Below are 54,350 nucleotides of genomic sequence, written 5' to 3' on the forward strand. Positions count from 1 at the left end.
ATAGACAGGTCGAAGTGCCGCAGTGTCTCCATGGATGCTGCGGCCATCGCCTCGATAAACGCGTCGAACGGGTTCATAGCCACAGACCCTAAACACCACGCAACCCCACACAACCCCCGAACCGAAATCTGTGGATAACCCGCCACAGAAGCCCCAAAGTTATCCACAGTGGCACCCTTTAGGGAACCTGGTACGCCACATCCCGCACGTCGGTGATGAGCATCTTGCCTGGCGAATGGCAGATCGCCAGCTCGGGTTTCGAATGCATCACGATCGACTGTGGCGTCACCCCGCACGCCCAGAACACCGGCACCCAGCCCGCGGGAATGTCCACCGCGTCGCCGAAATCGGGCGCGCCCAGATCGTCGATGCCGATCAAGCCCGGCTCCCCCACATGCACCGGGGCACCATGCACTGCCGGGTAACGCGAGGTGATCCTCACTGCGTCCGCCACCAGCCCCGCTGGGATGGGCCGCATGGAGACAACCATCTTCCCGCTGAACACCCCGGCCGGTTCGCAGTCGATGTTGGTCAGGTACATCGGCACGTTCACGCCCTGCTCGATGTGGGCCACCGGCACGCCGTTGTCCACCAAAGCCTGCTCGAACGTAAACGAGCAGCCGATGACAAACGCGACAGTGTCCTCGGTCCAGTAGGCGGTGGCATCCGTTGGTTCGTCGATAAGCGAGCCGTGCGAAAACACCCGGTAGGACGGAATGTCGGTGCGGATGTCGCCGCCCGCGAGCAACGGCGACGACACCTCGCCCGGCTCCAGCACCCCGAGCAGCGGGCACGGCTTCGGGTTGCGCTGCGCGAACAACAAGAAATCAAACGCGTACTTTTTATCCAGCGCGATCAGATTGGCCTGGGCGTAACCAGCGGAAAAGCCCGCCGTTGTCGCCACATCAGTAGTGCGAAACAACGCGCGGGCTTGCGCTGGGGTGTAGGAGGCGTACATGCCCCAAGACTACGCCCACAGCTTCGGCAGCGTGCTGATGGAGCTCCACCCCATCCACGCACACCCGATAAGCGTGATGGCGCCGAGCACGAGCATCCACATCGGCGGCTTGTACCCGCGAAGCAGATCGCGGCGGAAGAAGCCAGCATAGAGCACGACCGCGAAACCAACCGGCAGGATCAGGCCGTTGAACGCACCCGCGAAGATGAGCAGCTTCTGCGGGGCAGAACCGACGAAGAGGAAGATCACCGTCGAGATCACGATGAAGCCGACGGTGAGCCAGCCGCGCTTCTTCGGGTCGAACCCCTGCTTGGTCAAAAACGAGATGGAAGTGAACGACGCGCCGATCACCGACGATAGGCCCGCCGCCCACAGCACCAGCCCGAACATGCGCCGGCCAGTTTCACCTGCGGCCTGGTAGAACACGTCGGCCGCGGTGTTGTCCTTGGACAGTGCCACACCGGTGGCCACGACACCGAGCACCGCGAGGAACAGCAGCACGCGCATGATGCCGGTGACGATAATGCCGGTCACGGCGGAGCGGGAGATGTAGTCCATGTTGTCGGGGCCGGTGTGGCCGGCGTCGATGAGCCTGTGCACGCCGGCGAAGACGATGTAGCCGCCGATGGAGCCGCCGATGAGGGTGGTGATGACCTTGAAGTCGACCTCGTCCGGCGCAACCGACTGTTTCACGGCCTCAGCCACCGGCGGGTTGGACGAGATGGCGACGTAGAGCATGAGCAGGATCATCAGCGCGCCAAGGATGCCGACGATGACGTCAAGGGCTGCTCCCGCACGCTTCCACAGGAACACGACAATCGCGATCACAGCGGAAATCGCGCCGCCGATCTTCGGGTCAATCGCCCCGCCGCTGAGCGCCTGCACGCCGAGCCCGGTGCCGGCGATGTTGCCGATGTTGAACACGAGGCCGCCGATGCCCACGAGGATGGCCAAGAACCAGCCGAGGCCGGGCAACACAGAGTTGGCCAGTTCGCTGGCGCGCAGCCCGGACACGCCGAGGATGCGCCAGACGTTGAGCTGGATCACGATGTCTACCAGGATGGACAGCAAGATCGCGAACGCGAACGCCGCGCCCATCTGCACGGTGAAGACGGAGGTTTGGGTGAGGAAGCCGGGGCCAATGGCGGAGGTCGCCATGAGGAAGATTGCGCCGACCATGGGGCCGATGCCACGTGCCGCGGCGGGAGCCTTTTCGGGCACGTCGGCCGCGGTGGATCCGCCGTTGGCGGGTTGAGGTGCGGTCACGGGGACACCCCTTTCGATTGCGGGAAACTTATGTGACGCGCAACATCGTAAGCTATGGGTGCCCCGCGGGTCACACCTCGGGGGTAGCTTGCGCTACGTGCGCACTACCCCTTAGGAGACCTTGAACTCCGCCATTTCGTCCCACTCGGTCTTGCCCTCGATGAGGGTGTTGATGATGGTGGGGGTTTCCTTCAGGATGGTGGGGAAGAATTCCTGCGCGGCCTTGAAGTGGTCGGAGTTGACGTGGGCTTCGGCGGCGTCGTCCTGGAATGCCTCGATGAGCAGGTATTCGTCGGGGTTGTCTTCGTTGCGGTACCAGTCGAAGAAGATGTTGCCTTCTTCGGCGCGGGAGGCGTCGGTGAAGTCCTTGACCAGCTCGCGGAAGTTCTCGACGTTCTCGGGCAGGGGCTTGAATCGTACGTTGATCAAAATCATGCGCCCCACCCTAGCCTTCAAGCGTTTCACCCAACTCGAGCCATTCCATCTCGAGCTCCTCGCAGGCGTCTTTCACTGCGGTGAGTTCTTTGGTTTTGGCGCCGATGGCGTCGAAGTCGCCGGCCTCGGAAAGCGTGGCGATCTCCGCCTCGAGGGCTTCGGCCCGCTCGTTTTCCTTGGCGATCTTGCGCTCGAGCGCCTTCATCTTCTTCTGCAGCTCGCGCTCTTCCTGGGAGCTCATCTGCTTCTCGACGGCCTCCGGTTGCCCCTCCCCCAGATCCAGCACGCCAGCAGTACGGGCCTGATCGGCGCGCTGGTCCAGGTACTGTTGGATGCCGCCGGGCAGGTTGGTGAGATTCCCGTCGCCGAACAGCGCGTAGGTGGAATCGGCGATGCGCTCGATGAGGTAGCGGTCGTGGGAGATGACCACCAGGGTGCCGGGCCAGGAGTCGAGGAGGTTTTCCAGCTCTTGCAGGGTGTCGATGTCGAGGTCGTTGGTGGGCTCGTCGAGAAGCAAGACGTTCGGCTCAGCCATGAGCACGCGGGTGAGTTGGAGGCGACGGCGCTCGCCGCCGGAGAGGTCGCGCACGGGGGTGCGCTGGCGCTTCGGGGAAAAGCCGAGGCGCTCGGCGAGCTGGGAGGCGGACAGCTCCTTTTTGCCAAGCGAGATGTAGGTGGCGACGTCTTCGACGGCGTCGATGACGCGGCGCTCCGGGTCGAGGTCGTCGAGTTCTTGGCGCAGCCAGCCGATGCGGGTGGTCTGCCCCTCGATGCGTTTGCCGGCGGCCAGCGGGTACTCCCCGGCCAGGGTGCGCAGCAAGGTGGTTTTGCCCGAGCCGTTCACGCCGACTAAGCCGATGCGCTCGCCGGGTGCGAGGCGCCAGGTGAGGTGGTCGACCAGGGTGCGGCCGTCGGGGGCGTCGATACGCGCGTCCTCGAGTTCGATGACCACGCGGCCTTGGCGCTGCTTTGAAAACGCCATGAGCTCGACGGTGTCGCGCGGCGGCGGGACGTCCTTGATCAGGGCTTCGGCGGCCTCGATGCGGTAGCGCGGCTTCGAGGTGCGGGCAGGTGCTCCGCGGCGCAGCCACGCCAGCTCCTTGCGGGCGAGGTTCTGACGGCGCTGCTCGATGGCGTCGGCCTGGCGGGCGCGCTCGGCGCGCGCGAAGGTCCAGTCGTTGTAGCCGCCCTCGTAGACGTCCACGGTGCCGTCGTGGACTTCCCAGGTCAGGGTGGCAACTGTGTCGAGGAACCAGCGGTCGTGGGTGACCACCACGACGGCGACCTTGCGCGAAAGGAGGTGGTCGGCGAGCCACTGCACGCCTTCGACGTCGAGGTGGTTGGTCGGCTCGTCCAGCACCACCAGGTCCAAATCCTGCACGAGCGCGGCGGCGAGGTTCACTCGCCTGCGTTCGCCGCCGGAGAGCTGCCCCACCGGGGTGTCCAGGCCGAGCTCCGCCACGCCGGTGCCCTGCAGCACTTCGCGCACGCGCGCGTTGGAGGCCCACTCGAAGGTCTGCAGGCCCAGCGGCTCGACGACGGCCTGGCCGACCGTGAGCGCGCTATCCAGCGTAAAGCGCTGCGTGACCACCGCCATGCGCAGGTCGGAGGTGTGCGAGACGCGCCCCGCGTCCGGCGGCTCGATGCCGGTGAGCACCTCCAGCAGGGTGGTTTTGCCGCCGCCGTTGACGCCGACGATGCCGATGCGCTCGCCGGTCTGCACGCCGAGCGAGACGCCGTCGAGAAGCGTTTTCAGCCCCCACGTTTTGGAGACGTTTTCCAGGTTGATCAGGTTAGCCATATCGGCTAGCCATCTTACGCAGGCGCAAGCGTAACGACGCCTCCGGTTAACCCACCTTCTCCACCACCGCACCGTGGTCGGGGCCTTCGGCGACGAAGACCTCGTAGCCGTCGAAGCGCTCCGCGAGGTGCTCGGCTGCAAACCGCGCGGCGTCGGCGTCGTCGCAGAGCACGGCCACGGTGGGGCCCGAGCCGGACACGACTGCGCGGCGGCCCGCCTCGCCGGCGGCGGCGAGCACGCGTTTGAGCACCGGGCGCATCGACAGCGCGGGCGCTTCCAAGTCGTTGTGCAGCGCCGCCGCCACGCGCGCCACGTCGCCGGAGGTCAGCGCCTGGGACAGCTCGGTGGCGTCCAGGTGCGGCAGAAGGGCGGGGTTGCCGTGGCGCAGGTCGTCGAGAAGCGCAAACGCTCCCCCGGTGTTGATGCCGATCTTGGGGTTGATGAACACCCAGTGCAGCCGGCCGCGCGAGAGCATCTCGACCAGCTTGTCGCCGCGGCCGGTGCCGAGCGCGGTGCCGCCCATCAGAGAAAAGGGCACGTCCGCGCCAAGCGACGCCGCGATCTCCAGCAGTTCCTCCTCCGGCAATGCCTCGCCGAACTCGGCCACTAGCGCGTTGGCCGCCACCAGCGCGGCGGCCGCGTCGGCGGAGCCGCCCGCCATGCCGCCTGCGACAAAGACGTGCTTGTCCACCTCGATGCGCACGCGCGGCACCGCCACGCCCGCGCGCGACACCACGGCCTCGACGGCGCGCCACGCCAGGTTTTCCGGCCCGTCGATGTCCTCGTCCGGCTCATCCACGAAGAACGTGGTGTGCATGGACTCGACTGCGGGGCCGGCCACGGGGGTGCCGTCGTAAAGCAATCGCACCACCTCGCGCCGGTCCACTGCATGGAAGACGCTGACCAGGTCGTGGTAGCCGTCCGTGCGCGCCTCGCCGACACCGAGGTGGAGGTTCACCTTGCCCGGCGCGGAGGCGACGATCTCACGCGTCATGGCGGGCCTCCCCCAGCCGGATGAAGTCTGCGACGGTGAGCTTCTCGCCGCGCAGGCCCGGGTCGATGCCGGCGGCGCGCAGCGCGTCCTCGGCGGCCGCGGCCGAGCCGTAGATGCCGGACAGCGTGGAGCGCAGCGTCTTGCGGCGCTGGGCGAAAGCGGCGTCCACTAGCGGGAAGATGGTGTCGCGAAGCTCGCGCGGGGCGTCGGCCGCGACGTCGATGCGCACCAGCCCCGACTCGATGTTCGGCGCAGGCCAGAACACGTGCTTGCCGATCGTGCCGGCGCGCGAGACGTCACCGTAAAACGCGGCCTTGACGCTGGGCACGCCGTAGATCTTCGAGCCCGGCTGGGCGGCAAGGCGGTCCGCGACTTCCTTCTGCACCATCACGAGCACCCTGCTAATCGACGGCAACTCCGCCAACAAATGCAGCAGCACCGGCACCGAGACGTTGTAGGGCAAATTCGCCACCAGCGCGGTCGGCGCGGCGTCGAAGTCGGCGCGGGCGGCCTGCAGCGCGTCCGTGTTGATCACTGTGAGGCGCTCGGCGTAATCCGGGGCGAACGCCTCCACGGTGGTGGGCAGGCGGCCGGCCAGGCGCGGGTCGATCTCGAGCGCGGTGACGCTTGCGGCAGTGTCAATGAGCCCTAAGGTGAGCGAGCCGAGGCCCGGTCCGACTTCGACCACGTGGTCGTCGGGCGAAAGCTCCGCGGCCGCGACGATGCGGCGCACGGTGTTGGGGTCGTGCAGGAAGTTCTGCCCCAGCTTCTTCGTCGGGGTGACGTCCAGCTCGGCAGCGAGGTCGCGGATCTCGGCTGGCCCGAGGAGTTGCGCCCCCGCCATCTAGCGGATACCCAGGCGGGCGGTGCAGGCCGGCCAGGCGCCCCAGCCTTGGGAGGCCTGGACGCGCTCGGCGATGGCGATCTGCTGCTCGCGGGTGGCCAGGTTCGCGCTCGGCGCGTATGCGGTGCCGCCGTGGCCCGCCCAGGTGGACGGAGTGAACTGCAGGCCGCCGTAGAAACCGTTGCCGGTGTTGATGGACCAGTCGCCGCCGGATTCGCACTGTGCCAGCGAATCCCAGACGCTGCCGGAGGCCACCGCGGGCGCGGCGGCGCCCGTGTTGCCGGCCTGCTTCGTGCCGCGGGCGATCAGGGCCGGCTTAGCCTTCTTCACTTCCTTTTCCTCGGCCACGCCCACAGACTCGACTTGGCCGTTGACGGTGACGGTGCGGTGGATGACCTTGGTCTCTCCCTGCTCGCCCTTCTCGCGGACTTCCTCGGTGCCTTCATCGAGCGAGTCGTCGTCGACGTACTCCGCCGGGGCCTCCACGACGACGGTCTCCGGGCGGTCCACGGTACTGACGCGGTCGAGCACGATCTCCATGCCGGGCTCGATGGCGTCGGTGAGCGCGACGTTGAGGCGGTCGTCGGTGTCAAAGGTGACGCCGCGCGCGGCGAACAAGTCGCCGACGGTCTTCGCGGCGGCCGAGACGTAGGTCAGATCCCCGCCGTCGCGCAGCGCGACGATCTTCGGGGTGGTCACGTCCAGGTTCATGCCGTGGGTGACCGGCTGGTCGCGGTCCACGTCCACGGCGGAGTGACCGGCAACGCCGGCCTGTTCGATCAGCTCGCCGACGGTGCCGGCGGTGGACGTGATCTCCTGCGCAACGCCGTCAATGACCACGGCGACCGGCTTCGCGGTGCGCACGGTGACGGTGTCGCCGCTGGAGAGCTTCTCCCCCGGCGCCGGGTAGACCAGGTCCTCCGGCGCGACCTCGACGCCGGCGGAGTTTAGCGCGCCCGCCACATCGGAGGCGTAGGTGCGCACGTTGGTTTCCTCGCCGTTGACGTCGACGGTGACTTGCTTCTGGGTGGCAAGTGCCGTGCCCGCGCCGCCAACCAGGACTGCGCCGGCGACGGTGCCGGCGACGGCGCGCTTGGTGGCGGTGCTCTTCGGGTTGATCCGCTTGATCTGACGGGACATGTGTTTCCTCACGGGTCGGCTCGGCTGAAGGTGTTCAGCCAATAACCCGGGTAACGATACGGTAACGTCCGCGGGGTTTCAAGGCCCGACGTGCCAGCTCACACCCCGTAGACCCGCGAGAATGTCTCTGCAATCTCACGCGCCACATCGGCCACTTCCATGCCGCGCGCTTCGGCCACAACCTTCGCCGTGTGCCCGATCAACGACGGCTCGTTTTTCGCCCCACGGAACGGCTCCGGCGTCATGTACGGCGCGTCCGTTTCCACCAGCAGCTGCCCCGCCGGGGCCAACGCCGCCGCCTCGCGCAGCTGATCGTTGCGCTTGAACGTCACGTTGCCGGCGAAGCTGAGCACGTAGCCGCGCTCGATCGCCTCGCGCGCCACGTCCAGCGGCGAGGAGAAGCAGTGCAGGATCACGTGCTCGGGCCGCGGCGCGCTATCAAGAATGCGCATCATCTCCGCGTCGCCTTCGCGGTTGTGGATCATCAACGCCTTGCCCGACTCGCACGCTAAGTCGATGTGCCAGCGAAACGCCTCCTCCTGCACTTCGAGCGGCGCGGTGCCCTCCGCGTCGTGCTTGAGCCAGTAGGTGTCGATGCCGGTCTCGCCCACCGCCACGCAACGCTCGTCTGCGGCCATGTCCGTCAGGCGGGCGCGGGCAGCGTCGTCAAGCTCGTGCGCCCTTGTCGGGTGGATGGCGCACGCCGCGAACACGCGCTCGTTGAAGTGCGCGGCCTGAAGCGCGAGCTCGGCCTCCTCAAGCCCGTCGCCGACGGTGCAGATGCGCTCCACCCCGGCGGCCACGGCACGCTGGACAAACGCGTCGATCTCTTCGGCGCTGCGCGCGCCGCAGGACGCGAGGTGCGTGTGGGCGTCGATCAGGCCGGGAATCGGCTCGGTGGGCACGGGTGTGGGACGCGGTTTCTTTTTGCTCATACGATGCACCCTATGGCATTTGAAGACATCGACTCAGCCACCCAAACCCAAATCGAGGCCGACCTGGCCGAAGCCGCCGGCCGCGGCATCAACGGCTCGCCTGCCGACATCGTGGAGTCCTTCGAGGCCGAACTCGCCGACTACCTCGCGCTGCCGCCGGACGTACGCCGCAGCTTCCCCCGCGGCGACACAGCGCGCCTCTACGGCACCGCGCTCGGCCAGGCGCTCGTGCGGGAGGGGTTTTCGTGGCAACTGCTTATCGACGACTACGGCACCGACCTCGTCGTCGCCAAAGACGTCGGCAGCGCGGGCGAAAAATACACCGCCCCGCTCGTAGTGGTGGACCAGCGCTTCGAGGACGAGGAACCCGGCACCCTGACCAAATTCCTGGGGCAGTTCCTGTGAGGGAATCAATCATGCCGCTCGTGCGCCCGGAGCTTCGCCGGCGCGCACGGCTGATCCCGCACCCGCCGGTGGAGCTCCGCATGACGCGTTGGCTTGCCACGCACGGGCAAACACTCTTCCCCATCCCCCGGCGCGAGGGCGTGGAACTCATCCGGCGCGGGCGCACCCTCATCTTCAAGCCGCGAAAACCGAAAGGCGCGCTGCTGTGGCTGCACGGCGGCGGCCACATCATCGGCCACCCGAGCCAGGACGGGCCGTTGTGCGTCAACACCGCCGCCGAGGTGGGGGTGACCGTGGTGGCCCCGCGCTATCCGCTCTCGCCCGCCCACCCGTTTCCCGCGGGCTTGAACGCGGCGATTGACACGTGGGCGTGGATGCACACCCACGCGCACGATTTTGGGGAGCCGTTCGCCATCGGCGGCGAAAGCGCAGGCGGCGGGCTCGCAGCCGCAGTGTGCCAGCGGCTATACGACGAACGCGGCCCGCTTCCTCGCGCCCAGTGGCTTTTCTGCCCCATGTTGGATGACCGCCCCACCGCCGATCGAAGGCGCGATATCCCACGCGACCGGCCCGTGGCCAACAACGCGCAGACCCGCTTCGCCTGGAGGGCGTACCTTGGCCAAGAGCCCGGGCTGGAAGCGGTGCCGGATTACGCGGTGCCCGCCCGGCGCCACAACCTCACCGGTCTTCCCCCTGCGTGGCTGTCCACCGGGGACATCGAGCTGTTTTACGAGGAGATCTGCGACTACACCCGGCGTCTGCGCGACGCCGGAGTCCCCGCCCAACTGGAAATCGTCGAAGGTGCGCCGCACGCGATCGAGCTGTGGGCCTTCGACGTCCCCGTGGTCAAGCAAATGCTCGCCTCGGCGCGATCGTGGCTCGGCGAGCAGCTCTAACGAGTGATGTGTCCTACTGCACCGGCGCCCACTCCGGGCCGGTCTCGCCGAGCTCCGGGTCTAGCTTGGCAATCAGCGGCTGCGGCTTGGACAGCTCCGTGCCCGGGGTGACGTCCACGCGCTGCCACACGGCCTGCTGCTGCGAGTAGTCGCCGGTGATGGTCAGGTAGGTCTGCCCCTTCTCCGGCAGGCCTGCGCCGACGAGGTTGAACTCCTCGTCGTCCACGACCTCCTCGACGCGCGGCTCGGCGGCCCAGATGCCGGTGCGGCCCAGCGTCTCGTGGACCTTCTGCGCGGTGTGCGGGAGGAACGGGGTGAGCATGGCGTTGCAGTCGGAGACGACCTGCAGCGCAGTCCACAGTACGGTGGCCAGGCGCTCGCGCTGGGTGTCGTCCTTGGCCAGCTTCCACGGCTCCTGCTCCGCGATGTAGGCGTTGGCCTCGCCGACGACGTGCATGATCTTGGTGATTGCGGACTTGAAGTGGGCCTTGCCCAGGGCCTCGCCGGCGGTGGTGAATGTCTCGGCAGCGAGGTCAAGGATGCGCTCGTCGGAGGCCTCGAGCGGGCCGGGTGCCGGAACCTGGCCGAAGTTCTTGTGCGCCATGGACACGGTGCGGTTGACCAGGTTGCCCCAGCCGTTGGCCAGCTCGTTGTTCACGCGGCGGACAAACTCGTCCCAGGTGAAGTCCGTGTCGTTGTTCTCAGGACCTGCGACGGCGATGAAGTAGCGCAGCGGGTCCGGGCCGAACTCGGCGAGGAAGTCCTTGACGTAGATGACCACTCCCTTGGACGAAGAGAATTTGGAGCCGGACATGGTGAGGAACTCGGATGAGACGACCTCGGTGGGCAGGTTCAGCTCGCCGAGTTCGCCCACGGTGCCGCCCTTGGCACCCTTGCCTGCGTAGCCGAGGAGCTCCGCCGGCCAGATCTGGGAGTGGAAGGTGATGTTGTCCTTGCCCATGAAGTAGTAGCCCTCGGTGGCCGGGTCCTGCCAGAAGTCCTTCCAGGCCTCCGGGTTGCCGGAGCGGTGCGCCCACTCAATCGACGCAGACAGGTAGCCCACCACGGCGTCGAACCAGACGTAGAGCTTCTTCGACGGGTTGTCCTGCCAGTCCTCCACCGGGATCGGAATACCCCAGTCGATGTCTCGGGTCATGGCGCGCGGACGCATGTCCTCCAGCAGGTTCAGGGAGAACTTCAAAACGTTCGGGCGCCAGTCCTCGCGGGTGGCCAGCCACTGCTCCAGTGCGTCGTGCAGCGCGGGCAGGTCGAGCATGAAGTGCTCGGTCTCGATGAACTCCGGGGTCTCGCCGTTGATCTTGGACACCGGGTTAACCAGGTCCGCCGGGTCGAGCTGGTTGCCGCAGGTGTCGCACTGGTCGCCGCGCGCGTCGGTGGCGCCGCAGATCGGGCAGGTGCCCTCGATGTAGCGGTCCGGCAGCGTGCGGCCTGTCGACGGGGAAATCGCGCCCTGGGTGGTCTCCCGGATCATGTAGCCGTTCTCGTTCAGCCCGTGGAACAGCTCCTGCACCACCGCGTAGTGGTTGCGGGTGGTGGTGCGGGTGAACAAGTCGTAGGACAGGCCAAGACCGGCCAGGTCCTCCACGATCTGCTTGTTGTAGCGGTCCGCCAGCTCCTTGACGGTCACGCCTTCCTTATCGGCCTGCACCAAAAGCGGGGTGCCGTGCTCGTCGGTGCCGGAGACCATGAGCACGTTCTTGCCGGACATTCGCTGGTAGCGGGCGAATACATCGGAGGGCACGCCGAAGCCTGCGACGTGGCCGATATGGCGCGGGCCGTTGGCGTACGGCCACGCAACGCACACAAGAACGTTCTGGTTGGTCTCGGAAGAAGTCATGGCTCTCAGCATAAGTTATGGCCCCGCCAAGCACTGCACTGCTTGGCGGGGCCGCGACTTTAGTTCGTCGTAAAGCTCACGCTCCTAGCGGGAACGCGGTTTGAGCATCTCCTTGACCTGCGCCTTGCGAGCTTCCAGCTCCTGCTGGTCGCGGTGCATGCGGCGCTCGATGGCCAGCTGGCGGGCGAAGCGCTCCTGTTCCTTCTTGTCCAGGTAGATCGTGTCGTTGGACATGTCCTTGACAATCGCGAACATCAGCGCGATCAGAATGATCAGGAACGGCGTTGCGGCCACGATGGTGACGGACTGCAGCGAGTTCAGCGCGTCCGAGCCACCGGAGATCAGAAGCGTCAAGCCGACCAACGCGGTGGCCAGACCCCACATTGCGGCAAGCCACGGCTTCGGCTCGGTCTTGCCGGACTGGGTCATCGACGCCATCACGGTAGACGCGGAGTCCGCGGAGGTGATGAAGAAGGTGCCCAACAGCACCAGCGCAAACACGCCGACGACGTAGCCGCCCGGCAGCGCGTGCAGCAGGTTGAACAGCTGCTCCTCGTTGGAGCCGCCGCCGACGATGGATTCGCCATTTTGCTCCATCTTGATAGCGGTGCCGCCGAAGATGGCGAACCACACGGTGGACAGGCCGGCCGGAACCAGCATCACGCCGAGGCAGAACTCGCGGACGGTACGGCCGCGGGAAATGCGGGCCAGGAAGGTGCCCACGAACGGCGACCAGGAAATCCACCAAGCCCAGTAGAAGATGGTCCAGCCGGACAGGAACTCGCCGGCCTCGCCGTCCTGGCTCTCAGCGGTGCGCGCAGCCATTTCGAAGAAGTTCTGCAGGTAGTTACCAACAGCGGTCGGCAGCATGTTCAGCTGCGCCACGGTCGGACCGAACACGAACACGAAAACCGCCAGCACAGCAGCGATGACCATGTTGGTGTTGGAGAGCCACTGAATGCCCTTGGACACACCCGACATTGCCGATAGCAGGAATGCGAGGGTGAGCACGGAAACGATGCCGATGGTCAGCTTGGTGGACGGGTTGTCCACGAAACCGGACGCCTCCAGGCCGGAGCTGATCTGCAGCGCGCCAAGGCCCAGGGAGCACGCGGTGCCGAAGATGGTGGCGAACACGGCGAACGCGTCGATGAGCTTGCCCAGCCAGCCATTGGCGGCCTTCTCGCCAATGAGCGGAATGAAGGCGCTGGACAACAGCTGCTTACGACCCAGGCGGAACGTCGAGTATGCAATAGCCAAGCCGAGGATGGCGTAGACAGCCCATGGGTGCAGCGTCCAGTGGAACATAGTCTGCGCCATGGAAGCGCCCACCTGGTGCTCACCGTGGCCCGGCACGCCGTCGCGGTACATCGCCAGCGGCTCCGCCGCGCCGTAGAACATCAGGCCGATGCCCATGCCGGCGGCGAACATCATGGCAATCCAGGAAACAGTCCGGAACTCCGGCCGCTCGTCGGCGTTGCCCAGTCGGATCGTGCCAAAGTTCGACGCGGCGATCACGATCACGAAGGCGACGAAGACGGTGCCGCCGAGGACGAAGGCCCAGCCCAGGTTGTCAATAACCCAGCCGAACGCCGTGTCCGCAAAGTTGGAGAAGTTGTCGGGCGCGGCAAGGCCCCAGCCCACAACGGCAGCGACTACGACCGCGAGAGGAATAACGATGCCCCAGTTCACGGGGGCGTCTTCCGCGTCCGCCTCGCTTGTGACGGACTCCTCCGGGTCGGTGTAGTTCGGTTGCTCGCCGTCGCTGTCGGCGCGCAGCAACGCAGCTAGCTGGCTGGTTGCAGATGCTTCTTCAGTCTGAACTGGATCCTTACTCCGCGGCTCCACGTCGGGATCGTGCGGATCCCTTTGGAGTTCACGCTGAGACATATAAATCTCCTCGCAAATTTTCAGGGTTTTTCTAGAACCCCAGCAGGCTAGCGCAGATCACATCAATGCGCTAACCCGTTCGCGAAGAGAATAAGGTGCGGGCAGTTTTGCCTATCGACGTCAGCTCCGCGCATCCAACGCGGCATCGTAGAGGTCTCCGACCTTCACGCCGTGCTGTTTGGCCACCTGTTTTGCGGCGTCTTTCATGCGCTGGCCGCCGTCGACCAATTCCAGAACAAGGCCGACAAGGTCCTCCGGCTCGGCCTGCTGCCCGGTGCCGCCTTCAATCACCAGCGTGATCTCTCCGCGCACCCCGTCGGCCGCCCACTCGGCCAACTCCCCCAGCGTGCCGCGCTTGACCTCCTCATAGGTTTTAGTCAGTTCGCGGCACACCGCTGCGCGGCGTTCGGGGCCGAGGACGTCCGCGGCGTCTATAAGCAACTGCTCGATGCGGTGCGGCGACTCGAAGCAGCACACCGCGCGGCGCTCGGTAACCAGCGTTTCCAGCCACGCCCGTCGCGCCCCGGCCTTGCGGGGGGCGAAGCCGTCGAAGATGAAATGGCCCACGTTGAGCCCTGACAGCGCGAGCGCCGTAGTCACTGCAGATGGGCCGGGGATGCAGGTCACCGGGATACCGGCGTCGTGGGCGGCGGCGACGATGGAGTGGCCGGGGTCCGACACCAGCGGCATGCCGGCGTCGGTGACCACGAGGACGGTGCCGGTGCGCGCTGCCTGCAGCAGTTCTTGCGCCCGCGCATCCTCGTTGTGGTCGAAATTGGAGAGCACACGTCCAGTGATTTCCGCGCCGAGTGCCGCGGCGAGCGCGCGCGTGCGACGCGTGTCTTCCGCGGCGATCACATCCGCGGTGGCGAGCGCCTGCACAAGCCGCGGCGACGCATCCGCCGCGTTGCCCAACGGGGTGGCCGCGAGCACCACTCCGGCCGGGAGGTTCTGCGTCAGGTTGTCTTGGTGGGCGGACATACCACGGGAGCATACGCCTAAGGCGCTAATATCTTCCGTCGTGACCACTATCGCGAGCACCCCGAACCCCGCCGGGCCGCCGTCTGGCGCCGACGCGGCGGCGCCAGAGACCACGCGTTCCGTGCGGCCGAGCCAGCCGGCGCCAGAGGCCCCCACAACGGTGCCGTGGACGCGCCGCGACACCATCGCCGCCTCCGTCATCGGCGTGTTGGCGCTGCTGACACGCTTTATCGGGCTGGTGCAGCCGACCAGCTCCGGCACCCCCGTCTTCGACGAGAAGCACTACGTGCCGCAGGCCTGGGACATGGTGGAAAGCTGGTTCAACCCGGTCTTGGGCGGCATCGAGTCCAACCCCGGTTACGGCCTGGTCGTGCACCCGCCGCTGGGCAAGCAGCTGCTCGCGCTCGGCGAGATCCTCTTCGGCTACTCCCCGCTCGGCTGGCGTGTGATGACCGGCCTGTTCGGCACCGCCGTGGTTGTCTTCGTGTTCCTGCTCGCGCGGCGCGTCAGCCAGTCCACCAACATCGCGATCATCGCCGGCATCATCGCACTGTTTGACGGCGTCCTGCTGGTCTCCGCCAAATTCGGCATGCTTGACGTGTTCCAGGTGCTGTTCGTGGTGATGGCGGCGTGGACCCTCGCCGGCGACATGCGCGAGGTGCACCACCGTTGGCACGACGCGTGGCTGGCCGGCAAGCTCGAGGACGCGGGCCCCTTCGGCCCGCGCATGGGCTTTCGCTGGTGGCGATTCGCCACCGGCGTGCTGCTCGGTCTGACCCTGTCCGTGAAATGGTCCGGCCTGTACTACATCATGTTCTTCGGCCTGCTGTCGTCGTTCTGGGACCTGTTCCTGCGCCGCCGCTATGGCGTGGAGAAACCGGTTGCGGGCACCTTGCTTCGCGACGTCCCGTCGGCGCTCGCCTCCATCGTGCTCATCCCGGCCGTGCTGTATCTGTGGTCCTGGCGCGCCTGGTTCGCCTCCGAGACGTCCGTGTACCGCCACTCGCTTACCGACGGCACCATCGCCGGCTCCGACTGGCCCTGGCTGGCCAACCTGCCCGAGCCGATTGCCGGCTGGTTCTACTACCACTTCTCGGTGCTGAACTTCCACGCCTCGCTGACGTCGTCCTCCGGCCACTCCCACCCGTGGGACTCCAAGCCGTGGGCCTGGCTGGTCTCGGCGCGTCCGATTCTGTACTACTCCGCCACCGACCTGGAGTGCTCTGTTGCGCCCGGCGACGGCACATGCCGCGAGATGATCTACATGTTCGGCACCCCCGCCATCTGGTGGCTGACCGTGCCGGTGCTGTTGTGGGCGTGCTGGGTGTGGCTAACCCGCAAGGACTTCCGCGTCATCGTGCCGGTGATCGCGTTCGCCGCCGGCTTCCTGCCGTGGCTGGCCGCCTTCGACCGCCAGATGTACTTCTTCTACGCCGCCGCGCTGGTGCCGTTTACCGCGGTGCTGCTAGCCCTCGCCCTGGGCAACCTGGCCAAGAAGGGCGGGCCCGTGACGTGGTCTTGGGTAAACAAGGTCGCAGGCTTTGAGATGCGCTGGGGCCAGCTCGCCGCCGTGGTCTACATCGCGCTGGTGGTGGCCTGCTTCATTTACTGGTCGCCCATCCTTTATGGCTTCAAGATCCCGGACGCCTGGTACGAGTCCATCATGTGGCTGCCTAGCTGGAAGTAACCAGCTGGAAGTGGCTAGTACGGCCGGGCGTCGAGCAGCTGCCACGCCCGGCGCAGCGCCCCGCCCCGGTCCGCTACCCAGGTCCACACCAGGGCCACCAGGCTCAACAACGGAATGAGCACCCCTGCCAGCTCGAACGCGCCCGTGCCCAGCACGAAATCGCGCACCGCAAATCCGACGGTGAAGGTGAACATCGTGCCCACGATGAGCAGCACCCCCGGGATCTGCTGCGGCCGCCAGGCTGTAAAACCCAACGCGAGCGCCACGCCGAAACGCACAGACGCGGCAGATGCCACGACCGGCTCCTCCCCGCCGGAGAGGATCAGGCGCACAGCCCACAGCACCCACACCACGGCCATCGCGCCGAGCATCAAGCGGCCCACGGCCATGCCGAGTTCGCGGCGGCGGGCGAAGCGGCGCCACTCGTTGTCCACGCCGGCGAGAATCACCGCGGACAGGTCCTGCGGCGGGGCCATGGCGTCGTCGGTACCCCCGCCGAGCGACTGCGACAGCGCCAAGGAGCGGTCCAAAAACGCGCGGCACTCCGCGCAGCCGGACACGTGGGCGTCGACAATAGCGTCGTCGAGTTCGGCCTTCTCGCCGTCGATGCGCGCGGACAGCGCCGCCTGGACCTCCTCGTGGCTAACCACGCGTGAGCACCCCGTCCAGGCTGGCACGCCCGGTGCCGAAGACGGTGATGATAAACAGCGCGGCGGCGAGCACCAGCGTGTACTCCACTCCTCCAGCCTCGACGAAAAAGCCGTTGCCCAGGTGCACGAAGTACCCGGCGGCGAGGACCAATAGGGCGAGGAGCGACGCGGTGATCGTCGTCAAGAGCCCCACTGCCAGAAACGCGCCGCCGATGAGCTCGACGGTGCCGGTGAGGTAGGCGGACAGCTGCGGCTGCGGCACCCCGAGTTCCGCGAACTGACGGCCGGTTTCCGCCATCCCCACCTCGAACCAATGGTTGTAGCCGCGCGCCACAAACACCGCGCCCAGCACGAGCCGGAGCACAAGCAGCGCGAAGTCGCGGACGGCGGGCCTATTCATGCCGATTAGCGTACCCGTGGAACCGAACGGGGTAGAACTGAGTCCAATACGTATGACTGATTTTCACACCACACCAGAAACAAAGCCCGAATCCGGCTGGCCCGTCATCGGCGACGACGGGCTGGCGCGCCCGCCGTGGGCCGCCACCGACCCACTTTTGCGCGAGTACTACGACACTGAATGGGGCATGCCCGTCACCGACGAGCAGGGCATGTTCGAGCGCGTCTGCCTCGAGGGCTTCCAGGTGGGGCTGTCGTGGCGGCTGATCCTGCAGAAGCGCGACGCCTTGCGCGCGGCGTTCCATGGCTTCGAGCCGGATCAGGTCGCGGGGATGAGCATCGAGCATTTGCTTGAAGACGCCGCCTTGATCCGCAACCGGCGCAAACTCGAAGCTGCAGTGAAAAACGCCGAGGCGACATTGGCCCTGCGGGAGGAGGGTACGCACCTCGGCGAGTTCGTGTGGTCCTACCAGCCGGCGCACACGCCGGTACCGCGCACGATGGCGGAGGTGCCGACGCGCTCGCCAGAGTCCGAGCAGCTGGCGAAAGGCCTGAAAAAGCGCGGCTTCACGTTCGTGGGGCCGGTGACGATGTACGCGCTGATGGAATCCACAGGCATCATCGACACCAACCTGGTGGGCACGTGGCGCCGCGGGGCGTCCGGGGTGTGGGTGTAGGCGGCGTCTCGGCGGCGTTTAATCGTCGTCCATGTCCGCGAAGGCGTCCTCTACTGAGTCGTGCTCCTCGCGGGATGCCTCCCAGACTTCCTTGGCGGCGGAGAGGTTGATCGCGGCGATGATCGCACCGACGACGATGTCGAACCAGGCGGTCTCCCACACGAAGGTGAGCAGTCCGGCGGCGATGATGAGCAGGTTGGCCAGCGCGTCGTTGCGCGCGGCCAGCCAAGCGCCGGTGGCGAGCGATGAGCCTTCACCGCGCAGCTGCATCAGCAGGATCGCGCAAACCACGTTGACCACCAGGGCACCGACCGCGATGCCGGTCAGGCCCTCCGGCGACGGCGCGACCGGGTTCACGATCTTGGCGACGACGGTGACAATCGCAGCCACCGCCGGGATGAGGATCAGCGCTGCGAGCACGCTACCCGCGGTGCGACGGCGCGCGGCCGGCCACGCCACGGCGAAGAACACCAGCAGGTTGATTGCGGTGTCCTCGAGAAAGTCGGCGGAGTCCGCGAACAGGGACGCCGACCCAATGGCCACCGCACCGGCAAACTCCACGAAGAAGTATGCCAGGTTCAACAGCGCCACAATCAGCACCGCGCGACGGATCTTCTGCGCGCCCAACGAATCTTCCACTTCAGCTGCTCCTTTATGCCCGAGATTCAACGGGAGGCAGCTTAGCCGATCAGCAAAACGTAACGGGGCCCGGCCGTATTCGACCGGGCCCCGCAATCAAGCGGAGCTAAGGGAGCTCCACGACGAAATCTATTCAACCGCTGGTAGACGCGCCATTCGCAGACATTGGCCCCGCAACTGTTGCGCAACTGTTGCTTAGCGCACCGAAAACCGACCCGAGGAGCACCCGATGCTTTCCCCCAAAACCACTACCAGCCTGGCGCGGCAGGCATCCGCAGCGCGCACCCCACTGCGCCACATCATCCACCACGAGGAGGCAGACGGCACCATCCACTACCTCTGCGGCATCCGGCGCGCACCCGGCGCGGCAGTCAAGGGCACCCACGCCGATAAGGTGAACTGCCCCGCCTGCGATGCAGCCGCGCACCTGCTGGAGGTCATGCCGTGACCGAGCACCACCTACTGCCGCGTGACGATCAACCCGGCGACTACACCGGCTGCTGGAATCAGGTGCACGTGCGCACCGTCTACCCCGACACCGCAGCCGGGGTGTGGCACTTCGCCATGACCGAGGAACTACGCGGCACCTACTGCGGCAAGTTCAACCGCATGTGGGGCTGCGAACTGCCCGGCGCACGTGTTAGCACCCGGCGCGGCGGCACCGTCACCATCGCCGCCCAGGGCGCGACCATCGGGCAGATCATCACCACGCTTAACCCGTGGAAGTTCCGAGGCACCCGGCTCGGGTTCTGCCCCGACTGCCTAGACATGGCTCGAGCACAAGCCGAACTGATCAGCCAGCCTAAGTACCGGCTGCGCGGGCTGCTACGGCAGTTCGACGGTGCCGCTACCCCACCGGCGTAGCTTCAACCGCTTAGACGGCAAAATTCACCAGGCGTTTTGCGCTGGCCTATCGCGCACGCGCGTGTTGCCGGCCTTGCACGTCCATCACTCGCCGCCACCTCCACTGCTCGAAGTGGCGGCTGTTTCGTTGTTCAGAATCGCGGCATACCTCCCTAACGCGCGCCCCCCTTAACCCCGGGGAGAGAGAAAACCTGACTGCATCAGGCGGGGCGGAGTCAGGTGAGGGCACCCCTCGGATATTTTTGGCCACCCCCTCCCAGCTCGGGCAGACTTTTCAGGCCCGCGTAAAAAGCCCTGACTCGGGCAGCGGTGCGGAGTCAGGTGAGGGTACCCGGTTATGAATGTTCGGCCTGCCGCAGAATCGTGTAACCCGTACACGGCCCGAGCGCCTATGCCCTCGGGGCATCAGCGCGCCGGGTGGGAGGGGTGCTCCCCCAAGGGTGTGCCGTGTAGCGCGGGCGGCATGTCGGCGGTGCATGTAGTGTTCGCGGCGGGGGGCACCCCCACCCCTCCAGAATCAGCCCCGCTAGGAGCTCGGGAGATTGTGCTGCAATGTCTCGGGGGCGCATCCGGCGGTACCCGTGGGGACTTCTCCCCTGCCCGCTTTAAGCGGCGTTTTCCTGCCGTTGCTTCCCCCACTAGGCCATTGATAGATCTGGAAGATTGACTGATGCGAGTGGTCGGGTGAGATGTAGACTTCCTGCATGGCACCGAATAACCGGAAACCAATCCCGAAAGTCGCCTACGCGCCCATGCTCGGTATGGAGACGTACGTGCGGGCCCGTGTGGACAAGGACTACTCGCATCTCGTGCAGCTGCGGGCCTCTGCAATCAACCAGTGCACATACTGCCTTGCTATGCACCGTCGCGATGCTAGGAAAGACGGCTGGACGGAAGAGAAAATCGGCCGTGTGGAGAACTGGACGGAAACTCCCGATGTCTTCTCCGATGAAGAGCACGCGGCACTAGAGCTCACCGATGCAGTGACGAAGATCCGCGGCGAAGAATCCGTGCCAGATGAGCTCTGGAACCGCGTTGAGCGCCTTCACGGGGAAAAGGGCGCGCGTAATCTGCTGATGGCGATTGTCACGATCAACGCGTGGAACAGGATCGGCATCACCACGCGGCTCGATCCGAACAGCCTTTCCGGTGTCACGCCTTTCGATCTCGGACAGAACTAGCGTTCGCCAGTTGCCCTGTGATTTCAGTTTCTCCTGGCGACGATGTTGAAACTAGGCTGCATTGCAGGGTCCTTGTTGAGTTCGGATTGGCTTGAACACCTAAATCCTTAACCCAGCAAGGACCCCCACATCTTGTGCCACACCCAAGCACCCCGAAAACGACCTACGCACTCCCAAACGCGAAGAGCCGGTTTTGTTGTCGGCAGGTGTCCTGACCGTCCTAAGTGTCCTGTGCAGGTAGACGATGGTTTTACACTGTCCTATCCACTGTCCTAGGTGTCCTGTGCGCCTCGGGTGGGTAGGACACCCAGGACACCACCTAGGACACCCGAAAACATGCTGTGACCAGCACAGGACACGTAGGACGCCTAGGACACCTGGTATTTATCCATTGCGGCATCGAAAGCACCGCCACGAATCAGCATGGGGCGTTTCGTGCCCTCCTCCTCGACCTGGTGCACCACATCTGCGGCCATGAATTCATCCAGCACCGCATCGAAAGCACCGCGCTGGTTGCCGCGCATCCGTTGCCGCAGCGGACTAGACGGCACCGCCTGCCCATCAGCATCAGCGACTGCTTTCAAGATCAGCGGGCGGGCTTTTACCTTTGCGCGGGCCTGCACGGCCTCCTCGGCAGCATCCTTGCGCTCCAGACGCAGCGCCGCCTCCTCCACCTGTTGGCCCTCCAGGTGTGCCTCACAGCCGCGTGCAATAGCGGCAGAAAAACCCATCAGCACCTCTGCCCGCCGGTAATCTCCCTCCTCTATCCGATCACCCGAGCGCAGCAACGTAAGCCCCATTGCCAACTTGAGCGTGGTGAACATGCGGTGCCCACCACCGTCTAGCGGCGGGCCATACATCAGCGTCTCCTCATTGTTGCGCAGCACCTTTTCCCGAATAGCGGGCGCGACACCCATCGGGGTGCCGTCCAACACCGAGGAGGGCACCATTACCGGGTGCAGGTTCACCGGCGGGTACTCCTCGCCCGGCTTGCGCAGCGGGTCGAACACCTCCACGAACACAAAGCGGTGCTTAAACCCATCGTCCTGCCCGCTAATGATGAACCCCGTCTTATCCGGCTGCGCACCGAGCACCAGCCCGGCGCGATAATTGCCGCGCTCCACTCGCAGCTTGTCCTTGCGGTTGTTCAGTGTGAGCTCGCCGCCGCTGTAGATGTTCAACAGATGCGGGCGCAGCGTACTGCCCTGCCGCTCGGAGAGTGCACCCATCAGGCCCACCTCGGTGACCGTGAACAGAATCGACGGCCCGGCCTGCCCCTCACCCTCGGGCTGGAGGGAGGTTAAAAGACCCTCACCCGAGCCGATGCCATGACTCTGCGGGCGCAACTGCAAGCCCAGATCATCACCCGCCTGTAGCACCGTAACTGCATCGGATGCAGCCTCGATCAGCTTGTCCTTGCCGCCGCCGGGCCTGCCCATCAGCACCACGAAAAGGTTGGGCGCGCCGGGGCCTAGCCCCGCATCGAATCGCACCCGCCCGGGCGTGGCAGTCAGCGCGTACAGCGCGCACGCAACCAGGAAAGCAATAGGCGGGCGGTTGTTCGCCCGGGCGTAGTCACGCACCCGCTGGAGCGCATCACCGGCACCATCGAATACCTCATGCTCCAGCTGCTCCCATTGCGCCACAGTGTAGACAGAATCGAACTTACGGTTAGTCATGCTGCGGCACCTCCTCCGTTGCTGTACATGCGGGCACCGGATGCGATCGTGCGGCGCGCCTCGGCCTCGGGTAGCCCGGCGCGGGTTGCGGCTTGCACTAGCTCCTCGTCCATGCCCAGGGCCTCCTCTGCGTTGCGGCACGCGGCCCAAATCAGCGTGTTGTTGCGGTTGCCTGCTGGTGCACTCGCCACGGCCTCTATAAGGCCGCTGCCGTTGCCCCCAGCTGTGTTGTGACGTTGTGGTGCGGGCGTGACCTCCACGGGCTTGTAGGCGTGCCTGTGCAGCCACACGGGCAGTTCGGGCACCTCCTCCAGCTCCATCCAGGTGTGCAGCCGGTACATCCCACCATCGGGGTGCACCGAGGGTGCCACCACCACATAGCCACGCCGGGTTTTCAGATCAACACCCGAGGAGGTGTGCGCAAGTTGTCCACGCAGCGTGGCGTTGAACGGCAGGCGGAACCACAGGTGCCACCCGCCGGTGCCGGTGATCATGGTGAGCGTGTCAGGCACGCTGCGCCCGGCGTTGAGCTCTGCCCACGTCTGCGCGCCGGGCGCGCCGTCTTTTACGTCCACGTCCACCACTACGTAGCCCGCGGGCGGGCGTAGCCCAATGTTCGCGCCGGGTGTGTGTGCCCACCATTGCTGCACGGTGGGTACGTCTGCGGTGAAACTGTCCTTGCCGTGTGGCACGTAGCGCGGCATCGGCACCTTGCCGCGTAACGGGCCTACCTCCAGGCCGCGGGCGGTGTACCACTCGGCGGCTGCGGCGCGGAACTGCGCAGGATAAAGACCGTGGTATTGGGTATCGTGATCAACGTCCGACCACTTGATTACGTCCCCTGGTTGTGTGCCGAGCACCGGGGGCGTTTTCTTTGCGTTGTTCACCGAGCACCACCGGCCTGTGCCTTAATCCAGGCACCGAGCTGCCCGAGGGTGCGGGCATCCAGCATGACCTCTACCGTCTCCATCGTCTCAGCGTTGATCAGGTGGAGCGAATACAGGCCCACCGGCGCGCCGGGTTTGGTGGATAGGCAGCTAACTGCCACATCTCCGGTGATCATCTGTTCCCCACTGTGCGCAACCTTTGTGTGAAAAATTGCGCGGTCTGTGAACTGCACGCCGTTCATTTAGTTCACCTCCCCCGTGTTGTAGTAGCCGGGCGCGATTACCTCGGTGTAGGCGCGGCGGCGCAGCTCCTCGGGCCACCCCTCCAGCGCAGCGGCAAGCACCGAATATGCGAGATGGAGCAAATCAGCTCGGGAGGCCGGCACCTCTACGGTGTCCCCATCGGTGCGCTCCAGGCGCAGGCGGTAGGGCGCGGCATCCAGGTTGGTTTGCCGGTTGCGCAGGCACCAAATCGAAAGTTCGACGGCGGGCTCGGTGCTGTGTGCCTCGGTGGGATAGTTGCCAGCCCACATTGCACGGGCTGCTACCTCTGTCCATTGTGCGGGGCGCATTAGCGTTCACCCCCTGCCCATGCATCGGTGCGGGTGAACAGGTTATCCACATCTTCGGGGCGCAACCGGATAGAGCGCCCGAGACGGTAGGCAACTAGATTGCCCTCGGCAATGTAGCGGCGCAGCGTGCGCTCACCTACTTGGTAAAGTTCTGCGGCCTGCGGGATGGTGATCATGCGCGGTTTCGCGCCTTGTGCCGTCTGCGGCATTGATAAACCCTCCAGGGTGTACGTAACCCGGGCAGCTTTAACTGCCCCGGCATGACCCTGGGTTTGTTTAGGCATAACCCAGACGAGAACGCAGCCCCTCTTGAGCTGTGTTCGGTGAACGCCTGGGGCGGGGTCTAACATCCCCGCCTGGCCGACTGGAGCGGCAGCGCACAACACGCTGTAGTTTGTTGCCCCGAGGGGCCACCACTGGCATCAGGATAGCACTGTTACAAACGTGCAATCACTTGTCGCAACGTGTGCAACGAAATCTTGCGCTCCCCCGCCTGCCGCACAGCATGGAGCGCAGGGGCTAATTTCGAACCTCGCACGGTAAAACCATCGGTGCCGTCGCGAAACCTAAACCGGTGATCACAATTGTTCGCTGGAAGAAGCGTCACCCCCGTTACCGGGCGTTGCCCCTTGTTCTGCATTGCATCCCACAATCCGCTGAACACGTACTCCTCGTCTCGGGGCAAGAGTGACCAATCAACTCCCCCGAACAACTCACTGTATGGCCTCACATCATCAACGTTTTTCGGGTTCGGATTAAGGGCAGCACCAGGGTATTTAGCCGCTGCTTCAACCTCCCAAATCTTCCAGCGGACAACATTGAGCGGGGAACGAACATAGGGGTTGGGCGGCAACCCACGCTGCGGTGCTGTGATGAACAGCTCACGCACCTCCTCCTCACGAGTAAAGAGGAAAAACGTGCCCGACACTTTGCCGGCAGCATTCGTTACAGAAATCACTTTGTAGGTGCCCAATATCTCTCCCCCAGGCACCTGCGCCGGCCCCTCCCCTGCGTCTGCATAGGTCTTGTCCCAGGCCTCCCGCAATCTGTCCCATTCCCGCAAAATTTCTATTCGATTAGGGCTCAAGGCGTGCTTTTGACGTGTCAAGAATGGCTGGGCCACCCCAGCGTGCTCCAGCTCCTCGTACTTAGTCAGCCCTCGCTCACGCTTTTTGTGCATCGCGCTCCTCCTCTGTCTCCATGCCCGGCGCGGCTGCGCGGCGTATCCCCGCCAGTGCGGCGGCGGCGCGCTGCTGGTAGCCAACCTCTGCGCGCTGGTACTCCATCAACTGTTCCACTGTTTCGTGGCCCATCAGGCGGCGGGCCTCCTCCATTGAGAGCTGCCCGGCCATGACCAGGCGCACCAGTTGCGTGCCGTAGAACCGGCGGCAGCTATGCGGTGAGGTATCCACCCTGCCCGCGTGTTCTTTCGCGGCCTTAAAATACTTATCCCGGTAGCCGTGCTGGGTGAACTGCCTACCGTTCTTGCGTGACACCACCAGCGCCTCGGGGTCTGTTTTGCCCGCCTCGGTGAGGTGGTCGCGGATAGCGTCGGCAATGTCGGCGGGCACCACCACATCGCGCACCGCCGCTGCGCTTTTCGGGGTGGAGTTGATCACGGTTTGTTTGCCGCCGCCGGGCTTGTCCACGTCTTGCATGGAGCGGCGCACCCGCAGCGTCATTGTCGCGCCGGGCTCTAGCCCGGTGAGGTCTTTGCGGCGCAGCTCTAGCAGCTCCCCGAGGCGCAGCCCGCCCCACAACATGATCTGCGGCGCGTGACGCAACCACTCGGGGAACCCTTGCACCAGTGCCTCGGCCTCGGCATCGGTGTAGACGGCTTCATCCCGTTTACGGTTCTCGGGCTTGCGCATCTTCACCAGCGGCACCGGGTTGCCGTCGATTAGCTCCAGTTCATCGCGGGCCCAGTTAAACGCGGTGGTGAGCTTTTGGTGTGCGTGGTAGCTGGTGCTGTAGCCGTCTTGACCGTAGGGCCAAATAGCCTGCATCTCCTCTACCCACTGCCGCACCCGCTGCCGGTCTACGTCCACCACGCGCACGTGGCGCAGCGAGTTGAGCCCGGGCACATCGTCGGGCAGCGCGCGTAGCTCCAGGCGCTTGCGGTGGGTGGCGCGGGTGGTTGGTTTGAGGTCTGCGCGCGCCAGCCAATCATCTACCAGCTCGCCCACTGTCATGCCGCGCTCCTCCTCCAGGCGTGCGGCGGCTGCGGCCTGTTGCGCACGTTGCTTAGGCGGTGCCCACTCCTCCCGGTCGATCAGGCGGCGCTCTGCGGCCAACCAGCCCTGCGCGTCGGTGCGGGTGGCGAAACTGTAGCCCGGCGTGTGGCGGGCTCCATCGGGCCCGGTGTACTGCGCGGTGAATCTGTCGCGGGTTTTGCGCACGGTGCCCCACCCGTTGCGGCTGCGGCGCTTTGTCGCCATGTTGGGCTCCTCGGTGTTGCGGTGACGTTGCGCAACTGTGTTGCGTAACTGTTGCGTATAGGCTTCATACCACGGCAACACATGGCAACGTGCGGCAACAAAGGAATAGTGCACCTACCAGGGCAGATACAAAAACCCCTGGCCAAACATGACCAGGGGTTTTATCGAATTGTGGAGCTAAGGGGAATCGAACCCCTGACCTTCGCATTGCGAACGCGACGCTCTACCAACTGAGCTATAGCCCCTTGGGCACGCTCGTTACGTTACTCCTCCCCCACGCGCCGGCTAAATCGCCAGCGCAGTGGAGGTTTTCACGGTTTTAGGAGGCACGGGTGCCGTAGCCGCCGAGGTCTTCGTAGTCGTCGTAGCCGGGGTCGTTGTCCGGCGCGTAGCGGGCGGACGGCAGGGTGTCAAAGTCGGGGCTTTCGTCGTCCAGGTCCAGCACGACGGAGCCCGCGCGCAGGCGTGCGTCACGCGGGTGCTCGACGTGGTTGCTCATAGCCACGCCCATGCGGGCACGGCGCAGCTGACGCAGGCGGCGGGCGTGCAGGGCTCGCTCTTGCAGCACCACGCGACGCAACGCGATCATGAACCATGCGGTAAGCCCCACCGACACGGCGGGCAGCACCCAGGTCCAGCCACCCGCCACAAACGCCACGACGAAGGTGACCACGCAGGCGGCGATGAGCGCCAGCAGGGTGCGCTGGCGGCGCTGGAAGCGGGTGGCGGTGTTCTTCTTGTCGCGCTCCGGGTCGAATCCGCCGCGGCCGCGGCGCGCAGCGGCGAAGGCGAGGTCCTCGTCGCCCGCTTCGGCGACCTCTGCGGTGTCGACCTCGTCGTCAAAATCTTCCGGTGCTTCCTCAACGTCCGTTTCCGGGGCGCCCTGCTTCTCGACGCCTCCGGTCTCGTCCGCGTAGCCAAAGTCCTCGGGTGCGGTGTAGGACTCGTCCAGCTCGTAGCGGTTGGACTCTGCCTCAGCCTCGTCGGCGCCGCCGGCGTCGGTATCGGTGTCGGCGGCATCGTCCTCTGCAGCATCCTCCGCGGCGAGGACCTTCACAGAGGTGGAGCCGCCGGTCTCGTTGGCGACGACCTTGGTGGACCCGCCCTCGGCCGATTCGGCTCCGGCCGTCTCAGCATCTGCCGGTTCGGCTTCGCCTGCAGTGTCGTCTTCGGCATGCTCGATGACTTCGCCGTCGATGTGGTCGGCCTGATCTTCGGCGCCGGGGCGGCGGAAGAGGGTGCGCAGAGCGGGAGCGTCGTCGATAAGCACCTGCTCATCGGCGTCCGTCGCCTCGACGACCTCGTAGTCGGTGTCCTCGCTGTGGCGGTGAATGTCGGCGGCGGTGAGCTTCGGGCGGCGGCGCTCGGCCATCGGCGTGGTGCCGCCCTCGTGCAGCACGCGCGTTTCGTCGTAGCCGTCGCCGGAGCGGCGGATCGGCTTGTTGTTACCGATCATCAACGGCGCGAGGACGATGATCCACACGACCAGGATCAAGATGATCATTAAACTCGGGCTGCCCATGGGCGATGCCACCTTTCCGCGTCAGTTGCACCCTTAAAGTCAGGAGTCCACGGTATCGGCACTTGCGCAGGCGAACGGGTCGGCGCGCCGGTGGGCCGCAGCTGTTTTTCGCCTCTAGCGCACCCGGCCAGCCTCGCGCAGGCGCTGCACGGCCGTAGTGGGGAAATCGTCGGAGTTCAGGGCCACGAAGTGGTGGTCGCGCCACTGCCCGTCGATGTGCAGGTTGCGCCGCAAGTAGCCCTCCTCGCGGAAGCCGTTGAGCTTGAGCACCTTGCCGGAGGCGGGGTTGTGCGGCAGGTAGGTGGCGGTCACGCGGTGCAGACCGACGCGGGAAAACGCGTGGTCCACACCCAGCGCGCACGCGGCGGTGGCCACCCCGCGGCCCATAAACGGCGAGTGCACCCAGTAGCCCACCCAGCACTCGGAAACGATGCCGTGCTGGATGTTGCCCAGGGTGACCTGCCCGGCGAAGTCGCCGTCAACCTCGATGACCAGCGGCACCACGGTGCCCTGGTTGGCCAGCCGCTTCAGGTTGAGCCAGGTGTTGCGCCACGCCGCGTGAGAGTGCGCGTCCTCCCAGGTGCCCTCCACCGTGGGCTCGACGGGTTGAAGCCATTGCTTATCGACGTGTCTCGTGCCCGACCACTCCTCCCCGTCGCGGGAAGACAGGGGGCGCAGGCGGACGGATGCGCCGTCGGGAAGCGTGGCGGCCGGCGTGGATTCTGGCCACCCCGGGGTGGGCTGGCGGAACATGGCGAACATGGTCGGCGCCTAGCTGCGCTGGCGGAGGAACTCGACGTCCACGATGTCGCCGGGACGCACGTGCACAGCATCCTCCGGCAGATGGATCATCGCGTTGGCCTCCGCGAAACCGGCCAGCAGGTGGGCGGGCCCGGCTTCCAGCGCGGACAGCGGCTCGACCAGGTAGTCGCCGGTATCGGCGTCGCGCATGAGGCGGGCGCGGATGTAGCCGCGGCGGCCGGGAATTGAGCTGAGTTCGCGAAGTGAACGGGCCTTGACGGTGCGTCGCGTCACCGCAGTCTTGCCCAGGGAGCTGCGGATGGCGGGGCGGATAAATGTTTCCGCAATCACCAGCGCACTCACCGGGTTGGACGGCAAGAGGAACGCCGGGACGCGCTCTTCACCCACTAAGCCGAAGCCCTGCACGGAGCCGGGGTGCATGGCCACGCGCGTGGTGTCGATCTGCCCGAGCTCGCGCAGGATCTCCTGGATGGGAGCCGCGCCGGAGCCGCCGACGGCGCCGGTGATGATGACGAACTCGCTTTTTGCGATATGGCCGGCCACAGTCTCGCGCATGCGGCGCGGCTCGGCGTTGATAATGCCGGCGCGGTGCACGTCCGCGCCCGCTTCTTTAGCGGCCGCTGCCACGACGTAGGAGGCGATGTCGAAGACCTGCCCCAAGCCGGGGCGGCGGTCTAGGTCCACCAGTTCCAGGCCGTAACTCATCACGGTCACGCGGGGCCGCGGATACACCAGCAGCTTGTCGCGGCCAGCGGCGGCGGCAAGGCCGATCTGGGCGGGGCCGAGCACCGCCCCCTGGCGCACGGCGATGTCGCCGGGCTGGATGTCGTCGCCGGGCCGGCGCACGAAATCGCCAGTGCGTACGGGACGCTGCGGGGTGACACGCTTGCGGCCGCGGTCCGTCCACTCCAGCGGCAGCACCGCGTCGGCGAGCGTCGGCAGCGGCGCGCCGGTGGCGACACGCACCGCCTGGCGCGGCTGCAGGCGCAGTGGCTTCTGGGAGCCGGCGGGCACCTCACCCACCACGGGAAGGGCGCGCTCGCGATTCGGCTGCGGGGCGGCGGGGGCTTCCTCGCCGTCTTCGTCCTGGTCGCGGTCGCGGCGCTCGGGCCTGCGCAGCCCAGCGGTGCCGCCCACGTCTACCGCGCGCACGGCGAAACCGTCCACCGCCGCTTGGGGGAAACCGGGAACCTGCGTGGTGGAGGTGACTTCTTCGGCGCACATCAGACCGAGCGCGTCCGTCAGCGCCACCCGGATCGGTTCGGGGGCGGCCGCGGCATCCACTACGGCCGCAAGCTGGTCCTCTACGCTACGCATGGCCCGTGCCCCTTTCGTTTACGCGTTGTCCTGCGCCTTCGCTGCAACCTCGGGGTGTTCTGCCTCGAAGTCGGCGATGATCTTCTTCACCGCGGTATACAAAGCCGGGCCGTACTTCTCGTCCCGCAGACCAAAGTCCACATTCGCCGGGATGTACCCGCCCGGGTTACCAAGGTCGTGGCGACCCCCCTCATGCACCACCACATGCACCGGATGCCCCTCAGAAATCATCAACTCAATCGCATCCGTGAGCTGCAACTCACCACCCTTACCCGGCTCAATCCGGCGCAGCGCGTCAAAAATCCCGCGGTCCAACAAATACCGGCCGGTAGCCACCAGCGTCGACGGCGCATCCTCCACAGCAGGCTTTTCCACCATGCCGCGCACCTTCAGCACCTCAACACCATCAATCTCAGCCTGGGCATCCTCGACGTCGAACACGCCGTAGTTGAACACCTCTTCACGCGAGACGTTAAACGCGCACAGCACCGAACCACCAAGACGCTCACGCACAGCGACCATCTTCTCCATCACGCCCGCCGGCAACACCAGATCATCCGGCAGCATCACAGCAACCGCATCCTCGTCGTCGTCCAACGCTTCCTCAGCGCAACCGACCGCATGACCAAGCCCGAGCGGCTCATCCTGGGTGACCGCCACAGCCTCAATCAAACCGTTTGCGCGGGCCACCTTGTCTGCCTGCGTCTGCTTGCCGCGGGCGACCATCAGCTCCTGCAAGTCCGAAAACTCGCCGAAGTGGCGCATGATCTCTTCCTTATTCGGCGCGACCACCACGGCAAGACGCTGCGCCCCGCACGCAGCTGCCTCCTCAGCAATCAGCTCAATGCCCGGTGTATCCACCACCGGCAGAAGCTCCTTCGGCACCGTCTTCGTCGCCGGCAAAAAACGAGTCCCCATACCCGCCGCCGGCACCACAACAGTTTTCACCGAAGCGCGCGCAGCATCAACGGGGAGGTCAGTAGAATTCTGCATAAACGCAAAGCCTACAGCCCCCAACCCTCATAACCGGGCTGCGACCCGGAAGATGCGAGGAGTATGCACACGAACACAACCACCCCTCCCCCGAAGGCTGCGATGCGTGCCACGCACGTGGCCGCCCGGCGCGACCTGCGCGGCACCGAGCGAAAGCGCGAGCTCGACAATGCGATCGTTGCGGCGACCCTGGCGTGCATCGACGATTTCGGCGGGCGCGGCACCAACATCGCCGCCTATAACCCGCTTAGCTCCGAGCCGGGCCCGGCGGATTTCGCAGCCCAGCTCGCAACCGCGGCCCGCACGCTGTTTTTGCCGATTTCCCTGCCCGGCGGTGTGCTCGCCTGGGCGCAGCACGGGACCTCGGATGCGGCCGGCGCGCTGGGGATCACGGAGCCACACGGTCCGCGCTACAACTCGAACGTTTTGCGTTCTTGTGGGCTGGTGGTGGCGCCGGCGTTAGCCGTCGATAGGCAAGGCATGCGTTTGGGCAAGGGTGCCGGCTACTACGACCGCGCGCTTGCCGGCCTGGGAGTTCCAGTTGCGGCTGTGGTCTACGACTGGGAGGTCGTGGACGCAGTGCCGCACGACGCGCACGACCAGGCGGTGGACGCAGTGATTACGCCGGAAGGTTTCTTCCGCATTTAGGGAACCGGAGCGCGGCTTTCACCGTCCTATCCCTATGGACCTCTCCGCGCGCCTGAACACCCTTCGCTCTCCCGGCTACCGCCGCTCCGTGACCATCCGCAGGGCGATAGCCGTCTTCCTCGTCGTCGCAGCTGTCCTGCATGTGCTTATCGACGCCTCACGGTCCGACCCGCCCGCCCTCACCTTCGCCCGCGACGTCGCCCCCGGCGCCGTGCTCACCGCAGCCGATCTGGAGCTGCGCCGGCTGCCAGCGGAGTCGGTGCCCGACAACGCACTCGACGACGCGGCGCTGGCGGAGGGGCAACTGCTCGCCGCGGCCGCCTCCCGCGGCGAGGTGGTGACAGCAACGCGCCTGGTCGGCCCGGACCTGGCGCGGCTGCTTACCCAGGACAAGCCGGACGGGGAAGAATTCTCCATGGTGCCGGTGCCACTGGCCGAACCCGATATTTTGCCGATGCTGCACCACGGGACTGTTGTCGATGTTGTGGGCCAGGGACCGCGAGTCGTTGCCGAAAATGGGATTGTCGTCACATCTGGGGAAGGCGATGCGGTGTTGGTGCTGCTCAGGCGAGGTGAGGCTGCAGCCGTGGCAGCGGCATCGCTCTCGGAACCGCTCACCCTTGTGTTGAGCAACCGTCCACGCACGTTTAATATCCCGAAGCATGCTTCAAGGATTTAAAGACTTCATCATGCGCGGCAACGTCATCGAGCTTGCCGTCGGCGTTGTCATCGGTGCCGCATTCACCGCAGTTGTCACCGCGTTCTCCGACTCGATCATCAACCCGCTCCTCGCAGCCCTGGGCGGCGTGGACTACTCCGGCCTGGGCTTCTTCGTCCGCGAGGGCAACGAGGCGACCTTCGTCGACTTCGGCGCCGTCCTCACCGCCATCATCAACTTCCTGCTCATCGCTGCAGTGATCTACTTCCTGCTCGTTGCCCCGATGAACAAGCTGGACGAGGCGCAGAAGCGCCGCAAGGGCATCGACCCGGAGGAGCCGGAGCCGACCGACACCGAGCTGCTCGCGGAAATCCGCGACCTGCTCGCAGGCCAGAACCCGAACAACGTGCACAAGCCGCTGAACTAGTTTGTCCTTGAACGGGGCCGGCTGAAAGCTAGTCCCCGTAGTGCGGCGGCCGCTCCGCCTCATAAAAATCGCGGCCGGTCAAACCCGGCTCTTCGTCGCCGAGCAGCACCTCGCGCTCAGCGTCCAGGGCCGGGTTTTCATTTGCCCGCGTATTCGGCGCGGCATCCGCGGAGCGGTCGTAGTCCACGTCCGCCTTGCGTACAGCGCGCCTGCGCTTGCGTTCCATCAGTTCGCCGCCCTTGTCCTAGCCCGGTTTTAGACCGAGTGCTGGTTCAGCTCGCCGATGAGGTGGCGCACGAGCGGAGCTGCCGTCGATACGCCGTCGCGAATCGCCTGACGCGAGGAAGCGAGGTTGACCACCACAGTGGAGCCGGACACGCCGCAGATACCGCGCGAGGTGCACGCGTCCACCGCGCCGCAGGCCTGGCCGGACGAGCGAATGGCCTGGCTGACACCCGGGACCACCTTGTCGATGACCGCGCGGGTCGCCTCCGGCGTCTTATCTCGCGGGCCGACGCCGGTGCCACCCAGGGTGAGCACGAGGTCCACGCCGCCGACCACGCCGGTCTCAATAGCCTTGCGGATCTCGGACTTCTTGGACTTCACGCGCACCACTCCGTCGACCTGGTAGCCGACCTCGCGGAGCAGCTCCACCACCATCTCATCGGTGTTGTCGCCCGGCGCGTCGTAGCGGCGGTCGCCCACCAAAACGACGATCGCGCACGGCGACGTCGGGGAATCGCTCTCCAGCTCGGAGGCGCGCAGCGTCGCATCGTCCGGCTCGGTGATGTCGAGCGCGTCAAACAATTCCGGCATCGTGGTCAGACTCCCTCAAAGCAAAACGGGGCGGATAGATCAGATAAGAAGTTACTCGGAACTTAATGTCACCTCTACCGGAATCGGCGAGGACTCCCCCTCCCGCTGCACCTGCAACGTCACCGTTTCCCCGAACTCCTTCGAGCGCGTCGCCGCGATCAGGGCATCAGCAGTGTCGATAGGCCGGTCGTTGAGACGGGTGATCACATCCCCAGGCTTCAACCCGGCCTGCTCGCCGGGGCTGCCCGGCTCCACCCCCGCGACCACGGCACCGCCGCTGAGACTCTGCATGACGCTGACGCGCACGCCCAGCATCGGCTGGGTGGCCTCGCCCGTTTCAATGAGCTGCTCCGCCACGCGCTTGGCAAAGTTCGACGGGATGGCGAAGCCGAGGCCAATGGAGCCGCCCTGGCCGCCCTGCCCCATGCCGCCCGCGGACAGCGACGCGATCGCGGAGTTCATGCCAATGAGATTGCCGCTGCGGTCCACCAGCGGGCCACCGGAGTTGCCCGGGTTGATCGCCGCGTCGGTTTGGATGCCGTCCATCAGCGAGCTTTCGCCGCCACCCTGGGAGGCGCGCACCGGGCGGTTCAGCGCCGAGACGATGCCGCTGGTCACCGTGGCGGACAACCCCAGCGGCGAGCCCACAGCGACGACCTCCTGGCCCACGCGCAGCTCGTCGGAGTTGCCGAACTGCATCACCGGCAGGTCGTGGACGTCGTCGATCTTCAGCACGCCGACATCGGTGTTGACGTCGGAGGCGACGAACTGCGCGCTGTGGCGTGAGCCGTCGTTAAGCGTGACCTGCACCTTCGATCCTTGCGTGTCGGCGCCGGCGATGACGTGGTGGTTGGTCAGCACATAACCGTCCGAGGAAATGATGGAGCCGGAGCCCTCCGCGCTGCCGCGTGGGGTGACCACCTCGATCGAGACCACCGCCGGCAGCACCGCGGCCGCCACCTGCTCCACGGAACCCTCGGGTGCTTCGGCCGGGTCCGCGACCGCGGGGTTGCGCAGTTCGCCTTGCGACGATCCACCTTCGGATTTGTCCTGTGACTGCGCCGAAGAACTCTCTGCGGCACTCTCCAGAGCACTTTCGGCCCCCTTGTCCGACTGCGCCGAGCCGGCGAGGTAGCCCGCCCCGCCGCCAGCGACGAGGGCGGTCACCAGCGCGACAGTGAACGCCGCACCGATCCCCTTGCTGCCATTGCTGCGGCGAATGTGCGCCTGCGGCTGGGGTTGCACCTGGTAAACGCCATTGTTTGCCGGGAAACTCGAGGTGTCTCCCGGGTAATTCGTTTCACTCATGAGGGGCCATTATGCCCGCTCGTCCTGTGCCTGAACTTGAGGGCATGCACCGCATTTCGTAACAATCCCTGAACGATTACTGTGCGCGTTAGCCTGCGGGTCTAGCTGTAGCTCTTGCGCGGGATCACGCGCGCCTTGGTCTCTGCGGCGGCGTCTTCCTCCGTGCCGTCCGTCTCCGGCGGGCGCCCTGGGAACACCGCGCGGAAGCGGGCGCCGCCATCGTCGGACTCCTCCGCCACGATGGTGGCGTTATGGCGGTCGAAGACCTGCTTCACAATGGCCAGGCCCAAACCGGACCCCGGCATGGAACGGGACTCCGGCGCGCGGTAGAAGCGTTCGAAGACCTGCTCGCGCTGGTCTGCCGGGATGCCGGGACCGGAGTCGTCCACAATCAGCACCGCGTTGCGCTTCGCCGCCTTCAGCGACACACGCACCGTGCCGCCCTGCGGCGACCACTTCGCAGCGTTGTCGATAAGGTTGATCGGGGCACGGCCCATCGCGAACCGGTCGCCGGTGATCACCCACGGGTCCGCTTCGAATTGGAACGCCAGGTCCGGGCGGCGCCGCCGCACGCGGTCGAGTGCTTCCTCCAGCACCTCGTCCAGGCGGAAATCCTCGGGCTCGGCGCCCTGGTGCGCCTCGTCGCGCGCCAGGTCGACCAGGTCGCCGATGAGGATGGACATTTCCTCCATCTGCGCCATCACGTCGCGCTCCAGGTCCTTGCGGTCCTGCTCGGAGATTTGGTCTTGCTGTCCGGAGTTGTACAGCATCATCAACAGCTCGATGTTCGTGCGCATCGAGGTCAGCGGGGTTTTCAGCTCGTGTCCGGCATCCGCGACCAGCTGTGCCTGCCGCGTCTTGGAGTCCTCCAGTGTGGCGATCATCGTGTTCACTGAGGTCGTAATTTCGGCGAACTCGTCGTCGCCCTCGACAGGCAGCTCGGTGAGCTGGTCGGACTCGTTCGCGTCATCGATAGCCCTGTGCAACCTGCGCACGGGGCGGAGGCCGACCGCGGAGATCACCGCGCCCGCGATCCAAGCGAGTAGCCCGCCGGTGCCTGCGATAACCAGCGCTGCGGCGCCCCAACTGCCGGAGACGATGCTCAACACGTCCAACGGCTTTGCGATGGCCACGGTGACACCGGAGGCGCTGCGGCGCACCACCACGCGCTCCCCCGCCACAGTGCGCTGGGAGAGCATGTCGCCTGAAGACGTCGCCGTGTACGGCCCCGCAACCGGCACCGGGTCGCCGTAGAACACGTTGGAACCAGCGGGCGCGGCCGAGAGCTTCACCCACGGGCTGGATCGACCGAACTCGGCGAGGGCTTTTTCGAAGCCTTCCTGGTCGTCCGAATCCAGGTCCTTCAGCTGCAGCGACACGCCGTAGGTGCGGGTGCGCAGGTCGTCGTCCATAACGGTCAGACGAGTCGTTTCTGAAAGCCGGTAGGTAAACAGCGCGGTCAACAAAATGACCACGGCGACAATGCCACCAGCGAGGACGGCCAAGCTGTTGCGCAGGGACCGACCGTTGTCGGCCTGCCCCTGCGGTTCAGCTTCGCCTGTGAAGCGCCGCAAGATCACGGAGCGGTCTCCCGCAGGACGTAGCCGACGCCGCGGACGGTGTGGATCAGGCGTGATTCGCCGCCTGCTTCAGTCTTGCGGCGCAGGTAGCCGATGTAGACCTCGAGCGCGTTGCCGGACGTCGGAAAGTCGTATCCCCACACCTCTTCCAGGATGGTCTGGCGGGCCAGCACGTGGCGCGGGTTCTGCAGCAGCAGGTGCAAAAGCGCGAACTCGGTGCGGGTCAGCGAGATCGCGCGGCCGCCGCGGGTGACGTCGCGGGTGGAGGTGTCCATGACCAGGTCCTCGAACTGGAGGCGGGTCTGGTCCTTTTCCGCGGCCTTGCGCGCCTCAGAGCGGGTGCGGCGCAGCAGCGAGCCCACGCGCGCCAGCAGCTCCTCCAAGGCGAAAGGCTTGGGCAGGTAGTCGTCCGCGCCCGCGTCCAAGCCTGCCACGCGGTCGGACACACCGTCGCGAGCCGTGAGCATGAGGATCGGTCCGTCATATCCGGAAGAGCGTAGCGTGCGGCACACACCCAGTCCGTCGAGCTTGGGCATCATCAGGTCGAGGATGGTCAGGTCCGGCTGCTCAATACGGATCTGGTCGAGCGCGTCTTCGCCGTCTACGGCGAGTACGACGTCGTATCCGTTGAAGCGCAGCGAGCGTCGGAGCGACTCGCGGACGGCCTGCTCGTCGTCGGCTACGAGAATTTTCATAGGATTATTATGACTTATATTTTCCTCAGAGTTGAATCAAGCTGAAAAAACCGGGCCCCACCTGGGGATCCCGGTTCCTTCGATGGGCCTCTTGAGACCCTTAAAAACTTAGAACTGCTCGACGTCGATCAGACCAGCCTGAGCTGCCTTGATCAGGCGGCGCGGAATGCGCACCTCCTGGCCGTCGATCTTGACGGTCTGCAGGTCGGCGTTGTCGGCCTTCCACTGGGAACGACGCATGCGCGTGTTCGCGCGGGACTTCTTGAACTTCGGTGTTGCCATGACGAGTCTCCTTTATCCCCTCTAGTTGGCCTTCTTCTTGCGGCGGGCCATGCCGCCGAAACGCTGGTTGAACTTCTCCACGCGACCAGCGGTGTCCATGAGACGCTGTGCGCCGGTCCAGAACGGGTGGGACTCGGCGGTGACGTCCACGACCACGAGCGGGTACTCGTTGCCGTCTTCCCACTGCTCAGTGCGTGCGGAGGTCAGGGTGGAGCGCGTCAGGAACTTGTGGCCCGTGTTTGCGTCCTGGAAAATCACCGGGTGGTAATCCGGGTGAATGTCTTTCCTCATTTGATTCGTCTCCCTCAGGATTGAACTACGGGTCGGTTCCGCGGAATCCCACGGATCGTGCCCGAGTTGGGTGCGAAATGGTCTTTTCATCCGGCGGTCGCCGAACAACCTGCAGGATTATACTTGCCTAGACGAGATTTTCCGAATCGCGCAGTTGCACATTTCGCCACCACAGCAGCAGCGCTCCGGCCAACGCCTGCGCCAAGCCGAGCACGAGCCATGCAAGATTGCCCAGCTCAACCGGAAAGACCAAGCTCAACACCGCGAGCATGAGGTGCATTCCGCCATGCGAGCCTGCCGCCCACCAGAAGCTGCCAAAGCAATAAACCAGCGCGGCGCCGAGGATGGACATCCCGAAAGGCATAGCCAAGTACACGACGTGGTCGAGAGTACTTTGTTGCCCTCCCGAAGAGGTTAAGTGAATCAATGTGAAGGCGGCGGTTGTCCACACCACGGTCAGCGCTTCGCGGTGGCGCGTGACGTCGAAAAGCCAGCCGCGGAAGAGCAGCTCTTCAGGGATCCCCTGTAGCAAGTATGCGCGAACGAGGACCCACGCCCCGATTGCGACAACCGGATACTCGCCAGCCTCGGCCGTCTCCGGCATCTCCGGGCCGCGCCCGAGGATCGCCCAGAGCACCGCCCAGCCTAGGACCATCGGTACGGCAACCACGACCGTGCCACCAAGCAGCCCCCACCCCCCTTTCCAATTGATGCGGGACCGCTCAACGTAGCGCACCCACACAACGACGAACACGACCACCAGTACAGGAGTCAGGCAAAACAAGAGGGTTTCGTCCACATATGGGGCGAGCGGGAGCCGAGCAAGATTCGCCCCCATGAGCACAGCCGCCGCGATGACGGCGCGGAGCACGAGGCCAAATACATTGACAGGAATTCTTGGATTCATGTTGAGCGACTTTATGGAGCGTAAAGTGGCCGCAACAGTAGATGCCGTCACCAAAATCCATGACCCGAGTCATGGGTGTCAACGGGTAGGTTCGGCTCCATGAACCGCGTCCACCTGCACTTGATGGACAGCATCCTGGTTTTCGCCATCCTGCTGTACCTCAACTTCGCTCCAACAGCGCTCGCGCGCGAGGGGGTGCTTTTGGCCGTCGCGCTTCTCACGGTCACGGCCTGGGTGGCCTGGCGAGAAACAGAGCATGGAGCTGCCGCGGTCTGCTTTTCCTTGTGCTCGTTCGTCGTCTTCACCACTGCGAACAACCCGATCAGCATCCTAGTCCTGTGGTGTGCGGTGGTGACGGTGCATATGAGCCTTGGTAAGCGGGCAGGGTACGTGTACGCGGGCGCGATTGCGGTAACCGCTTTCGCCGCACAGGTCACAGCCCAAGCTCCGGCAGGTAAAATCGCTTTCGAAACGCTCGGCAGCGCCGCCGCGGCCGCTGTGGGACTCAACCTCGCCTCCACGGTCTCTCGACAACGCTGGCACGAGGCCCGTCAGCAAGACATGGCAATGACAAAGGAGCGCGAGAGGATCGCGGCGACGCTTCACGATGCCCTCGGGCACCGTCTCACCACCATCGGCCTAAGCCTCGACTACGCACTCCGCACCCCCAACGCGGAGAAGCGCAATGACGAGATCGCACGGGCTCGTGCCAACGTGTCGGAAGCCCTGCACGAAATGCGCGCAACCGTGCGCGCAATGAAGCCTGTAGCTAACCCGGATGAGGATATCGAGTCCACACTGTCTCATTTAGCGGAGTCTTTCGCGACAACTTCTTTGGACGTCCAGTTCGCTCACACTACGCAGGCCAAGTACTCCACCGAGGAGCGCATGCTCATGCTGCATTTTTGCCAAGAGGCGTTGACAAATGTGCTGCGCCATTCACACGCAACGAAAGCCCGAATCGTTCTTGATGGCCGAACGCTGGTTGTGACCGACAATGGAATGGGCGCGACCGGGCCGGAGGCTTTCGGTATCACCTCGCTTCGCGAACGCGCTGCGGGGCTCAAAGGCGAAATCATTACGCTCCCCCACGACGCCATCAACGGCGGGTTTCGCATCGAATTGCACCTCAAGGAGAAATCATGACCACACGCGCGCTGCTTATCGACGACCACGAGATGCTCCTGCGCGGACTCCGACTCATCCTGGAAACCGACGACCGGGTTGAGGTTGTCGCTACGACTACCGACGGCGCACAAGCGCTCAAACTGGCCCGGCGCTGGGACGTCGACGTGGTGGTCACGGACGCTGCCATGCCGGAAACCGACGGTGTCGGGGTCGTAAACGCCTGCCATCCGCACTTCCCTGTGCTCGTCCTCACCACTTTTGACGATGCAAACTTGGTCAAGAAGCTACTCGACGCTGGGGCCTCCGGCTACATCCTTAAAGATGTTTCCCCGGAAGAATTATCGAGCGCCATTGTCGCCACCGCCCAGGGAGGTCTCGTCCTCGACCCCCGGATTGCGCGCTACGCTGCAGGTAACCCTCAGCTGACGATTCTGACCCCGGCAGAGCGCTCCGTCGCGGAGCAGGTCGCGCGAGGTATGAACAACCGGGAAATTGCTAGTGCTCTTTTCCTGGCTGAAGGAACCGTAAAAAACCACGTGTCTGCACTGCTCCGGAAACTCGATGCGCGCGACCGTACGGTACTCGCACTGCGCCTAGCCAAAGCTTTGGGGCTCTAGACTGCAGATTCGTACCTCTTGCCCTCCACAATCCGTCCGTCTTAGCCGCATTGATGTCCAACTTGGTGAACCATGCTGAAAAACACATGATCGTGCGCTCGCAGCTAGCAGGGGCAGTGTCGCGCCGTAACGGGCTGAGCATCGTCTCCATGTTGCCGGGAAGTCTCGCCGCCTGAGATTAGGAGTTTCGGCGCTGAACATGTACTGTTTACTCTCGCTGTTGTCGAAGTACACGTATACGCCTGCGTCAACCGATTGCACTTGCGCTGGTCGCGGACCCTCACTCCGCTTCTCACCTGGCGCTTTACCTCACATAGCGATCGTGTCGTGGGCGGCAAGAAGAGTAAGGAAGCTAACCCATGTCGGCACATTGCCAGGTCACGGGACGTAAGCCGTCTTTCGGCAAGACCGTCTCGCACTCGCACCGCCGCCACTCGCGCCGTTGGAACCCCAACGTGCAGAAGCGCCGGTTCTACCTGCCCTCTGAGGGCCGTACCATCACCCTGAACGTCTCCACCAAGGGTCTGAAGATCATCGACCGTGACGGCATCGAGTCCGTCGTCGCCCAGATCCGCGCACGAGGTGAGAAGATCTAATGGCACGTAACGATATCCGCCCGATCATCAAGCTCAAGTCCACTGCGGGCACCGGTTTCACCTATGTCACCCGCAAGAACAAGCGCAACAACCCGGATCGCATCACGCTGAAGAAGTACGACCCGGTTGTTCGCAAGCACGTCGAATTCCGCGAGGAGCGATAATCCATGGCGAAGAAGTCCAAGATCGCTAAGAACGAGCAGCGTAAAGAGATCGTCGCCCGCTACGCGGAGCGTCGTAACGAGCTCAAGGCCATCATCAAGAACCCGGAGACCTCCGACGAGGACCGTCTTGACGCCCAGTTCGAGCTCAACCGTCAGCCGCGCGACGCCTCCCCGGTTCGCGTGCGCAACCGTGACTCGCGTGACGGTCGCCCCCGTGGCTACCTCCGCAAGTTCGGTGTGTCCCGTGTCCGTATGCGCGAGATGGCTCACCGTGGTGAGCTGCCTGGCGTCCGTAAGTCTTCGTGGTAAAGGAGGACTCACATTATGAAGCGCAACAATTCGCGTAAGCCGCGCATTGAGCAGTCCCGCCGCCCGAAGAAGAACCCGCTGAAGGCGAAGGGCATCGAGTCGGTCGACTACAAGGATGTTGAGACCCTGCGTCTATTCATCTCCGACCGCCACAAGATCCGCTCCCGCCGCGTCACGGGTCTGACCCCGCAGCAGCAGCGCCAGGTCGCTACCGCTGTGAAGAACGCGCGCGAGATGGCTCTTCTGCCGTTCACCACCCGCTAATTAGCCGGTTGACGATGACAGCGTAGAGTCTTCGGCTCTTTCAAGCACCCGCACTCCCCTCCCCGGAGGGTCGAGAGCGGGTGCTTTTCGTCTATAGTTGTCCCGCGCAACCATAAATAGCGAGCTATGACGGAAGGACGGAAGGCATGGCGAAACCGGTCGGACGGCCACGCAAGCAAAGCCCCCGCCGCAGAGGCGCCACCGCGCGCGAAGAGATTCTCGACGCCGCCTCCGAGCTGTTCACCCGCAAAGGTTTCGCCACCACCTCCACCCACGACATCGCGGACGCGGTGGGCATGCGCCAAGCCTCGCTGTACTACCACTTCCCGTCCAAGCGCGACATCTTTCTCACGCTGCTGATGGGCACGATCCAGCCGGCGCTGGCACTCGCGTCGGATCTGGCCAAAACCGACGAGTCGGCGGCGGTGAAGCTGTGGGCGCTCGTGGCCGCCGAGTCGCGCATCCTGCTGTCCTCGAATTGGAACATCGGCAGGCTCTACCAGCTGCCGGTGCTGCTGTCCGAGGAGTTCGCCGAATACCACGAGGCGCGCCAGGAGCTGGAGGGCATCTTCCGCACGCTGTCGGCGCAGATCGTGGGCGACGACGACCCGCGCATCGACCTGCCGTTCCACATGACGCTCGCGGCCATCGAGATGCGCGACAACACAGGCACCGCGCCCTACCCGCTTGTCGACGATGCCCTGCCCGCCCCCGCCGTCACCATCGCCGACGCCGTGCTGGATGTGCTCCACACGGATCTGCCGGAACGCCGCACCGAGCGCATGCTCGAACTGGTGGACCTGGTCTCCCGCAAGGGCGAAGAGAGCTAGGGCTGGCAGGCCGCGGCCGGAAGCCGCTCGGGACCCTCCGCGAGCGCTTCCGCCGCAGCAGTCAGCATGGCCTGTCCCGTCGCGTAGCTCCCGTCCGCAGGCAACGCCGTGAGCGCCACCGGTGCCCAGGAGCCGTCCCCGCGCGGGACGAGCCCGAATTGCCGTACCTGGTAGGCGTCCGTGGTGTCTGGGCCCCACCCGCCCTTAAACAACGCCCCGACTGTGCCCAGTCCGTACGCCTGGGCGGGGTCGATTTTCCCCATATGCGCAAGCACAGGGGCGGCGCTTTCCACGCAGGCGAGCCTGCCGGCGAGCACGGCTTCGTCGGCCACGCTGAGCTGCGTTTGTCCGAAAGTGGAGAACTCTGGGCGGAGCGGTTCTGTGTTCACCCGAGCGGCAAGGCCCGCGTGAGCAAGGACCAGGTCCACGGCCTCTGGGCCGGTGGCGTCGAAAAGGCGCTGCGCCGCCGCGTTGTCGGACGCAGTCACTGCGGCGCGGGCGTCTGCCTCGAGCGCGGGGCTGGTGCGCATGGCGGCCACAGCGATGGGCACCTTGATGGTGGACCAGGCAGGGCTCGGGTCGGTGAACCCGGCCGATTCTGGCCCTTCCGTTCCTACAGTGGCGACGCCCAGCTGGCCGCCGTAGGTCGATTCGACGTGGGCGACGGTGGCGTCGAGAGGCAATTGCTCATCGGTGGCCGGCGGTGGCGCCTCCGTAACGGTTGAGGTGACAACCACGGTTTCTTGGCCTCCGGAACAGGCAGACAAGAACAGTGCGCCGGCTGCGGCGAGTCGGAGGCGCCGGCGAGCTACCAAATCTTGACCCGGGCGTTGTTGCCGCCGGTGCAGTACACCGTCTCCCCGCCGGAGCAGGTCATGCGGTAGGTGATGCCGGTGGCCGGGCTGTACGCGTTCACGGTCATATCGGTCGTGCCGGTGCGTCCGTACGCCTGCTGGAACGCCTCAAAGACGTTGGCGGCAAATCCGTCGGTGGTCACATCCGTAGCCGGGGCGTAGTGCGAGTACGTGCGCTTCGCCGGCTCCTTGCTGGGCTGTTCGGGTGCTTCCGACCTCGGCAGTGTGCGAGTCTCAACCACCGTGCTGGTCACCGGCTCGCTGGAGCGGTTGAACGCACCCGAGCCGCCCATGAACGCCAACACTCCGACGATTGCGGCAAGCAGCAGCGCACCCAAAACGTAGAGCCACGGGCTCGGGCCGCCGCGCTTCTCCGGCTGCTGGTAGCTGGAGGGGTACTCGTCGGGCTGGCCGTGCTGCTGCTGCGGTACCGCGCTGAACTGCTGTGTCTGGTCGATATCCGGATCCGTGGGGTGCGGCTGGTCCGGGTTCCATTGGCTGGAGCCTTGATTGGTCATGGCGCATCCCTAGCAACGCGACGTAGGCAGGTCGCCACGCATGGCGCTCAACCCGTTTGCGAGCTCGTCCAGCATGGCGAAGCTGCCCTCGTGGCCCTTCGGGCTGTGGGCGGTGATCGCCACGGCGATGTCACCGTTCGGGCCCGGGATCAGGCCGAACTGGCGGGCCAGGTGCCCGCCCTCGTGGTAGTTCCAGCCGCCCTTGTAGCGGGCGCCGCCGATGCGGCCCAAGCCCCAGTGCTGGTAGTCCACGATGCGGCCCATCATGTCCAGTACCGGCTCGTGCCCCGCCACGCAGCGCAGCCCGGAGGCGAATGCAGCCTGGTCGCTGGTGGTCCACATCGTGCCCATTTGGTAGCCGGCCGGGGTGGACGTGCGCGCCCCCGCCTCCCGGATCACTCCCTCGTAGCTAGCCGCCGGAACTTGGCCGAACATGCGGTGTGCCGCGGGGTTATCGGAGCGGGTCACCGCGGCCTCTGCGTCCGGGTAGAACGCCTGGCTCTGGCGCAGCGCGGCGATGGCCAGCGGCACCTTCATGGTGGAAAACGCGGGCTCCGGCCGGTTATCGCCGGCGGTGAGGCCGCCTACCGACACCGCGGCGCGGCCGCCGTGGCGCCCCACCACGTCCGCCACGAGGCGGTCCAGCTGCGCCTGGACGTCGACTGCGGGCGCGACGTGCTGCGACTTGCCGGGCTCCGGGGTGGTCAGCGGCAGCGGCAGACGGATGGCGTTTTTCACCTGCGGTGGCAGCTGGTTGTAGGCCTGGACGATCGGCTGGCCGATGACGGGAATCTGGTCGATCGCCGTGTAGGTCGGCACCGATGACATGGGAAAAGCCAGGCCCGCGGTCAGGGCCAGGGCTGCAACTTTGGAGGGCACGGGAAACGGTCTTTCTAGTGGGCGAAGTGGCGGGTGCCGGTCAGGTACATGGTCACGCCGGCGGCCTCAGCGGCAGCGATGACTTCCTCGTCGCGGATGGAGCCGCCTGGCTGCACCACGGCCTTCACGCCGGAGTCAGCCAGCAGCTGGAACCCGTCCGCGAACGGGAAGAACGCGTCGGAGGCGGCCACGGCGCCGTTGGTGCGGTTGCGCCCCTCGTCGAGGGTGTTGGCGCGGTCCACGGCGAGCTTTGCGGAGTCCACGCGGTTGACCTGGCCCATGCCAATGCCTACCGACGCCCCCTCGGACGCGATCAGAATCGCGTTCGACTTCACGCAGCGCACTGCGCGCCACGCGAATTCGAGGTCGGCAAGAGTCTGCTCGTCCGCCGCCTCGCCCGCGGCGAGGGTCCAGTTGGCGGCGGTGTCGCCCTCGGCCTGGAAGCGGTCGCGCTCCTGCACGAGCCAGCCGCCGGCGATCTGCTTGCGCTCCTCGCCCTGCTGCTTCGGCTCGACCTCGAGGATGCGCAGGTTCTTCTTCGTCTGCAGCAGCTCAAGTGCGTCCGCGGCGTAGGACGGCGCGATGACGACCTCGGTGAAGATCGGCTTGATCTGCTCCGCCAGCTCCAGGGTGACCTCGCGGTTGCAGGCGATTACGCCGCCGTAGGCCGACACCGGGTCGCAGGCATGCGCCTTCTTGTGCGCGTCCGCGATAGAGGTGTCGGACACTGCCACGCCGCACGGGTTGGCGTGCTTGATGATCGCCACGCACGGGCGCTCGTGGTCCCAGGCGGCGCGCCACGCGGCGTCGGCGTCCTGGTAGTTGTTGTAGCTCATCTCCTTGCCGCCGTGCTGGGTGGCGGCGGCCAGACCCCAGCCCTCGTTTTCCAGGCGCGCTGCCTGGTGCGGGTTCTCGCCGTAGCGCAAGTCGGTGGCACTCTCGCTGGCGCCGGAGGCGTCCGCGCCCAGCTGGTTGGACAGCCAGGAGGAGACCGCGGCGTCGTAAAGCGCAGTGTGCGTAAACGCCTCGAGCGCAAGCTGCTTGCGCTGCTCAAGGTCGAAGCCGCCGCCCTTGACCGCCTCCACGACCTCGCCGTAGCGCGCGGGCGAGGTCACGACGGCGACCGACGGGTGGTTCTTCGCCGCGGCGCGGACCATGGACGGCCCACCGATGTCGATCTGCTCGACGCACTCGTCGAAGGTGGCGCCGGAGGCGACGGTCTCCTCGAACGGGTAGAGGTTGACCACGACGAGGTCGAACGGCTCGATGCCCAGCTCTTGCAACTGGTCAACGTGGCTGTCCTTGCGCAGGTCCGCAAGGATGCCGGAGTGCACGCGCGGATGCAGCGTCTTCACGCGGCCGTCGAGCACCTCAGGGAAGCCGGTCACGTCCGCGACCTCGGTGACGGAAACGCCCGCGTCGGCGATGCGCTGGGCGGTGGAGCCGGTGGAGACGATCTCCACGCCCGCCTGGCCCAGCGCGCGGGCCAGCTCCTCCAGCCCGGTCTTGTCGTAGACGCTGATCAGCGCGCGCTTGATTTCCCGCTTAGACATTGAATATAGCCTTTCCGTTGGCAATTTCGAGGTTGTGCAGCAGGTGAACGAGCTGTTCGCGCTCAACCTTCTTAATGCGTTCGTGGAGCTCCGACTCCGTGTCCCCCGGCTGCACCTCGACGGCGCGCTGGGCGATGATCTCGCCGCTGTCCAGGCCTGCGTCCACGTAGTGCACCGTGCAGCCGGTGACCTTCACGCCGTGTTCCAGTGCGTCACGCACCGCGTGCGCGCCCGGGAATGAGGGCAACAGGGACGGGTGGGCGTTAATCGTGCGCCCCTCAAACTCCTGCACGAATGCCGGGCCGAGCAGCCGCATGAATCCCGCAGAAACCACCAAGTCCGGCTCGACGGAGGCCACGGCGGCCACCATCTTGTCGTTCCAGGCGTTGCGGTTTGTCTCCATCGGCACCACGGCGGTGCGGATGCCGGCGTTTTTCGCGCGTTGCAGAGCCGGACAAATTTGATCCGCCACCACGAGGTCAACGCGGTAGCGGTTCTCCTGGTTATCGATGATCGCTTTCAGCAGGGTGCCGGTGCCCGACGCGAGGACGGCCACCGATTTCGCAGAGTCACTCACAAGCCCAAGTCTAACTACCGCTGCGCGCGGATGCGCGTTGCCTCACCAGCGCCACGCCGCGCACAAGCGCGCCCGTCAGCGCGACCCAGATGAACAGGGACAACGCGAGCGCGAACGGATCCGAGCCGACAAGCCCGTAGGCCCCGGCACCCCCAGCCGAGAAGATCCCCAGCAGCGCTCCCATCAGGGCGGCCCACGTGGCGGCCGCAGCGACGCTTTCGAGGCTCAAAGGCTTCACGACGAACGCATGCGCAAGCACCGCCGCCGGCACAATCAACAGCACCGGTGCCCACTGCGGCATCTCCGCCGGGATCGCCGCGAACAGCGGCAGCGGCGGGTACGCCACGTTGGAGGTGGCGAACAGACTCACGCCCGCGCCGGCGGCCTCGAAGCTGCCGCCGAGCAGCACCGCGAGCTGCGCGACCGCCGCGTTGGGCAGGTACAGCAGGCTCAGCACCACCAGGGCCACGCCCCCGCCAACACCGAGCTGCGGGAACTGCGAGATCAGCTCGCCGACGCGGCCATAGCCGAAGGCGAGGGCGACGAGGAAGACCACCGTGGCCGCGGCGAGCAGGCGGAGAATGAGGTTCGCCGCGTGCGCCCCCGCATCCACCGCCTCCGCCGGGACGCCGCTGCGCTTAGCCAGCGCGTGCCACACCACGCGCCGCACGCCAATGATGAAGCCCACCAGGTGCACGATCAGCGGATAGACGAACGCCGCGACGACGGGCGGCATCCCCACCGGGTACACGTGCGAGGCGTCGAACACCATGAACAGCGCGATGGCGCTAACCAGCACAGGCAGGCCGAGCGCGAGCCCGAGCAGCGTCAGCAAATCCAGCACGCTGACACGGCCCGCGGTGGCTTTGCGCACCTGCACCGCCACCACGGCAGCCACCCCTACCGCGGGAAGGAGGGGCATTGCGGTGAGCGAGACGCCGTCGATAAGCAAAGGCACGCCGTGGAGAGCGAACCATGCCTCACCGACAGCGCCGGGGAAATACGTGAGGCTCCAACCGGCGATGAGGATCACCGCGAAGCACAGCGCGACAAGCCCGAGCACCAGCGCCAAGTTCGGCACGAGCGCGTACGGCAGGTAGTGGCGCACCCGCTCTTTGGCGGTGGCAGGAACCTTGTCGTTCGCAGCCGGGCGTTTGACGCCCGTGATCTTCCGCTTGGACGCGCCTTTGCGACGCTGACGGCGCGCATCCGACTGGCGCGGCCTCTGATTGGGTGTGGTGCTCATCGCGTCCTACTCTGCCACCCCGGCGACAACCCCCACCACAGTGACACCCGCCCGGCCCGCTGCCTGGCGGCGTCACCTGGCAAAATGCGGCGGTTCATCGCCGCTACGCAACGGCGTGGCGCACATCTCTAACGCGGCGGGGGTGTAACGTTCGCCCGAATAAGCACGATTTAAGAAATATTTCAGCTTCTGTCTTGCTCCGACGAGACCGATTCGTTACAGTAACCTCTCGTAGATAACAGGAAGGTCACGATTCCGCTGTGAACAGCGGAGGAGATGGCCAACGAAAGATCTCAAAGAGGGCTCATGTTCAACTCCAAGAAGCAGGGCGGCAAGCACCGCAAGCAGTCCCCCAACAAGGGGCGCGTTGCCGTCGTCGCAGCAGCCACTGGCGCTGTGTCCACCGCTGGTTTCTCCGGCCTGGTCGCCGGTGCCCTCACCAGCAACCAGGACGCCGAGCAGGGACAGAACATCAAGCTCGCCGCAGACGCCGACGAGCTCCAGAGCGCCGATCCGGGAGTGGACGAGGCTTCCGCCGAGGAGACCCCGCAGATCCTCTCCATCGCCGAATACAAGCCGGTGGAGAACCTCACCGAGCAGCTGGACAAGGCTATCCAGCACTCCGACGAGGTTGCCCGCCTGGACGAAGCCGCCCGCGCGCCGCTGTTTACTAAGCCGGCCGAGGGTGCCTTCACCTCGGGCTTTGGTATGCGCTGGGGCTCGATGCACAACGGCGTCGACATCGCTAACACCCCGGGCACCCCGATCCGCGCAGTTGCCGCTGGCACCGTGATCGACTCCGGCCCGGCGCAGGGCTTCGGCAACTGGATCCGCATCCGCCACGAGGACGGCTCCATCTCCGTTTACGGCCACATGCAGTCCCTCTACGTCGCCGTCGGCGAGGTTGTGCAGCCCGGTCAGCTCATCGCCGGCATGGGCAGCGAGGGCTTCTCCACCGGCTCCCACCTCCACTTTGAGATCTGGTCGGACGGCGCCACCCCGTCCGACCCGGCTTCCTGGCTGGCAGCCCGAGGCATCGGCCTCTAAACATTTCAGCCCTTTTCCAACGGGGCCTTCCGCGCTTTTCGACGCGCGGGAGGTCCCGTTTTTGCGCAGTTGACGCGCGCAGCCTCTTTGACGGGGGTAAACCCCTACCCCCGACGCCTAATACCATGCGTAACAATTTTCTCACCAGCAACACGCCGGGTGAGCTGGACGGACACCTAGGCTTCCCCGAAAATTCGAACAAACGTGCACGTCACAGCATTGCCAGAGGGCATTTCGCCGGTTAGATTCTCTGCCTGTGTGCGTGGCCGAGACCGCGCCTAGCCCTCTACAGAGTTAGAAAAGGTATCCCCCAGACATGAACCGACGTCTCACTTCGAGCATCGCAGCCGTCTCGGCCGCAGCGGCAATAGCGCTCACCCTCGCGCCCGCGCCCGCTTCTGCCCTGACCGTCACTGTGGGTGGCGCAACGGTCTCCGACGCGGGCCAAGCCCTGGGCGCAGTAGCGAAGGCCGCGGGCGCCATCAAGGAAAGTGGCGCGACCATCACCGCAGGCGACTACAAGATCGTCTACGACCCGCGCGCACTCGAGGCCCCGCTCGCCGCCGCGTTCGCTCCCGCGAAGGGCAGCGACTGGGTGGCCCCGCAGCGCGGCCGCACCGCCGACGGCCGCACCGTGGTCACCCCGGCAGCCGGGCGCTTCACCTCCGGCTTTGGACCGCGCTGGGGCACCGTGCACCAGGGCATCGACATTGCCAACGACCTGGGAACCCCGATTTACTCCGTCATGGACGGCACCGTCATCGCCGCGGGCCCCGCGCGCGGCTTCGGCAACTGGGTTGTGATTAAGCACGACGGCGGCGAGGTGTCCGTCTACGGCCACATGCGCTACTACGACGTCTCCGTGGGCCAGCGCGTCTCCGCCGGGCAGAAGATCGCCTCCATCGGCAACGAGGGGCAGTCCACCGGCCCACACCTCCACTTCGAGATCAAGCCGGACGGGAACACTCAGGTGGACCCGGTGCCGTGGTTCGCGGCCCAGGGCATCAAGATCTAGAGCTTCTCCATGGGCACGCCGCCAATCGTCATCAGGCGGACGGTGCCCGAGGAGCCGAAGTCAATCGTCACCGTCTCCCGGACGCCGGAGCCTTCAACCGCCATCACGGTGCCAAGCCCGTACTTGGCGTGGTTGACCCGGTCGCCCACCGCCAGGTTGAGGTTTTTGTGCACCTTGGCACCAGACCCGCCCCGGCGGGACCGGGCCGGCGGACGGGAACGAGTGGGCGCGCCCCACGCGTCAGAACTGAATGAGCGCTCCGGTTCCAACCGGCGCCAGTCGATGAGGTCCTCCGGGACCTCTGCGAGGAAGCGGCTGGCGGGGTTGGTCACCGGAGAACCCCAAGAGGCGCGCAGGATCGCGCGGGTGAGGTAGAGCTGTTCCTTCGCGCGGGTGATGCCCACGTACGCTAGGCGGCGCTCCTCGGCGAGCTCCGCCGGGTCCCCCAGTGCGCGCAGGTGTGGGAACTGCCCGTCCTCCCAGCCGGTGACAAACACCACCGGGAACTCCAGGCCCTTCGCCGTGTGCAGCGTCATCAGCGTGACCACGCCCTGCTCGTGCTCCGGCAGCTGGTCCGCGTCCGCCACCAGAGAAACCTTCTCCAAAAAGGCCTGCAGGGACCCCGGCGCGGGCTCGCCTTCCTGCATCACCTCGTTGAGCTCCTCGTCCGTCATGTACGCCACCTGGTTGGCGGCCTCGGAGGAGAACTCCCGGGCGACAGAGACTAGCTCGTTGAGGTTGTCCAGGCGCGCGCCGTCCTGCGGGTCGTTCGACGCCTCCAGCTCGGCGCGGTAGCCCGTGTCATCCAACACGCGGGTGATCAGCGCGCCCAGGTCCGGCATGCCCGTGACTTCGTTGCGCATCGCCGGCATGTCGTCGCGGATTTGGCGGATCGTATCCACAAAACGCGTGATCGAGTTGGTGGCGGCTTTGGCCAGCATGTCGACGTTGCCGGAGGTAGCGTCGACAAGCGATCGCCCGAAGCTTTGATTGTTGTTCTCGGCGTGCAGCGCCACCATCGCCTGCGCTTTGTCGCCGATGCCGCGCTTGGGCACGTTGACGATGCGGCGCATGCTCACCGTGTCGTCCGGGTTTTCCAGGACCTTCAGGTAGGCGACGACGTCGCGGATCTCGCGGCGCTCGTAGAAGCGCGTACCGCCGACAACCTTGTACGGGATGCCGGAGCGGATGAAGATATCCTCGAGTGCGCGCGAGGCGTTGTTGGTGCGGTACATCACCGCCATGTCCGAGTACGGCACTCCCCTGTCGGCCAGGGTGTCAATCTCGGAGGCGATGAAGCGCGCCTCGTCGTGCTCGTTGTCCGCGACGTAGCCGACGATCTTCTCGCCGGAGCCCTGGTCCGTCCACAACTTCTTCGGGCGGCGGCCCTCGTTCTGCGCGATCACCGCGTTCGCCGCGCCCAGGATGTTCTGCGTGGAGCGGTAGTTCTGCTCCAGCATGATCGTGGTGGCGTTCGGATAGTCGCGTTCAAACTCCTCGATGTTGCGGATGGTCGCGCCGCGGAAGGCGTAAATGGACTGGTCCGAGTCGCCCACGACCGCCAGCTCCGGCGCGTCCGGGCCGTCGCCGACAAGGGTGTGGATGAGCTCGTACTGGGCGTGGTTGGTGTCCTGGTACTCGTCCACCAGCACGTGGCGGAAGCGGCGCCGGTAGTAGTCCGTGACCTGCGGGTGCTCCTTGAAAATGCGCACGACCTCGCCGATAAGGTCGTCGAAGTCCAAGGCGTTGGATTGGCGCAGGCGGCGCTGGTACTCCACATACACCTTGGCCACCGTGGTCTCGAACGGATTGTGGGTGCGCTCGGCGTTCGCCAGCGCCGTCTCCGGGCCGATCAGCTCGTTTTTCAGATTCGAGATCCCGTTTGCCAGGGTGCGGGGCGTGAACTTCTTCAAATCCAGGTTGAAGTCCTTGGCAATCATGCCCAAAAGGCGGCGCGAATCATCCGAGTCGTAGATGGTGAAGTTGGTGTTCAGCCCCGGTACCAGCTGGGCCTGCTGGCGCAGGATGCGCACGCACACTGAGTGGAAGGTGGCCACCCACATCCGCTCCGCCTCCGGGCCGACCAGCTGGCCCACGCGTTCCTTCATCTCTGCGGCGGCCTTGTTGGTGAAGGTGATGGCCAGGATCTGCCACGGCGCAACACCACGGTTGTGCAGCAGGTAGGCAATGCGGCGGGTAAGCACCGCGGTCTTGCCGGAACCCGCGCCCGCAACGATGAGCAGCGGGCTGCCCTCATGGACGACGGCGGCCTGCTGCTGCGGATTCAAACCCAGGGTCAGATCAGTCATGGCCGTAACTGTACTAACGCCTCCGACACGACCCGCGCGAGTGTTCGAACTGGCATAATGAGCAGCCATGAGCGAGCTTGAAATCCGCATGCCTTCCGGCACAGACGACCCCTTATCGGACGCGGAGATTCAGGCGTACCGCAAAGAGATCGACCGGCTCGACCGTGTGATCCTCGACGCGGTGAAACGCCGCAGCGAGATCTCCAGCGCCATCGGAAAAACCCGCATGGGCTCCGGCGGCACCCGCCTTGTGCACACGCGCGAGGTAGCCATAATCAACCAGTTCCGCGACGAACTGGGCGAGGAAGGCCCCGGTCTGGCACAGATCCTGCTGCGCCTCGGCCGCGGCAAGCTGGGCTAGTCCTGCTCGAGAGAGTCCAAGACGACCTCGAACTCCAGCAGGTCCGCGGACTGCGAGACCGGCTTGCGGGGCTTGTCACTATCGGTGTCCTTCGACTCGCCATGCCCGGCGCGGCCCGCGCCCTCCCACCACGCGTTGTAGGACTCCTCGTCCGCCCAGCGGGTGACTACGAAGTAGCGGTCCTCGCCCTTGACCGGGCGCAGCAGCTGGAAGCCCTCGAAGCCGGGGTGGCCGTCGATGGAGTGCTTGCGGGCGGTAAACCGGCGCTCCAGTTCCTCGCCGGCGCCTTCGGGGACAGTGATCGCGTTGATTTTCACAATGCTCATGGTCGCCATTATCCACACACTTCCGGTTCCCGGACGCTCCCCGCGCGTTTTGGCTACCTTTGAGCAAGGACAACCCAACCGCGACCTGGACCGCCACCTGGGAGGCTGACATGCACGACATCACGTCCACCGAAAACTGGGGCAAGCTGGAGAAACTCCATGCAGAAAAGTCCCGCACCACCCTGCGGGATCTGTTCCGGGCGGACGCGGAGCGCGCACAGCGCTACACGTTCGACGCGGCCGGGCTTCGCGTGGATCTTTCCAAGAACTTGGTAGACGGAGACGTCGCAAAGCAGTTGCTCGCCTTGGCCGACGAGGCAGGCCTGAAAGACCGCATCGAGGCGATGTTCAACGGCGAGCACATCAACACCACCGAGGACCGTGCCGTGCTGCACACCGCGCTGCGCGCACCCGAGGACGCTGGGCTGGAGGTGGACGGTCAGAACGTCACGGCGGACGTGCACGCGGTGCTGAAGCAGATGCGCGAGTTTTCCACCAAGCTGCGCAGCGGCGAGTGGGTGGGCCACACCGGAAAGACGATTTCCAAGGTGGTCAACATCGGCATCGGCGGCTCTGACCTGGGCCCGGCCATGGCAGCGCAGGCACTGCGCACCTACGCCACCGCTGGCATTACCGCGGAGTTCGTTTCCAACGTGGACCCGGCGGACATGACGCGCGTGCTGGCTGAAGTGGATGCGGAAGAAACGCTGTTCATCGTCGCGTCCAAGACGTTCACCACCCAGGAAACCCTGGCCAACGCGCACGCCGCGAAGCGCTGGCTGCTCGAGCAGTTCGACGGCGACGAGTCCGCGATTGCGAAGCACTTCGTGGCCGTGTCCACCAACGCGGAGAAGGTGGCCGAGTTCGGCATCGACACCGCGAACATGTTCCCGTTCTGGGACTGGGTGGGCGGGCGCTACTCCATGGATTCTGCGATCGGGCTGTCGCTTATGGCCGTCATCGGCCCGGAGGATTTCATGCGCATGCTCGACGGCTTCCACGCCATGGACCAGCACTTCCACACCGCTCCGTTCGAGGAGAACGTGCCGGTGCTGATGGGGCTTTTGAACATTTGGTACCGCAACTTCCACAAGGCGCAGACGCACGCGGTCCTGCCCTACTCGCAGGACCTCGCCCGCTTCCCCGCGTACCTGCAGCAGCTGACCATGGAGTCCAACGGCAAGCACACGCGTATCGACGGCGCAAGCGTTGACCACGACACCGGCGAAATCTACTTCGGCGAGCCGGGCACCAACGGCCAGCACGCGTTTTTCCAGCTGATCCATCAGGGCACCACGCTCGTGCCGGCGGACTTCATCGGCTTTGCCACACCCCGGGCGGATCTGCCCACCGCCACCGGCGAAGGTTCCATGCACGACCTGCTCATGGGTAACTTCTTCGCGCAGACGAAGGTCATGGCGTTTGGCAAGACCCAGCAGGAGATTGAGGCCGAGGGCGTGCCGCACGAACTGGCC

At 65.6% G+C, this 54,350-nt stretch carries 62 protein-coding genes and 1 tRNA gene (1 of these 63 running past the window's edge); 21 read left to right on the top strand and 42 right to left on the bottom strand.

What is annotated here, in order from left to right; translation table 11 throughout:
• Window positions 1–178: 178 nt before the first annotated feature.
• The 8 genes from QP996_RS10275 to QP996_RS10310 all read right to left on the bottom strand — a co-directional run bounded on the left by QP996_RS10275 (window position 179) and on the right by QP996_RS10310 (window position 8,373).
• The gene (locus tag QP996_RS10275; protein ID WP_284872534.1) at window positions 179–958 is read right to left on the bottom strand and encodes a putative hydro-lyase; all 780 of its coding nucleotides are present in this window, start codon (window positions 956–958) and stop codon (window positions 179–181) included.
• Window positions 959–967: 9 nt separating this feature from the next.
• Window positions 968–2,137: an NRAMP family divalent metal transporter gene (locus QP996_RS10280; protein ID WP_070473064.1), complete on the bottom strand. Its 1,170-nt coding sequence runs from the start codon at window positions 2,135–2,137 to the stop codon at window positions 968–970.
• A gap of 198 nt (window positions 2,138–2,335) precedes the next feature.
• Window positions 2,336–2,659, bottom strand: a complete 324-nt coding sequence (locus tag QP996_RS10285) for a putative quinol monooxygenase (protein WP_038610584.1) — start codon at window positions 2,657–2,659, stop codon at window positions 2,336–2,338.
• A gap of 10 nt (window positions 2,660–2,669) precedes the next feature.
• Window positions 2,670–4,460 (bottom strand): ABC-F family ATP-binding cassette domain-containing protein, encoded by a 1,791-nt coding sequence (locus QP996_RS10290; RefSeq protein ID WP_284872535.1) that lies wholly within the window; start codon window positions 4,458–4,460, stop codon window positions 2,670–2,672.
• Window positions 4,461–4,506: 46 nt separating this feature from the next.
• Window positions 4,507–5,454 (bottom strand): 4-(cytidine 5'-diphospho)-2-C-methyl-D-erythritol kinase, encoded by a 948-nt coding sequence (locus QP996_RS10295; RefSeq protein WP_284872536.1) that lies wholly within the window; start codon window positions 5,452–5,454, stop codon window positions 4,507–4,509.
• Window positions 5,444–6,298 (bottom strand): 16S rRNA (adenine(1518)-N(6)/adenine(1519)-N(6))-dimethyltransferase RsmA, encoded by an 855-nt coding sequence (gene rsmA / locus QP996_RS10300; protein ID WP_284872537.1) that lies wholly within the window; start codon window positions 6,296–6,298, stop codon window positions 5,444–5,446. The genes QP996_RS10295 and rsmA overlap by 11 nt, the downstream gene beginning before the upstream one ends.
• The gene (locus QP996_RS10305; protein WP_284872538.1) at window positions 6,299–7,438 is read right to left on the bottom strand and encodes a resuscitation-promoting factor; all 1,140 of its coding nucleotides are present in this window, start codon (window positions 7,436–7,438) and stop codon (window positions 6,299–6,301) included.
• A 98-nt stretch (window positions 7,439–7,536) separates the two neighbouring features.
• Entirely contained in the window at window positions 7,537–8,373 is an 837-nt protein-coding gene (locus tag QP996_RS10310) for a TatD family hydrolase (protein ID WP_284872539.1), read from the bottom strand.
• Between the two features lie 12 nt (window positions 8,374–8,385).
• Here QP996_RS10310 and QP996_RS10315 point away from each other — a divergent pair, with 12 nt between their 5' ends.
• Window positions 8,386–8,778 carry a DUF3806 domain-containing protein gene (locus QP996_RS10315; protein ID WP_284872540.1) on the top strand — a complete coding sequence of 131 codons (393 nt, stop codon included), beginning with the start codon at window positions 8,386–8,388 and terminating at the stop codon, window positions 8,776–8,778.
• A gap of 11 nt (window positions 8,779–8,789) precedes the next feature.
• Window positions 8,790–9,674, top strand: coding sequence for an alpha/beta hydrolase (locus QP996_RS10320; RefSeq protein WP_284872541.1), 885 nt, complete (start codon window positions 8,790–8,792; stop codon window positions 9,672–9,674).
• A 13-nt stretch (window positions 9,675–9,687) separates the two neighbouring features.
• Here the strand turns inward: QP996_RS10320 and metG are convergent, their stop codons facing one another.
• The 3 genes from metG to rsmI all read right to left on the bottom strand — a co-directional run bounded on the left by metG (window position 9,688) and on the right by rsmI (window position 14,403).
• On the bottom strand, window positions 9,688–11,532 hold the full coding sequence (gene metG / locus QP996_RS10325; protein WP_502870227.1) for a methionine--tRNA ligase: 1,845 nt from the start codon (window positions 11,530–11,532) through the stop codon (window positions 9,688–9,690).
• Between the two features lie 84 nt (window positions 11,533–11,616).
• Window positions 11,617–13,422 (bottom strand): BCCT family transporter, encoded by a 1,806-nt coding sequence (locus tag QP996_RS10330; RefSeq protein WP_284872543.1) that lies wholly within the window; start codon window positions 13,420–13,422, stop codon window positions 11,617–11,619.
• A gap of 120 nt (window positions 13,423–13,542) precedes the next feature.
• Window positions 13,543–14,403: a 16S rRNA (cytidine(1402)-2'-O)-methyltransferase gene (rsmI, locus tag QP996_RS10335; RefSeq protein WP_284872544.1), complete on the bottom strand. Its 861-nt coding sequence runs from the start codon at window positions 14,401–14,403 to the stop codon at window positions 13,543–13,545.
• A gap of 49 nt (window positions 14,404–14,452) precedes the next feature.
• On the opposite strand from rsmI, the gene pmt reads away from it, so the two are divergent.
• The gene (pmt, locus tag QP996_RS10340; RefSeq protein ID WP_502870228.1) at window positions 14,453–16,090 is read left to right on the top strand and encodes a protein O-mannosyltransferase; all 1,638 of its coding nucleotides are present in this window, start codon (window positions 14,453–14,455) and stop codon (window positions 16,088–16,090) included.
• Between the two features lie 14 nt (window positions 16,091–16,104).
• Here pmt and QP996_RS10345 read toward each other — a convergent pair whose 3' ends face one another.
• Window positions 16,105–16,740, bottom strand: a complete 636-nt coding sequence (locus QP996_RS10345; RefSeq protein ID WP_284872545.1) for a zf-HC2 domain-containing protein — start codon at window positions 16,738–16,740, stop codon at window positions 16,105–16,107.
• Window positions 16,733–17,140 carry a DoxX family protein gene (locus QP996_RS10350; RefSeq protein WP_284872546.1) on the bottom strand — a complete coding sequence of 136 codons (408 nt, stop codon included), beginning with the start codon at window positions 17,138–17,140 and terminating at the stop codon, window positions 16,733–16,735. The genes QP996_RS10345 and QP996_RS10350 overlap by 8 nt, the downstream gene beginning before the upstream one ends.
• A gap of 52 nt (window positions 17,141–17,192) precedes the next feature.
• Between QP996_RS10350 and QP996_RS10355 the strand changes: the two genes are divergently transcribed.
• Entirely contained in the window at window positions 17,193–17,816 is a 624-nt protein-coding gene (locus tag QP996_RS10355) for a DNA-3-methyladenine glycosylase I (protein ID WP_284872547.1), read from the top strand.
• 18 nt (window positions 17,817–17,834) lie between these two features.
• On the opposite strand, the gene QP996_RS10360 is transcribed toward QP996_RS10355, so the two are convergent.
• A complete protein-coding gene (locus QP996_RS10360; RefSeq protein WP_284872548.1) occupies window positions 17,835–18,455 on the bottom strand; it encodes a cation efflux transmembrane domain-containing protein in 621 nt (206 codons plus the stop codon).
• Window positions 18,456–18,684: 229 nt separating this feature from the next.
• On the opposite strand from QP996_RS10360, the gene QP996_RS10365 reads away from it, so the two are divergent.
• The 3 genes from QP996_RS10365 to QP996_RS10375 all read left to right on the top strand — a co-directional run bounded on the left by QP996_RS10365 (window position 18,685) and on the right by QP996_RS10375 (window position 20,500).
• Window positions 18,685–18,903 (top strand): hypothetical protein, encoded by a 219-nt coding sequence (locus QP996_RS10365; RefSeq protein WP_070472824.1) that lies wholly within the window; start codon window positions 18,685–18,687, stop codon window positions 18,901–18,903.
• Window positions 18,900–19,319: a hypothetical protein gene (locus QP996_RS10370; protein ID WP_070845229.1), complete on the top strand. Its 420-nt coding sequence runs from the start codon at window positions 18,900–18,902 to the stop codon at window positions 19,317–19,319. Before QP996_RS10365 ends, QP996_RS10370 begins: the two co-directional genes overlap by 4 nt.
• Before the next feature lie 704 nt (window positions 19,320–20,023).
• A complete protein-coding gene (locus QP996_RS10375) occupies window positions 20,024–20,500 on the top strand; it encodes a carboxymuconolactone decarboxylase family protein (protein ID WP_070472828.1) in 477 nt (158 codons plus the stop codon).
• Window positions 20,501–20,868: 368 nt separating this feature from the next.
• On the opposite strand, the gene QP996_RS10380 is transcribed toward QP996_RS10375, so the two are convergent.
• From QP996_RS10380 to QP996_RS10435, 12 genes are all read right to left on the bottom strand, one after another.
• Window positions 20,869–22,179, bottom strand: a complete 1,311-nt coding sequence (locus QP996_RS10380) for a DUF3987 domain-containing protein (protein ID WP_070472831.1) — start codon at window positions 22,177–22,179, stop codon at window positions 20,869–20,871.
• On the bottom strand, window positions 22,176–23,066 hold the full coding sequence (locus QP996_RS10385) for a bifunctional DNA primase/polymerase (protein WP_246815171.1): 891 nt from the start codon (window positions 23,064–23,066) through the stop codon (window positions 22,176–22,178). The genes QP996_RS10380 and QP996_RS10385 overlap by 4 nt, the downstream gene beginning before the upstream one ends.
• Window positions 23,063–23,242 carry a hypothetical protein gene (locus tag QP996_RS10390; RefSeq protein ID WP_141741272.1) on the bottom strand — a complete coding sequence of 60 codons (180 nt, stop codon included), beginning with the start codon at window positions 23,240–23,242 and terminating at the stop codon, window positions 23,063–23,065. The genes QP996_RS10385 and QP996_RS10390 overlap by 4 nt, the downstream gene beginning before the upstream one ends.
• Window positions 23,243–23,308: 66 nt before the next feature.
• The gene (locus QP996_RS10395) at window positions 23,309–23,599 is read right to left on the bottom strand and encodes a hypothetical protein (protein WP_284872549.1); all 291 of its coding nucleotides are present in this window, start codon (window positions 23,597–23,599) and stop codon (window positions 23,309–23,311) included.
• 38 nt (window positions 23,600–23,637) lie between these two features.
• Window positions 23,638–23,814 (bottom strand): helix-turn-helix domain-containing protein, encoded by a 177-nt coding sequence (locus QP996_RS10400; protein WP_246815172.1) that lies wholly within the window; start codon window positions 23,812–23,814, stop codon window positions 23,638–23,640.
• A gap of 260 nt (window positions 23,815–24,074) precedes the next feature.
• Window positions 24,075–24,818, bottom strand: coding sequence for a hypothetical protein (locus QP996_RS10405; protein ID WP_070845231.1), 744 nt, complete (start codon window positions 24,816–24,818; stop codon window positions 24,075–24,077).
• On the bottom strand, window positions 24,802–26,076 hold the full coding sequence (locus QP996_RS10410; RefSeq protein ID WP_070472840.1) for a tyrosine-type recombinase/integrase: 1,275 nt from the start codon (window positions 26,074–26,076) through the stop codon (window positions 24,802–24,804). The genes QP996_RS10405 and QP996_RS10410 overlap by 17 nt, the downstream gene beginning before the upstream one ends.
• Before the next feature lie 172 nt (window positions 26,077–26,248).
• Window positions 26,249–26,321: transfer RNA gene (locus QP996_RS10415), tRNA-Ala, on the bottom strand.
• A 74-nt stretch (window positions 26,322–26,395) separates the two neighbouring features.
• Window positions 26,396–27,598 (bottom strand): divisome protein SepX/GlpR, encoded by a 1,203-nt coding sequence (sepX, locus tag QP996_RS10420; RefSeq protein ID WP_141741273.1) that lies wholly within the window; start codon window positions 27,596–27,598, stop codon window positions 26,396–26,398.
• A 114-nt stretch (window positions 27,599–27,712) separates the two neighbouring features.
• On the bottom strand, window positions 27,713–28,360 hold the full coding sequence (locus QP996_RS10425; RefSeq protein WP_371336003.1) for a GNAT family N-acetyltransferase: 648 nt from the start codon (window positions 28,358–28,360) through the stop codon (window positions 27,713–27,715).
• Between the two features lie 9 nt (window positions 28,361–28,369).
• Window positions 28,370–29,677 carry a molybdotransferase-like divisome protein Glp gene (glp, locus tag QP996_RS10430; protein ID WP_070472845.1) on the bottom strand — a complete coding sequence of 436 codons (1,308 nt, stop codon included), beginning with the start codon at window positions 29,675–29,677 and terminating at the stop codon, window positions 28,370–28,372.
• A gap of 18 nt (window positions 29,678–29,695) precedes the next feature.
• Complete coding sequence (locus QP996_RS10435; protein ID WP_284872550.1) at window positions 29,696–30,670, bottom strand: UTP--glucose-1-phosphate uridylyltransferase; 975 nt, start codon at window positions 30,668–30,670, stop codon at window positions 29,696–29,698.
• Between the two features lie 63 nt (window positions 30,671–30,733).
• Here QP996_RS10435 and QP996_RS10440 point away from each other — a divergent pair, with 63 nt between their 5' ends.
• From QP996_RS10440 to mscL, 3 genes are read left to right on the top strand one after another with little or no spacing between them, the layout of a single operon-like run.
• A complete protein-coding gene (locus QP996_RS10440) occupies window positions 30,734–31,318 on the top strand; it encodes a 5-formyltetrahydrofolate cyclo-ligase (RefSeq protein WP_284872551.1) in 585 nt (194 codons plus the stop codon).
• A 34-nt stretch (window positions 31,319–31,352) separates the two neighbouring features.
• Window positions 31,353–31,997: an SAF domain-containing protein gene (locus QP996_RS10445; protein WP_284872552.1), complete on the top strand. Its 645-nt coding sequence runs from the start codon at window positions 31,353–31,355 to the stop codon at window positions 31,995–31,997.
• On the top strand, window positions 31,981–32,403 hold the full coding sequence (mscL, locus tag QP996_RS10450; protein ID WP_284872553.1) for a large conductance mechanosensitive channel protein MscL: 423 nt from the start codon (window positions 31,981–31,983) through the stop codon (window positions 32,401–32,403). Before QP996_RS10445 ends, mscL begins: the two co-directional genes overlap by 17 nt.
• A 28-nt stretch (window positions 32,404–32,431) precedes the next feature.
• On the opposite strand, the gene QP996_RS10455 is transcribed toward mscL, so the two are convergent.
• The 8 genes from QP996_RS10455 to QP996_RS10490 all read right to left on the bottom strand — a co-directional run bounded on the left by QP996_RS10455 (window position 32,432) and on the right by QP996_RS10490 (window position 38,282).
• On the bottom strand, window positions 32,432–32,629 hold the full coding sequence (locus tag QP996_RS10455) for a hypothetical protein (RefSeq protein ID WP_284872554.1): 198 nt from the start codon (window positions 32,627–32,629) through the stop codon (window positions 32,432–32,434).
• Window positions 32,630–32,658: 29 nt separating this feature from the next.
• Window positions 32,659–33,219: a MogA/MoaB family molybdenum cofactor biosynthesis protein gene (locus QP996_RS10460; RefSeq protein WP_284872555.1), complete on the bottom strand. Its 561-nt coding sequence runs from the start codon at window positions 33,217–33,219 to the stop codon at window positions 32,659–32,661.
• 51 nt (window positions 33,220–33,270) lie between these two features.
• Window positions 33,271–34,527, bottom strand: coding sequence for a S1C family serine protease (locus QP996_RS10465; protein WP_284872556.1), 1,257 nt, complete (start codon window positions 34,525–34,527; stop codon window positions 33,271–33,273).
• 101 nt (window positions 34,528–34,628) lie between these two features.
• Complete coding sequence (locus tag QP996_RS10470; protein ID WP_284872557.1) at window positions 34,629–36,107, bottom strand: HAMP domain-containing sensor histidine kinase; 1,479 nt, start codon at window positions 36,105–36,107, stop codon at window positions 34,629–34,631.
• Window positions 36,104–36,802, bottom strand: a complete 699-nt coding sequence (locus tag QP996_RS10475) for a response regulator transcription factor (RefSeq protein ID WP_070472866.1) — start codon at window positions 36,800–36,802, stop codon at window positions 36,104–36,106. Before QP996_RS10475 ends, QP996_RS10470 begins: the two co-directional genes overlap by 4 nt.
• Before the next feature lie 108 nt (window positions 36,803–36,910).
• Window positions 36,911–37,084 (bottom strand): 50S ribosomal protein L32, encoded by a 174-nt coding sequence (gene rpmF / locus QP996_RS10480; protein ID WP_070472869.1) that lies wholly within the window; start codon window positions 37,082–37,084, stop codon window positions 36,911–36,913.
• A 21-nt stretch (window positions 37,085–37,105) separates the two neighbouring features.
• The gene (locus tag QP996_RS10485) at window positions 37,106–37,375 is read right to left on the bottom strand and encodes a type B 50S ribosomal protein L31 (protein ID WP_034999480.1); all 270 of its coding nucleotides are present in this window, start codon (window positions 37,373–37,375) and stop codon (window positions 37,106–37,108) included.
• Between the two features lie 127 nt (window positions 37,376–37,502).
• The gene (locus QP996_RS10490; RefSeq protein WP_284872558.1) at window positions 37,503–38,282 is read right to left on the bottom strand and encodes a CPBP family intramembrane glutamic endopeptidase; all 780 of its coding nucleotides are present in this window, start codon (window positions 38,280–38,282) and stop codon (window positions 37,503–37,505) included.
• 99 nt (window positions 38,283–38,381) lie between these two features.
• Here QP996_RS10490 and QP996_RS10495 point away from each other — a divergent pair, with 99 nt between their 5' ends.
• The 7 genes from QP996_RS10495 (at window position 38,382) to QP996_RS10525 (ending at window position 42,190) form a co-directional block, all read left to right on the top strand.
• Window positions 38,382–39,428 (top strand): sensor histidine kinase, encoded by a 1,047-nt coding sequence (locus QP996_RS10495; RefSeq protein ID WP_284872559.1) that lies wholly within the window; start codon window positions 38,382–38,384, stop codon window positions 39,426–39,428.
• A complete protein-coding gene (locus QP996_RS10500; protein WP_284872560.1) occupies window positions 39,425–40,027 on the top strand; it encodes a response regulator transcription factor in 603 nt (200 codons plus the stop codon). Before QP996_RS10495 ends, QP996_RS10500 begins: the two co-directional genes overlap by 4 nt.
• Before the next feature lie 359 nt (window positions 40,028–40,386).
• Window positions 40,387–40,623: a 50S ribosomal protein L28 gene (gene rpmB, locus QP996_RS10505; RefSeq protein WP_181888011.1), complete on the top strand. Its 237-nt coding sequence runs from the start codon at window positions 40,387–40,389 to the stop codon at window positions 40,621–40,623.
• Window positions 40,623–40,787 (top strand): 50S ribosomal protein L33, encoded by a 165-nt coding sequence (gene rpmG / locus QP996_RS10510; protein WP_006841072.1) that lies wholly within the window; start codon window positions 40,623–40,625, stop codon window positions 40,785–40,787. Before rpmB ends, rpmG begins: the two co-directional genes overlap by 1 nt.
• Before the next feature lie 3 nt (window positions 40,788–40,790).
• Entirely contained in the window at window positions 40,791–41,096 is a 306-nt protein-coding gene (gene rpsN / locus QP996_RS10515) for a 30S ribosomal protein S14 (RefSeq protein WP_034999472.1), read from the top strand.
• Between the two features lie 12 nt (window positions 41,097–41,108).
• Window positions 41,109–41,360, top strand: coding sequence for a 30S ribosomal protein S18 (gene rpsR / locus QP996_RS10520; RefSeq protein WP_172796731.1), 252 nt, complete (start codon window positions 41,109–41,111; stop codon window positions 41,358–41,360).
• 146 nt (window positions 41,361–41,506) lie between these two features.
• On the top strand, window positions 41,507–42,190 hold the full coding sequence (locus QP996_RS10525) for a TetR/AcrR family transcriptional regulator (RefSeq protein WP_284872561.1): 684 nt from the start codon (window positions 41,507–41,509) through the stop codon (window positions 42,188–42,190).
• On the opposite strand, the gene QP996_RS10530 is transcribed toward QP996_RS10525, so the two are convergent.
• From QP996_RS10530 to QP996_RS10555, 6 genes are all read right to left on the bottom strand, one after another.
• Entirely contained in the window at window positions 42,187–42,927 is a 741-nt protein-coding gene (locus QP996_RS10530; protein WP_284872562.1) for a serine hydrolase, read from the bottom strand. The genes QP996_RS10525 and QP996_RS10530 overlap by 4 nt on opposite strands.
• Window positions 42,928–42,998: 71 nt before the next feature.
• Complete coding sequence (locus QP996_RS10535) at window positions 42,999–43,562, bottom strand: hypothetical protein (protein ID WP_284872563.1); 564 nt, start codon at window positions 43,560–43,562, stop codon at window positions 42,999–43,001.
• Window positions 43,563–43,571: 9 nt separating this feature from the next.
• Window positions 43,572–44,441, bottom strand: a complete 870-nt coding sequence (locus tag QP996_RS10540; protein WP_284872564.1) for a serine hydrolase — start codon at window positions 44,439–44,441, stop codon at window positions 43,572–43,574.
• Window positions 44,442–44,455: 14 nt separating this feature from the next.
• Window positions 44,456–45,994 (bottom strand): bifunctional phosphoribosylaminoimidazolecarboxamide formyltransferase/IMP cyclohydrolase, encoded by a 1,539-nt coding sequence (purH, locus tag QP996_RS10545; protein ID WP_284872565.1) that lies wholly within the window; start codon window positions 45,992–45,994, stop codon window positions 44,456–44,458.
• Window positions 45,987–46,571 carry a phosphoribosylglycinamide formyltransferase gene (gene purN / locus QP996_RS10550; RefSeq protein WP_284872566.1) on the bottom strand — a complete coding sequence of 195 codons (585 nt, stop codon included), beginning with the start codon at window positions 46,569–46,571 and terminating at the stop codon, window positions 45,987–45,989. Before purN ends, purH begins: the two co-directional genes overlap by 8 nt.
• A 10-nt stretch (window positions 46,572–46,581) precedes the next feature.
• The gene (locus tag QP996_RS10555; protein WP_284872567.1) at window positions 46,582–47,817 is read right to left on the bottom strand and encodes a cell division protein PerM; all 1,236 of its coding nucleotides are present in this window, start codon (window positions 47,815–47,817) and stop codon (window positions 46,582–46,584) included.
• A 306-nt stretch (window positions 47,818–48,123) separates the two neighbouring features.
• Here QP996_RS10555 and QP996_RS10560 point away from each other — a divergent pair, with 306 nt between their 5' ends.
• Both QP996_RS10560 and QP996_RS10565 read left to right on the top strand, forming a co-directional pair.
• Window positions 48,124–48,864, top strand: coding sequence for a M23 family metallopeptidase (locus tag QP996_RS10560; RefSeq protein ID WP_284872568.1), 741 nt, complete (start codon window positions 48,124–48,126; stop codon window positions 48,862–48,864).
• Window positions 48,865–49,180: 316 nt separating this feature from the next.
• Complete coding sequence (locus QP996_RS10565; RefSeq protein WP_284872569.1) at window positions 49,181–49,879, top strand: M23 family metallopeptidase; 699 nt, start codon at window positions 49,181–49,183, stop codon at window positions 49,877–49,879.
• Here the strand turns inward: QP996_RS10565 and pcrA are convergent.
• Window positions 49,876–52,317 carry a DNA helicase PcrA gene (pcrA, locus tag QP996_RS10570; protein ID WP_502870229.1) on the bottom strand — a complete coding sequence of 814 codons (2,442 nt, stop codon included), beginning with the start codon at window positions 52,315–52,317 and terminating at the stop codon, window positions 49,876–49,878. The two genes, QP996_RS10565 and pcrA, sit on opposite strands and share 4 nt — an antisense overlap.
• Here pcrA and QP996_RS10575 point away from each other — a divergent pair.
• Window positions 52,256–52,549 carry a chorismate mutase gene (locus QP996_RS10575; RefSeq protein ID WP_070472910.1) on the top strand — a complete coding sequence of 98 codons (294 nt, stop codon included), beginning with the start codon at window positions 52,256–52,258 and terminating at the stop codon, window positions 52,547–52,549. The two genes, pcrA and QP996_RS10575, sit on opposite strands and share 62 nt — an antisense overlap.
• Here the strand turns inward: QP996_RS10575 and QP996_RS10580 are convergent.
• Complete coding sequence (locus QP996_RS10580) at window positions 52,546–52,875, bottom strand: antibiotic biosynthesis monooxygenase family protein (RefSeq protein WP_284872571.1); 330 nt, start codon at window positions 52,873–52,875, stop codon at window positions 52,546–52,548. The genes QP996_RS10575 and QP996_RS10580 overlap by 4 nt on opposite strands.
• A gap of 110 nt (window positions 52,876–52,985) precedes the next feature.
• Here QP996_RS10580 and pgi point away from each other — a divergent pair, with 110 nt between their 5' ends.
• Window positions 52,986–54,350, top strand: partial view of a glucose-6-phosphate isomerase gene (gene pgi / locus QP996_RS10585; RefSeq protein ID WP_284872572.1) — the 5' portion only. 273 nt of this gene lie beyond the right edge of the window; 1,365 of the gene's 1,638 nt are visible here — the first part of the coding sequence; it begins with the start codon at window positions 52,986–52,988; its stop codon lies off the right edge, out of view.

Source organism: Corynebacterium sp. MSK008 (assembly GCF_030232585.1).
Lineage (GTDB): Bacteria > Actinomycetota > Actinomycetes > Mycobacteriales > Mycobacteriaceae > Corynebacterium.

Bases quoted from the DNA above. Each gene is read 5' to 3' on its own strand.
- QP996_RS10275 (WP_284872534.1), bottom strand. From the start codon at position 958: ATGTACGCCTCCTACACCCCAGCGCAAGCCCGCGCGTTGTTTCGCACT.
- QP996_RS10280 (WP_070473064.1), bottom strand. From the start codon at position 2,137: ATGGTCGGCGCAATCTTCCTCATGGCGACCTCCGCCATTGGCCCCGGC.
- QP996_RS10285 (WP_038610584.1), bottom strand. From the start codon at position 2,659: ATGATTTTGATCAACGTACGATTCAAGCCCCTGCCCGAGAACGTCGAG.
- QP996_RS10290 (WP_284872535.1), bottom strand. From the start codon at position 4,460: ATGGCTAACCTGATCAACCTGGAAAACGTCTCCAAAACGTGGGGGCTG.
- QP996_RS10295 (WP_284872536.1), bottom strand. From the start codon at position 5,454: ATGACGCGTGAGATCGTCGCCTCCGCGCCGGGCAAGGTGAACCTCCAC.
- rsmA (WP_284872537.1), bottom strand. From the start codon at position 6,298: ATGGCGGGGGCGCAACTCCTCGGGCCAGCCGAGATCCGCGACCTCGCT.
- QP996_RS10305 (WP_284872538.1), bottom strand. From the start codon at position 7,438: ATGTCCCGTCAGATCAAGCGGATCAACCCGAAGAGCACCGCCACCAAG.
- QP996_RS10310 (WP_284872539.1), bottom strand. From the start codon at position 8,373: ATGAGCAAAAAGAAACCGCGTCCCACACCCGTGCCCACCGAGCCGATT.
- QP996_RS10315 (WP_284872540.1), top strand. From the start codon at position 8,386: ATGGCATTTGAAGACATCGACTCAGCCACCCAAACCCAAATCGAGGCC.
- QP996_RS10320 (WP_284872541.1), top strand. From the start codon at position 8,790: ATGCCGCTCGTGCGCCCGGAGCTTCGCCGGCGCGCACGGCTGATCCCG.
- metG (WP_502870227.1), bottom strand. From the start codon at position 11,532: ATGACTTCTTCCGAGACCAACCAGAACGTTCTTGTGTGCGTTGCGTGG.
- QP996_RS10330 (WP_284872543.1), bottom strand. From the start codon at position 13,422: ATGTCTCAGCGTGAACTCCAAAGGGATCCGCACGATCCCGACGTGGAG.
- rsmI (WP_284872544.1), bottom strand. From the start codon at position 14,403: ATGTCCGCCCACCAAGACAACCTGACGCAGAACCTCCCGGCCGGAGTG.
- QP996_RS10350 (WP_284872546.1), bottom strand. From the start codon at position 17,140: ATGAATAGGCCCGCCGTCCGCGACTTCGCGCTGCTTGTGCTCCGGCTC.
- QP996_RS10355 (WP_284872547.1), top strand. From the start codon at position 17,193: ATGACTGATTTTCACACCACACCAGAAACAAAGCCCGAATCCGGCTGG.
- QP996_RS10365 (WP_070472824.1), top strand. From the start codon at position 18,685: ATGCTTTCCCCCAAAACCACTACCAGCCTGGCGCGGCAGGCATCCGCA.
- QP996_RS10375 (WP_070472828.1), top strand. From the start codon at position 20,024: ATGGCACCGAATAACCGGAAACCAATCCCGAAAGTCGCCTACGCGCCC.
- QP996_RS10380 (WP_070472831.1), bottom strand. From the start codon at position 22,179: ATGACTAACCGTAAGTTCGATTCTGTCTACACTGTGGCGCAATGGGAG.
- QP996_RS10390 (WP_141741272.1), bottom strand. From the start codon at position 23,242: ATGATCACCGGAGATGTGGCAGTTAGCTGCCTATCCACCAAACCCGGC.
- QP996_RS10395 (WP_284872549.1), bottom strand. From the start codon at position 23,599: ATGTGGGCTGGCAACTATCCCACCGAGGCACACAGCACCGAGCCCGCC.
- QP996_RS10400 (WP_246815172.1), bottom strand. From the start codon at position 23,814: ATGATCACCATCCCGCAGGCCGCAGAACTTTACCAAGTAGGTGAGCGC.
- QP996_RS10405 (WP_070845231.1), bottom strand. From the start codon at position 24,818: ATGCACAAAAAGCGTGAGCGAGGGCTGACTAAGTACGAGGAGCTGGAG.
- QP996_RS10410 (WP_070472840.1), bottom strand. From the start codon at position 26,076: ATGGCGACAAAGCGCCGCAGCCGCAACGGGTGGGGCACCGTGCGCAAA.
- sepX (WP_141741273.1), bottom strand. From the start codon at position 27,598: ATGGGCAGCCCGAGTTTAATGATCATCTTGATCCTGGTCGTGTGGATC.
- QP996_RS10425 (WP_371336003.1), bottom strand. From the start codon at position 28,360: ATGTTCGCCATGTTCCGCCAGCCCACCCCGGGGTGGCCAGAATCCACG.
- glp (WP_070472845.1), bottom strand. From the start codon at position 29,677: ATGCGTAGCGTAGAGGACCAGCTTGCGGCCGTAGTGGATGCCGCGGCC.
- QP996_RS10435 (WP_284872550.1), bottom strand. From the start codon at position 30,670: ATGCAGAATTCTACTGACCTCCCCGTTGATGCTGCGCGCGCTTCGGTG.
- QP996_RS10440 (WP_284872551.1), top strand. From the start codon at position 30,734: ATGCACACGAACACAACCACCCCTCCCCCGAAGGCTGCGATGCGTGCC.
- QP996_RS10445 (WP_284872552.1), top strand. From the start codon at position 31,353: ATGGACCTCTCCGCGCGCCTGAACACCCTTCGCTCTCCCGGCTACCGC.
- mscL (WP_284872553.1), top strand. From the start codon at position 31,981: ATGCTTCAAGGATTTAAAGACTTCATCATGCGCGGCAACGTCATCGAG.
- QP996_RS10455 (WP_284872554.1), bottom strand. From the start codon at position 32,629: ATGGAACGCAAGCGCAGGCGCGCTGTACGCAAGGCGGACGTGGACTAC.
- QP996_RS10460 (WP_284872555.1), bottom strand. From the start codon at position 33,219: ATGCCGGAATTGTTTGACGCGCTCGACATCACCGAGCCGGACGATGCG.
- QP996_RS10465 (WP_284872556.1), bottom strand. From the start codon at position 34,527: ATGAGTGAAACGAATTACCCGGGAGACACCTCGAGTTTCCCGGCAAAC.
- QP996_RS10475 (WP_070472866.1), bottom strand. From the start codon at position 36,802: ATGAAAATTCTCGTAGCCGACGACGAGCAGGCCGTCCGCGAGTCGCTC.
- rpmF (WP_070472869.1), bottom strand. From the start codon at position 37,084: ATGGCAACACCGAAGTTCAAGAAGTCCCGCGCGAACACGCGCATGCGT.
- QP996_RS10485 (WP_034999480.1), bottom strand. From the start codon at position 37,375: ATGAGGAAAGACATTCACCCGGATTACCACCCGGTGATTTTCCAGGAC.
- QP996_RS10490 (WP_284872558.1), bottom strand. From the start codon at position 38,282: ATGAATCCAAGAATTCCTGTCAATGTATTTGGCCTCGTGCTCCGCGCC.
- QP996_RS10495 (WP_284872559.1), top strand. From the start codon at position 38,382: ATGAACCGCGTCCACCTGCACTTGATGGACAGCATCCTGGTTTTCGCC.
- QP996_RS10500 (WP_284872560.1), top strand. From the start codon at position 39,425: ATGACCACACGCGCGCTGCTTATCGACGACCACGAGATGCTCCTGCGC.
- rpmB (WP_181888011.1), top strand. From the start codon at position 40,387: ATGTCGGCACATTGCCAGGTCACGGGACGTAAGCCGTCTTTCGGCAAG.
- rpmG (WP_006841072.1), top strand. From the start codon at position 40,623: ATGGCACGTAACGATATCCGCCCGATCATCAAGCTCAAGTCCACTGCG.
- rpsN (WP_034999472.1), top strand. From the start codon at position 40,791: ATGGCGAAGAAGTCCAAGATCGCTAAGAACGAGCAGCGTAAAGAGATC.
- QP996_RS10525 (WP_284872561.1), top strand. From the start codon at position 41,507: ATGGCGAAACCGGTCGGACGGCCACGCAAGCAAAGCCCCCGCCGCAGA.
- QP996_RS10535 (WP_284872563.1), bottom strand. From the start codon at position 43,562: ATGACCAATCAAGGCTCCAGCCAATGGAACCCGGACCAGCCGCACCCC.
- purH (WP_284872565.1), bottom strand. From the start codon at position 45,994: ATGTCTAAGCGGGAAATCAAGCGCGCGCTGATCAGCGTCTACGACAAG.
- QP996_RS10555 (WP_284872567.1), bottom strand. From the start codon at position 47,817: ATGAGCACCACACCCAATCAGAGGCCGCGCCAGTCGGATGCGCGCCGT.
- QP996_RS10560 (WP_284872568.1), top strand. From the start codon at position 48,124: ATGTTCAACTCCAAGAAGCAGGGCGGCAAGCACCGCAAGCAGTCCCCC.
- QP996_RS10565 (WP_284872569.1), top strand. From the start codon at position 49,181: ATGAACCGACGTCTCACTTCGAGCATCGCAGCCGTCTCGGCCGCAGCG.
- QP996_RS10575 (WP_070472910.1), top strand. From the start codon at position 52,256: ATGAGCGAGCTTGAAATCCGCATGCCTTCCGGCACAGACGACCCCTTA.
- QP996_RS10580 (WP_284872571.1), bottom strand. From the start codon at position 52,875: ATGAGCATTGTGAAAATCAACGCGATCACTGTCCCCGAAGGCGCCGGC.